This window comes from Streptomyces mashuensis (assembly GCF_014654785.1).
Lineage (GTDB): Bacteria > Actinomycetota > Actinomycetes > Streptomycetales > Streptomycetaceae > Streptomyces > Streptomyces mashuensis.
Map to the genome: position 1 here is coordinate 1,087,792 of NZ_BNBD01000001.1, position 55,902 is coordinate 1,143,693.

Genomic DNA, 55,902 nt, shown 5'->3' on the forward strand with positions numbered 1-55,902 from the left:
TCTGCCGCATGCCCTCGGACAGCGGCTCGCCGCCCTCGTCGGACAGGACGCCCTGCTGCTGCGCGTCCCGCAGCACGGCGACGAGGGCGAGCACGGTGCGGGCGCCCGCGGCCATCGTCTCCGGCGGCGCGCTGTAGCCGGGCACGGGCTGGCCCCAGATCAGGGCGTACTCGTCGGGGTGGGCCAGGGCCCATGTGCGGACGCCGCCGCAGATCGCGGTCCACCGCTCCAGCAGCCCGGCGCCGCCGGCCGCGGCGGCCCCGGCCGCCGCCTCGGCGCTGTCGCTCATGGCGTTGTACGCGTCGAGGACCAGCGCCGTCAGCAGCGCCTCCTCGTCGGCGAAGCGCTGCCGCACCGCGTCGAGGTCCTGCCCGGCGCCCTCGGCCACGGCCGACAGGTCCAGGTCGACCTCGCGCCGCAGGGCGAGCCGCCGGACCGCCTCCTCCTTCACACGGAGGGCGATCGCGTCCTTGGGATCGTTGGTTAAGTTCTGCTCCGTCATGCGGGCACTCTCTCAGACCCGGTGCGAGCCCGTCGATCACCTGGCCGAAAGCGGACGGCCGGGCGGGACGCCCAACTCCCAGTCCAGCCCGTACCGCTGGAACAGCTCGGCCCGCAGCCGCTCCACGGGCATCGGCGCGCCCGGCAGCAGCACCGCCACCACCGCGCCCATCAGCAGCGCGCGCAGCAGCCGGTAATCGGTCTCCGCGTCCGCGGCGCCGTAGCGGTCCACCGTCTCGCGCAGCAGCTGCGCCAGGCGCTGCTGCTCGGGGCACTGGATGAAGCCCTCGGCGGTGAGGATGCCGGCCATGTGCGTCCGCATCAGCCGCGGCCGGTCCACGGCGAGCCCCAGGACGGCGTCGATGGCGCGGGCCAGCAGCTCGCGCCCGTCCTCCGTGCGCGGCTCCCGCTCCAGCGCGGCCGCCAGCCGCAGGTGCATCAGGCGGTGCACGGCGGACTGCAACAGCTGGCGCTTGCCCGGGAAGTAATAGGAGATCAGCCCGCGCGCAGCGCCGGCCCGGCCGGCGATGTCCGCCAGCGTCGTCGCCTCGTACCCGCGCTCCTCCACCAGTTCGACGGCGGCCTTCAGCAACCGCTCGCACGAGCGGCGGCGCAACTCCTCGTTCACCTCTGCGCTGCGGGGTGACATGGGTTCGGCTCCTGCGTTGACTGGCTCCGGGCCAATATACTCAGGACGGCGACCGGCCGTCCGCCCCGTCGGGCGGTGCCCCGGTGCGTCCGCCGGTGTCCGGGTCATACGGGGGATGGCCCGGCCGCCGGCTGTTCCCGGCCCCCCTCAGCCCCCTCAGCCCTCCTCGGTGGCCTTCCGGCCGCGGCGCAGGAGGTTCTTCGGGAGGCGGCCCTTGCGGCGCCAGGCGACGATCACCGCCGCCGCGCCCGTGACCGCGAGGAAGCCCGAGGCCGCCAGGAACGGCAGCGACGTCGGGGACGTCGCGTGGCTGCCGGCGATGACGTACGCCGCCGTGTTCGGTGCCGTGCCCACCCCCGTGGCCAGAAGGAAGGAACCCCAGCCCATGCGGGAGACCGCCGCGCAGTAGCTGATCGCCGCGAACGGCAGGCCGGGGAAGAGCCGCAGGGCCAGCATCGAGCGGAAGCCGTGCCGGCTCAGCTGCCGGTCCGCCGCCCGCAGCCAGCGGCCGCGCAGCAGCGGCCGCAACGCGCTCTGCCCCAGCAGCCGGCCCAGGCCGAAGGAGACGCCGGAGCCCAGCACCGTCCCCACCACCGCGGCCGCGGTGCCCATCGGGGCGCCGAACAGGGCACCCGCGGCCACGTTCAGCACCGGCCGCGGCACGAACGCCGCCGTGCACAGCCCGTACGCCGCCGCGAACACCACCACCGACGCGGCACCCGGCTGCCCCGCCCACCCGTCGGCGAGCAGCCGCTCCGGGCGCAGGGCGATCACTGCCACCACCGCGCCGCACAACAGGACGGCCAGAACACCCAGCCGCACCCACGGCGAGAGCAGTGCACGGGCACGACGCCCGGTGGGTCCGGGAGGCGGCACGGCGGTATCCAGCATCGAAGGAGCGTAACCGACACGGCCCCCTGCCCGGGCCGATGTCGGCGAGCCGCAACCGGACACTCGACGAACGGCCTCTTCCTGTTCGGCCACGCGGCCCTTGCGCAGGGCCGCGGAACGCCGCAGGCCGGAGCGAAAACCGGTCGATCCCGCGGCGGCGGTGAGCGAGCATCGGGGCGTGAAGCCGCAGGCGTACGTACGCACCAAACCGCACCTCAACATCGCCACGCTCGGGCCCGCCGGCCACGGCAAGACCACGCTCACCGCCGCCGTCGCCCGGCTCCTCGGCGCCGCACCGCCCGCCGGCCCCGCCGCCCTGCGCACCGAGTACGAGACCGGGACCCGCCACTACGCCCACGCCGACGTGCCGGGGGCCGCGCGGCAGCTGCCCGCGCTCGACGGTGCCGTCCTCGTCGTCGCGGCCACCGGCGGCGTGCCACCCGGGACCGCCGAGCACCTGCTGCTCGCGCACGCCGCCGGGGCCCGTCACCTCGTCGTCGCCCTCACCCGGGCCGACGAGGCGGGGCCCGGCCGGGTCCGGACCGCCGAGCAGGACGTGCGCCGGCTGCTGGCCGCGCACGGTTTCGACGCCGTCCGTACCCCCGTCGTCCAGGTCTCCCCGCACGCCGTCGCCTCCGTCCAGGCCCTGCTGGACGCGGTCGACACCTGCGTCCCCACGCCCGTCCGGTACACGCAGGCGCCGTTCCTGCTGGCCGTGGAGGACGCCGCGGACGGCACCGTCACCGGCGTCCTCGAACGCGGCACGCTGCGGCCCGGCGACCGCGCCGCCCTGACCCCGAGCGGCCGCACCGCCACCGTCACCGCCGTGCGCACCTTCGGCAAGACGCTGGAGGCCGCGCAGGCCGGCGACGTGGTGACGGCGACGCTCGGCGGGCCCGCCGCGGCGGGACTGCGGCGCGGGGACGTGCTCGCCGTGCCCGGCAGCATCGTCCTCGCCCGGGGTTTCACCGCCCGCGTCCACCTGCCGGCGCCCCCGCGCGGCCCCCTGCGTCTCCAGCTGCGCACCGCCATGGTGCCGGGCACGCTGACGCCCGGCGACGCCGGGACCGCCACCGTGGCCCTGGGCCGGCCCCTCCCGGTCGAGGAGGGCATGGCCTTCGCCGTGCGCGGCGAGGCCGGTGTGCTGGGGCACGGGACGGTGACCTCGGTGCCCTGAACCCGTACGAGAATGGGGGAGTGGACGAACCCCTCCCCGTGACCCGCGACGTCGACTCCGGCACCGCCAAGCTGCTGCCCGACGTCGACCGGGACCGCGCCTGGCTGCTCACCGTCGACGGTGCCCCGCAGTCGTACGTCGACCTCGACGACCCGGCCCACCTCGAGTTCGAGTACGCGCGCCGGCTGGCGTACGTCCTGGAGGAGGTGGCCGAGCCCGGTCGGCCGCTGGACGTGCTGCACCTGGGCGGCGGCGCCCTGACGCTGCCCCGGTACGTGGCCGTGACCCGGCCCGGCTCCGTGCAGCGCGTCGTCGAGGCGGACCGCGGCCTCATCGCGCTCGTCGCCGAACACCTGCCGCTGCCCGCCGGGTCCGGCATCGCCGTCACGGCCGGGGACGCGCGAGCTGTGCTGGAGGAGTCCCCGGACGCCTCCGCCGACGTGATCGTGGCCGACGTCTTCGGCGGCTCACGGGTGCCGGCCCACCTCACCTCGGCCGAGTACGCGCGGACGGCCGCCCGGGTGCTGCGCCCGGACGGCCACTACGTCGCCAACCTCGCCGACGGCGCCCCGTTCACCTTCCTCCGCTCCCAGGTGGCCACCTTCGCCTCGGTCTTCCCGCACCTGTGCCTGATCGCGGAGGCCCCGGTGCTGCGGGGCCGCCGCTTCGGCAACGCCGTGCTCGTCGCGGCGCACGAGGAGCTGCCGGTCGCGGCCGTCGCGCGCCGCGCGGCCGCCGACGCCTTCCCGGCCCGCGTGGAGCACGGGCCGCGGCTGGCCCGCTTCGCGGCCGGCGCCGCGCCGGTCACCGACGCGGACGCCACGGGCTCGCCGGAGCCGCCGGCGGGTGCGTTCGGGGTGGGGTGACGTCCCGGTGGGCGATCAGGTGGTGGACGGGGTGTACGGCCGCAGCGTGCTCATGATCTTCTTGATCGTGTCGTCGGGCAGCTCGCCGTCGAAGCCGGTCCCCGCGTACAGCACCCAGGTCGCCAGGTCGCCGGAGGCCGTCTTGTAGGTGACGGTGAAGGACTTGCCGTCCGTGGAGCACTTGTCGGTCTTCTGCACGCCGGTGACCTTGGCGGAGGCCCAGTAGCCGCTGATGCCGTGGTCACTGGTGTAGGGCTGGGCCTTCGTGTGGTCGAAGGTGCCGGTCTTCTTCTTGTCGAAGGCCGCCCAGACCCAGTTGAGGGCCTCCGTCTCGGCGGCGTCGGCCTCGCTCTTGGCGCCCTGGGCGCCCTTCGAGCCGGCCTTGCCGCGCTCGTCGTTCTTGCTGCACTCGCCCGACTTGTACGAGGCGGTGGAGGTCATGACGGCGATGGGCTTGCCGTCCAGCTCGAAACCGGTGGACGTGCCCGCCGGGTTGACCTTCCAGTCCGGCGGCACGTCGAAGGCGTTCTGCCGCTTGGTGCTGACGACCGTCTTCCAGCCGGGTATCACGGGCTTGACGTCCACGCCGGCGCGCGGGTTGTCCTCGGGGGCCGGGGGCGCGGCGGAGGACCCGGCCGGCGAGGGCGTGGCGGGGGCCGAGGTCGCCGTGCCCTTGGCCACGTTGTTGTTCTCGGGGCCCTTGTCGTCGTTCTTGCCGCCCTTGAGGACGACCACGCCGGTCACCACGGCGGCCGCGACCACCGCGAGCGCGGCCGAGGCCGCGATCAGCGTCGTGCGCCGGTTGCGGCCCGGCCTCGGGGGCTGCGGCGGCTGGGGCGGCATGCCCGGGGCGTTCCACTGACCGCCGGGCTGGGGACCGCCCGGCTGGGCGTAGGGATTCGGCTGCTGCTGGTACCCGGGCGGCTGCTGATAGGGGTTGGGCTGCTGCGGGTAGCCCGGCTGCTGGTACGGGTTGGGCTGCGGGTTCTGCCCGCCCCCGGGTTGCTGCTGTCCTGGCCACATGGCCGACAACCATAAGGGTCCCCGGGCCGTCTGTGACCTCCCGGGGAGCGTCAGGGCCTTCCCGCCCCGGCTACTCGCTGGTAACTTGCAGCCCATGTCCCAGACGATTCCCTCGGTCGGCGAGGCCCTGACGGCCACCGTTCCCATGGTCCGCACCCTCGACCTCGTCTTCGAGGAGACGACCGCCCAGCGCGCCGTGCTCCGCCTCGACGACCAGCCCGCCTACCACAACCACGTCGGCGGCCCGCACGCCGGCGCCATGTTCACCCTGGCCGAGTCCGCCAGCGGCGCGATCGTCCTGGCCGCCTTCGGCGACCAGCTGCACCGGGCCGTGCCCCTCGCCGTGAAGGCCGAGATCGGCTACAAGAAGCTGGCCATGGGCCCGGTCACCGCGACCGCCGAGCTCGGCCGCCCGGCCGCCGAGGTGCTGGCGGAGCTGGACGCCGGGCAGCGCCCGGAGTTCCCGGTGCACGTGGCGATCACCCGCGAGGACGGCGCCGTGACCGGCGAGATGACCATCGTGTGGACGCTGCGCCCCAAGGCGTGACGGGTGCCGGGCGCGCTTCGGTGCGCGCCCGGCTTCGTAGCGAACATGTGACCGTCGTTCCTCAACCACCGGACGCTCCGCGGAGTCTTAGCCCGCGGCAGGTCCAGTAGGCTTCCCGGCGTGCGCCCCTCGGCGTGCGCCGGGAGAAGGTCGTCAACCGGGGAGGAACCGGCTTTGCACATCCAGGAGTGGCTCGAGACAGTACCGGCGGTCGCCGTCTACGCGCTCGTGGGCGGGGTCATCGGGCTGGAGAGCCTGGGCATCCCCCTCCCCGGTGAGATCGTCCTCGTCAGCGCCACGCTGCTGGCGGCCACGCAGGACCACATCAACCCCTACGTGCTGGGCGCGTGCGCGATCGCGGGCGCCGTCGTCGGCGACTCCATCGGCTACGCCATCGGCCGCAAGGGCGGCAAGCCGCTGCTGGAGTGGCTCGGCCGGAAGTTCCCCAAGCACTTCGGCCCGCACCACGTGGCCACCGCCGAGCGGTCGTTCCAGAAGTGGGGCATGTGGGCCGTCTTCGTGGGCCGCTTCATCGCCCTGCTGCGCATCTTCGCCGGCCCGCTGGCGGGCGTGCTGAAGATGCCGTACTGGAAGTTCCTCATCGCCAACGTCCTGGGCGGCATCGTCTGGGCCGGCGGCACGGTTGCCGTCATCTACACGGTCGGCAAGGTCGCCGAGGAGTGGCTCAAGAAGTTCTCCTGGCTGGGCCTGGTGGCCGCGGTCCTGTTCGGTCTGGGCTCGTTCGTGGTGATGCGCATCAAGGCCAAGCGCGCCGGCGCCAAGAGCTCCGTGGAGGAGCAGGGCGCCGAGAAGGAGGCCGTCGCGGCCGCGGAGTGATCCGCGCTGCGTTCGTGGAAATGAGGGGAGGGGCTCCGGCATTCGCCGGAGCCCCTCCCCTCATTTCTTTTCGGTGTGTCAGCCCGTCGCCAGCAGGACCGTGCCGACCAGGGCCAGGCCGGCGCCCGCCGCCTGGACCGTGCGCAGGCGCTCGCTGAGGACGCCGCGGGCGGCCAGTGCCGTCACCACCGGGTAGAGGGAGGCCAGGACCGCGGCGATGGTGACCGGGCCGTGGTGGGCGGCGACGCTGTACGTGCCGTTGGCCGCCACGTCCGCGAGGCCCACGAAGGCCAGCGCGGGCAGGGACGTACGGATCGTGGCCCAGCCGCCCTCGGGCAGGGCGGGCGCGCCCCGGCGGGCCGAGGCCCACAGGGCGCCACCGCCGACCACCACGTTGCAGACGCGCTGCACGAAGAGCGCGAGGAAGAGGCCGGTCGTGGTGTGCGAGGCCTCCGCGATCAGGGCCATGACCGAGCCGAAGCCGAAGGCGGCCACCAGGGTGAGGACCAGCGTCTGCCGCTGCACGGGTGCCCCGCCGAGTCCCGGCCCGCTGGCCAGCACCACGCCGGCCACCGCCACCGCGATGCCGGCGACCTGGAGCAGCCCCGGGCGCTCGCCGAGGACCAGGCCCACGCCCACCGGCACCGCCACGCTGCCGAGCGCGCCCACCGGGGAGACCACGCCCATGGGGCCGAGGGCGAGCGCCTTGTAGAAGGCGAGCATGGCCGCGGGACCCACGACGCCGGCGGCCACCGCGTACCAGAGCTGGGGGCCGGCCTCGCTCCAGCCGCCCGTGGCGACGACGATCGCGCCCAGGGCGCCGACGGCCAGCAGCTGGGAGACCAGGACGACGGTCAGGGCGGGCATGCGCCGGGTGAGCAGACCGCCGCCGAAGTCGGCCAGGCCCCACATCAGGCTGGTGGCCAGGGCGAAGACCGGTGTCATGCGGAGAACCTCGCAGTACAGTGTCATGAACGGTGGAGTCCAGCACACCGTAGTGCAACGCAATCGACTACCGGTAATGGATATTGGACGTGACGGACCTCGACCAGCTCACGCAGTGCCTCGCCCGCAACCTGAAGCGCTGGCGTTCGGAGCGCCACTTCACCCTGGACGCCCTGGCGGCCCGCTCGGGCGTCAGCCGCGGCATGATCATCCAGATCGAGCAGGCACGGACCAATCCCAGCGTCGGCACCACGGTCAAGCTCGCCGACGCGCTCGGCGTCAGCATCACGGCCCTGCTGGAGTACGAGGAGGGCTCCAAGGTGCGCATCGTCCCCGCGGAACAGGCGGTGCGGCTGTGGTCCAGCGACACCGGCAGCCACACCACCCTGGTGGTGGGCACCGAGGCCCGCGGCCCGCTGGAGCTCGTGGAGTGGCGCATCACGCCCGGCGAGGGCAACTCCTCCGACCCGCATCTACCGGGCACCGCGGAGATGGTGCACGTCCGGGCCGGCGAGCTGACGATGATCGTCGACGGGGTGGAGCACCGGGTGCCGGCCGGTTCCTCGGCGACGTTCGAGTCCGACGTGCCGCACGGCTACCGCAACGACGGCGACACGGACGTCGAGATGACGATGGTGGTGTCGGTCCCGCCGGCCCGCTGACGCCGCGGGGGAGGTCACGCCTCCCCGTACGCCTCCCCGCCGAGCTCCAGCACCGCCGTGCCGGCCGTGGCGTCCGCCAGCCAGGCGCGGAAGTCCGCCACCTCGGCGTCCGGCAGCCCGATCTCGATGGACACCCCGGACCCGTACGTCACTTCGCGCACCGCCCGCCCCGTGGCCCGCAGCTCGTTCTCCAGCTTGCCGGCGCGCTGGTGGTCCACCGTCACCGTCGCCAGCCGGAACCGGCGCCGCGTCACCGAGCCCAGGGCGTCCAGCGCCTCGCCGACCACCCCGCCGTACGCCCGGATCAGGCCGCCCGCGCCCAGCTTGACGCCGCCGAAGTACCGCGTGACGACCGCCACCACGTACCGCATCTCCCGCCGCACCAGCATCTGGAGCATCGGCACCCCGGCCGTACCGCCCGGCTCCCCGTCGTCACTGGCCTTCTGCACGGAGCCGTCCGCGCCGAGGACGTACGCCCAGCAGTGGTGCCGTGCGGTGGGGTGCTCCTTGCGGATCCGGGCGAGGAAGGCCATCGCCTCCTCCTCCGTCGCTGCGGGAGCGAGCGCGCAGATGAAGCGCGACCTGCTGATCTCGATCTCGTGCACGCCCTCGCGCGCCACCGTGCGGTACTCGTCCTGCATCCCGCCAGCCTATCCGCCACCGAACACCCGAACGGGCCGGGAACGGCGGGAATGATCTGCGGGGAAGGCTCGTTGAGCGGGCATGTACGCAGAACCGGGCATCATCCGGAAGATCATCGAGGGCACCGGCGACACCTGGGCGGTCGTCGGCCTGTCGGCCAACGAACACCGCGCCGCCTACCGCGTCGCCGAGGTGCTCCAGCGCCACGGCAAGCGCATCGTCCCCGTCCACCCCAAGGCCGAGACGGTGCACGGCGAGCAGGGCTACGCCACCCTGGCGGACATCCCCTTCCCGGTCGACGTCGTCGACGTCTTCGTCCGCTCCGAGCTGGCCGGCCCCGTCGCCGACGAAGCCGTGGCCATCGGCGCGAAGGCGGTCTGGTTCCAGCTCGGCGTGATCGACGAGGCAGTCTACGACCGCACCCGCGACGCCGGCCTCCTCATGGTGATGGACCGCTGCCCAGCCATCGAGATACCCCGGCTCCGCTGAACCCCCGCCGTCCCCGCCACTGATCGTCCGCACCGATCCGGCCCGCGCCGTCCGACCCGGCTGCCACACTGTGACCGGTGACGGATAGCGTGGTGCCGGAGGCGAGTGTGAACAGGACGGCCGGGGTGGCGGCAGGAGCGACGGCGCGGGGAGCCGTGCGGTGAGGCTGCTGCACACCTCCGACTGGCACCTGGGGCGGTCCTTCCACCGCGTGAGCCTGCTCGACGCGCAACGCGCCTTCCTCGATCACTTGGTGGCCACCGTCCGCGCCGAGCGGGTCGACGCCGTCCTCGTCGCCGGTGACGTCTACGACCGGGCCGTGCCGCCCCTCGCCGCCGTCGAGCTGTTCGACGACGCCCTGCACCGGCTGGCCGACCTCGGCGTGCCCACCGTCATGATCTCCGGCAACCACGACTCGGCCCGCCGCCTCGGCGTCGGCGCCGGCCTCATCCAGCGGGCCGGGATACACCTGCGCACCGACCCGGCCGGCTGCGGCACCCCCGTCGTCCTCGCCGACGCCCACGGCGACGTCGCCTTCTACGGCCTGCCCTACCTGGAGCCCGCCCTCGTCCGCGACACCCTGGGCGCCCCCGCCGCGAGCCATGCCGCCGTGCTCGGGGCCGCCATGGACCGGGTGCGCGCCGACCTCGCCGCCCGGCCGGCCGGCACCCGCGCCGTCGTCCTCGCCCACGCCTTCGTCACCGGCGGCACCCCCAGCGACAGCGAGCGCGACATCTCCGTCGGCGGCGTCGGTTCCGTGCCCGCCGCGCTCTTCGACGGCGTGCACTACGCCGCCCTCGGCCACCTCCACGGCTGCCAGACGCTCTCCCCCCGCGTGCGCTACTCCGGCTCGCCCCTCGCCTACTCCTTCTCCGAGGCGGACCACCGCAAGAGCATGTGGCTGGCCGACCTCGCGGCGGACGGCACTGTCACCGCCGAGCGCGTCGACTGCCCCGTGCCCCGGCCGCTCGCCCGCATCCGCGGCCACCTGGAGGACCTCCTCGCCGACCCCGCCCTCGAACGCCACGAGGACGCCTGGGTCGAGGCCACCCTCACCGACCCCGTCCGCCCCCGCGACCCCATGGCCCGCCTCGCCCGGCGGTTCCCGCACACCGTCAGCCTCCTCTTCGAGCCCGACCGCGCGCCCGGCGACCCCCTCCTGTCGTACGCCCGCCGGCTGCACGGCCGCACCGACCGGCAGATCGCCGAGGACTTCGTCGCCCACGTCCGCGGCGGCCAGGGCCCCGACGCCGCCGAACGCGCCGTCCTGACCGCCGCGCTGGACGCCGTACGCGTCACCGACACCGTGCGGGAGGTGGCCCGGTGAGGCTCCACCGGCTCCAGGTCACCGCCTTCGGCCCGTTCGGCGGCACCCAGACCGTCGACTTCGACGCCCTCTCGGCCGCCGGGCTCTTCCTCCTCCACGGCGCCACGGGCGCCGGCAAGACCTCCATTCTCGACGCCGTCTGCTACTCCCTCTACAACGCCGTCCCCGGCAGCCGCCCCGACAGCGGCCTCACCCTGCGCAGCGACCACGCCCACCCCGAGACCCTCACCGAGGTCCTCCTCGACCTCACCGTGGGCGGGCGCCGCCTGGAGATCACCCGGCGGCCCGAGCAGCTGCGCCCCAAGAAGCGCGGCAGCGGCCTCACGAAGGAGAAGCCGTACAGCGCGCTGCGCGAGCGCGCCCCGGACGGCACGTGGAAGGCGCTCAGCCGCTCCCACCAGGAGATCGGCGAGGAGATCGGGCAGCTCCTCGGCATGAGCCGCGAACAGTTCTGCCAGGTGGTGCTGTTGCCGCAGGGACAGTTCGCGGACTTCCTGCGGGCCGACGACAAGGCCCGCGGCGACCTCCTCGGCCACCTCTTCGACACCGGCCGCTTCCGCCGCGCCGAGGACCACCTCGCCGAGCGGCGCCGCACCGCCGAGGCCCGGGTGCGCGCCGGCGACACCCGCCTGCTCGAACTCGCCCACCGCATGGCGCAGGAGGCGGCCGGCCTCGGCCTGCCCCCCGTCGGCACCCCCGAGCCCGCCACCGCCGGCCCGGACGCCGCCGACCCCGCCGGCCCCGGCGCCGGGACGCCGCGCCGCCGCGCCGCCGTCCCCGCGCCCCGTACCGCCGAGCCCCTCCTCGGGCCCGGCGACGAGGGCCTGGCCGAGGCCGTGCTCGAATGGGCGGCGCTCGCCCGCGAGGCGGCCCGCGCACGACGCGACGCCGCCGACGCCGCCGTCCACGCCGCCGAACGGGCCCACCACGCCGCCCAGGAACGCGCCGACGAGGCCCGCCGCACCGCCCGGCTCCAGGAGCGGCACCGCGCCGCCCGGCACCGCGCCGAGGCCCTGGCCGGCTTCCGTGAGGAGCGGGACGCGGTCGCCGCACGCCTGGACCGGGCCCGCGCCGCCGAGGCCGTGGCCCCCGCGCTGGAACTGCGCGCCAAGGCCGAGGCCGAGCACCACGCCGCGACCGCCGGCGAACGCCGGGCCCGCGAGGCGCTGCCCGCCGCCGACCGCGCCGCGGACCCCGGCCGCCTGGCCGCCCTCGAACGTGCCCTGCGCGAGGACCTCGGCTCGCTCGCCGCCGCCCGCCGCGCCGAGGCCCGCGCCGCGGACATCACCGCCGAGCTCGCCGGCCTCGACCGCGCCGCCGGCGCCGACGAGGAGGTCCTCACCGAGACCGCCGCCTGGCTGGCCGGCTGGGAGTCCACGCACGCCGCGCTCCAGCGCCGCGTCGAGGAGGCCCAGGAGGCCGTCGGCCTCGCCGAGCGGCTCGCCGGCCGGCTCGGGCCCGCCCGCCGCGCCCTGGACGCCGCCCGCCGCCGCGACACCCTCACCGGCGGCCTGGAGCGGGCCCGCAGCACGGAGACGGCCGCCCGCGAGCGGTCCGCCGCCGCCCGCCAGCACTGGCTCGACCTCAAGGAACGCCGCCTCCTCGGCTTCGCCGCCGAACTCGCCCGCGAACTGCGGCCCGGCCACGCCTGCGCCGTGTGCGGCGCCACCGAACACCCCGACCCCGCCCCGGCCGGCGCCGGCCACGTCGACCGGGCCGCCGAGGACGCCGCCCTCGAGGCGTACCAGCGTGCCGAGCAGGACCGCGAGGCGGCCACCGCCCGCCGGCAGGCCCTGGAACAGGACCTCGCCGCCGCCACGGCCGAGGCCGGGGACGCCCCCGCGGCCGGCCTGGAGGCCGCCCTGCGCGAGCTGGAGGACTCCTGCGCCCGGGCCCGCCGCGACGCCGCCGGCCTGCACGCCGCCCGCGAGGAACTGGCCGCCGCGCAAGGGGAGTACGAACGCCGCCGCGCCGCCCGCGAGGAGGCACGGCTGCGCGTCGCCGCCCGCGCCTCGCGCCGGGAGAACCTGGAGGCCGAACGGGACGCGCTCCAGGAGGAACTGGGGCGGGCCCGCGCGGGCGAGGAGAGCGTCGCCCGGCGCGCCGCCCTGCTGGAGGAGCGGCTGACGGCCCTGGTCACGGCCGCCGAGGCCGCCCGCGAGGCCGGGCGGACCGCCGCCCGCCTCGCGGAGGCCGGACAACACGTGGCGGACGCGGCCCGGCGTGCCGGCTTCGCCGGCCCGGACGAGGCCGCCGGCGCCCTGCTGGACGCGCCCGCCCGCCAGGACCTGGAGCGCCGGCTCGACGCGTGGCGGGAGGAGGAGCGGGCCGTCGCGGCCGAACTCGCCGACACCGAGGTGGCGGACGCCGCCGCCCGTCCGCCCGCGGACCCCGGCGCCGGGCAGGCGGCCGCCGACGCCGCCCACGTGGCCCTGAAGGAGGCGTTCGCCGCCGCCACCGCCGCCCGTGGCCGCTGCGCCGAGCTCGACCGGCTGTCCGCGGAGGCCACGGCCGACGCCCGGCGGCTGGCGCCGCTGCGCGAGGAGTACCACCGCATCGCGGAGCTGGCGGCGCTGGCCGCCGGCACGTCCGCCCGCAACGAGCGAAAGATGCGCCTGGAGTCGTACGTGCTGGCGGCGCGGCTGGAGCAGGTGGCGGCCGCGGCGAGCGCCCGGTTGCAGCGGATGTCCGCCGGCCGCTACACGCTGGTGCACTCCGACGCCCGCTCCGGCGGCCGCGGCCGCTCGGGTCTCGGCCTGCACGTGGTGGACGCCTGGACGGGCAGCGAGCGCGACACCACCACGCTGTCCGGCGGCGAGACCTTCTTCGTCTCGCTCTCCCTGGCGCTGGGCCTGGCGGACGTGGTGACGGAGGAGGCCGGCGGCACCCGGCTGGACACCCTCTTCGTCGACGAGGGCTTCGGCAGCCTCGACGAGCAGACGCTGGAGGAGGTCATGGACGTGCTGGACTCCCTGCGGGAGCGCGACCGCACCGTGGGCATCGTCAGCCACGTCGGCGACCTGCGCCGGCGGGTGCCGGCCCGGCTGGAGGTCGTCAAGGGCCGCTCGGGCTCGGCCGTCCGTCACCACGCGGCGCCCGCGGGCTGAGCGCGCGGCGCGGCAGCGGCGAGGAGTAGACCACGCTGGTGGTCACCGCCCCCAGCGCGCCGATGCGGCCCGCCACCTCCTCCAGGTGCCGCATCGACCCCGCCGCCACCTTCAGCACGAAGCAGTCGTCGCCGGTGACGTGGTGGGCCTCCAGCACCTCGGGCGTGGTGGCCAGCAAGTCGTGGAAGGGCTTGTAGTTGGCGTTGGGGTAGCGCAGGCGGACGAAGGCGAGCACGGACATGCCCAGTTTCTCGGGGTCCAGCACGGCGGTGTACCCGCCGATGACGCCGGCCTCCTCCAGCCGCCGCACCCGCTCGGTGACGGCGCTGGGGGACATGTTCACGGTACGCGCCAGCTCCGCGTATCCCGCGCGCCCGTTGCTCTGCAGGGCGTCGAGGATGCGCCAGTCGGTGGCGTCGGGGGAATAGCCGGTCATGTGCGCTGTCTAGCAGTGGAATCCCCGGTCGGGCAAGGGTTTTGCCGGGAATTCCGCATTCCCGCGGGGGATCATGGACCGTAGATTTTTCGCCATGACGACGATCACCGACACGCTCGCGACCCCCGCCGAGGCCGCGGCCTACTTCGCCGCCCGCCTCGCCTTCCACACCGACCCCACCGATGTCCACGCCGCCCTCGCTGCCGGCACGGCGGACTTCGTCGTCGTCGACTCCCGCTCCACGCAGGCGTGGGACCAGGGCCACATCCCCGGCGCCGTGCACCTGCCCACCCGGCAGATCCCCCAGCTCGCGCCGCGCATGCTCGACCCGGAGGTGCCCGTGGTCGTGCACTGCTGGGGGCCGGGCTGCGACGGCGCGACCCGGGCGGCCCTCGCGCTCGCCCGGCTCGGGTACCGCGTCAAGGAGATGATCGGCGGCATCGAGTACTGGATCCGCGAGGGCTACGCCGTCGACACCGCCGAGGGCACCCGCCAGTCGCCCCCGGACCCGCTCACCGCGCCCGTCTACGGCGGGGACTGCGGCTGCTGAACGGCGGGCCGGGGCCGGGGCGTACGGGCGGCCGGCGTCAGAGCGCCGACAGCTCGGTCACCAGGTCGTCCAGGCCCATCGAGCCGAGCGACAGCGCCGCCATGTGCCAGCGCTTGGCGTCGAAGGCGGCGCCGTGCGCCTTCCGGGCCGCGTCCCGGCCGGCGAGCCAGGCGCGTTCGCCCAGCTTGTAGCCGATGGCCTGGCCCGGCATGCCCAGGTAGCGCACCAGCTCGCTCTCCACGTACGGGCCCGGCTGGCCGCTGTGCAGGCCGAAGAACTCCTGCGCCAGCGCCGGCGTCCACCGCTCGCCCGGGTGGAAGGGGGAGTGGGCGGGGATCTCCAGGCCCAGGTGCATGCCGATGTCGACGATGACCCGCAGGGCGCGCATCATCTGCGCGTCCAGGTAGCCCAGCCGGCGCTCGGGGTCGGTCAGGAAGCCCAGTTCGTCCATCAGGCGCTCGGCGTACAGCGCCCACCCCTCCACGTTCGCGCCGATCATGCCCGGGCCCGCCTGGTAGCGCGAGAGCCGGTCGGCGACGTGCACCCACTGGGCCAGCTGGAGGTGGTGGCCGGGCACGCCCTCGTGGTACCAGGTCGTCACCAGGTCGTAGACGCGGAAGCGCGTCTCGCCCATGGTGGGCAGCCAGGTGCGGCCGGGGCGCGAGAAGTCCTCCGACGGCTGGATGTAGTACGGGGCGGCCGCGCCGCCGGGCGGCGCGATGCACGACTCGACGCGCTTGACGCGCTCGGCGAGGTCGAAGTGCGTGCCGTCCAGCGCCTCGATGGTCTCGTCCATCAGCCGCTGGAGCCAGACCCGGGTCTCCTCCACGCCCTCGACGTACGTGCCGTGGACGTCCAGGTGCGCCAGCGCCTCCCACGGCGTGCGCGCGTCCGGCAGGATCCGCCGGGCCTCCTGCCGCATCTCGTCCAGCAGGCGGTGGAACTCGGCCCAGCCGTAGGCGTACGCCTCGTCCAGGTCGAGGTCGGCGCCGTTCCACTGGCGCGACCACAGCGCGTACCGCTCGCGGCCCACGGGGTCCGGGGTGCCCTCGACGGCCGGCGCGTAGGTCCCGCCCAGCCAGGAGCGGAGCTCCGCCAGGGCGTCGGTGGCCGTGGCCGCGGCCTGGTCCAGCTCCTGCCGCAGCGGCTCGGGGCCGCCCGCGGCGAACGTGCCGAGCCAGCGCGTGCCGGTCCACTCGTCCAGCTGGCCGAGGACGGTGGCCACCTGGCGCGGGCCGCCGCGCAGGCCGCGGGCGAGGCCCTGGGCCAGCGAGGCGCGGTAGCCCTCCAGGGCGGCCGGCACGGCGCGCAGGCGGGCGGCGACGGCGGCCCAGTCCTCGTCGGTGTCCACCGGCATGATGGTGAAGCCGTCCACCATGGCGTGCAGCGGCGAGTGCATGTTGCTGACGCGGCACAGCGGTTCGCCCGCCTCGTGCAGGGCCAGACGGGCCGTCAGGCGCTCGCGGAGCAGCCGCGCGCAGCGGCGTTCGGCCTCGTCGCCGGCGCCGGGCCGGGCCTCGGCCTCGTCGAGCTGCTTGAGCGTGTCCCGGGCGAGCGCGGCCAGGGCCTCGTGGCCGTCGGGGGAGAAATCCGGCAGCCGGGGTGCGCTGCCGGCGACGCCGAGCTCCGTTCCCAGGAGCGGGTCGAGGGCGACCAGCGCCTCGACGTACGCGTCGGCGACCTGGCGGGGGAGGGGGGCAGCAGTGGTGTTCGGCATGCGGACATCCTGCTGCACCCCGCCCGTCACGTCACCGGGTTTACCCGTCGGTCCGGCGGACGCAGGCCGCGGGGCGGCGCGGGGTCCATGGCCGGCGGCCCGGCCAGGCGCGCGGTGAGCACGAGGGTGCCCTCCTCGACCTGGAAGTCCAGCGGCAGGCCCAGGGCCCGCATGGCCGCGACCATGCCGGTGTTGGAGGCGGTGGTGACGGCGTAGACGGAGCCGCAGCCGGCCTCGGAGGCCATCTCCACGAGCCGGGCGAGCAGCCGGCCGCCCACGCCGCGGCGCTGCCAGGCGTCCTCGACCAGGAGCGCCACCTCCGTCTCGTCGCCGTCCCACAGCAGGTGGCCGAGGGCCACCAGCCGGCCGGAGGCGGTGCGGGCGGTGAGGGTGCGGCCGAAGCGCGGGCTGAGGAGGTGCCGCAGGTAGCGGTCGGCGTCGCCGACCGGGCCGTGGTAGCGCTGTGCGAGGGTGGCCGGCGAGCAGCGGTCGTGCATCTCGCGGGCGGCGGCCAGGTCGCCGGGGGCGGCGCGGCGTACGGTGATGGCCTCGCCCTCGGGCAGGGTGAGGACGTGCGGGCCGGCGGGGACGCGCGGGCCCAGCCGGGCGTCGAGCTCCACCAGCGCGCGGGCGCGCGCGAACTCGGTGGGCGTGAACGGCAGATGGGGCCGCTCCACGACGATGGAGCCGCCGGAGGGGTCGCGCAGCCGCAGCACGGTGCCCTCCCACGCGCCCTCCTCCGGTACGGGCGGGGTGCCGGCGCCGCTGCGCGGGGAGCGCGCCGGCAGAGAGCGGATGGTGCAGCGGCCCAGCAGCCGGCGCAGGGCGAGGGGGAGTTCGGCGGCGTCGAGGGCGGTGCGCGTCGCCAGGCCCAGCACCCGGGTGGGGGCGTCCACCAGGTCGTGGGCGTCGGCGCGCTCCAGCCAGGTGTCGCGGCCGCCGCCGTCGGCGGCGGCGCGGGTGAGGTCGGCGGGGGCCAGGGAACCGGGGGCGCGCAGCAGCAGTTCGTCGACGGTGCCCTCGGCGAGCGGGTGCGTCTGGAGGGAGAGGATGTCCACGCCGCGGTCGGCGAGGGCCAGGCACAGGGCGGCCAGGCTGCCGGGCTCGTCGCGGACGGTGGTCCGCATCCGCCACAGGGCGGCGGGCCCGGCGGCGCGCGGCGACGCGGAGACGGCGGTGTCGTGCTGCAGGCCGTGGCCGGCGAGCGGGGGAGGGGGCGGCGGAGGAGGGGCGTGGCCGCGGTGCCGGGCCCACCACATGTGCAGCCCGGCGGTGGCGAGCAGCGCCACCGCCGAGCCCACGAGCAGGGCCGGGCCTTCCGGGCCGTGCGCGACCGTGTTGGCCACCCCGTCCGCGGCGGCGACCGCCGCGAACAGGGCGGCCACTTCCACCAGGTCGCGGCGCCAGTGGTGGGGGTGCCTACGGGCGGCGGGGGCGGAGGTCTCGTCGCTCATGGTCCCCACCCTGGCGGAGCGGTGTTGCCTGATCACGAACGCCCTGTGTCCGGCCGGTAAAGGGTGCGACGGGGGCGATGGCGTGATTTTTCGTGATGTTTACGCGCGCTGCTCGGAGGCGGGGTGGCCGAAGGCGGGGTGTCAGGGGCGGAGCTCGCGGAGCGCGTCCTCCACCGCCCGGTGGAACGTCGGGTACGCGTAGATCATGTGCCGCAGGCCGTCCACCGGCACCCGTGCCTGCACCGCCACTGCCAGACCGTACAGCACCTCGCCGCCCGCCGGGCCCGCCGTGGTGGCGCCGACCAGGACGCCGTGGCCGGCGTCCTCCACGAGCTTGACGAAGCCGTCGTTGCCCGCCTTGTGGATCCAGCCGCGCGCCGACGACGGCAGCTGGGCGAGCCCCGTGCGCACCGCCAGCCCCTTCTCCCGCGCCTGGTGCTCCGTCAGTCCGACGGCGCCCACCTCGGGGTCGGTGAAGGTCGCCCGCGGCAGGGCCCGGTAGTCGGCGTCGGGGCCGGGCTCGCCCAGCACCGCCCGCGCCACGATCTCCGCCTCGTACATCGCCACGTGCGTGAAGGCGCCGTGGCCCGTGACGTCGCCGACCGCCCACAGCCCCGGGGCCACCAGCATCCGGCCGTCGGTCCGCAACGACCGCGCCGCCGGGTCCAGCCCGACCGTCTCCAGGCCGATGTCCGTGATGTTCGGCCTGCGGCCCGTGGCCACCAGCAGCTGCTGCCCCGTCAGCTCCTCGCCGCTCTCCAGCACCAGCGTGAACCCGTCGCCGTCGTGGCGCACCCCGCTCGCCCGCGCCGCCGTGCGCACGGCCAGGCCCTCGTCGCCCAGCACCCGCGCCACCAGCTCCCCGGCCTCCGGCTCCTCCGCGGGCAGCAGCCGGTCCATGGCCTCCACGACCGTGACCGCGGTGCCGAACCGCGCGTACGCCTGCGCCAGTTCCACCCCCACCGCGCCGCCGCCGAGCACCAGCAGCGACCGCGGCGGCTCCTTGGCGGACACCGCGTCGCGGTTGGTCCAGTACGGCACGGAGTCCAGCCCCGGTACCGGCGGGATCTGCGGCCGGCTGCCGGTTGCGACGACGACGCCGCGCCGCACCTCGAACACCTCGCCGCCGGCCTCGACGCGTCCCGGCCCGGCCAGCCGGCCCCGGCCGCGCACCAGGCGGCCGCCCTTGCCGGTGAACCGGTCGGCGGCCACCGTGTCGTCCCAGTCGTCGGTGGCGTCGTCCCGGATGCGGGCCGCCACCGGCGCCCAGTCCGGCGTCACCTGCGCCGAGCCGGCCATGCCGGGCACCCGGCGGGCCTCGGCCAGCAGATTCCCGGCCCGGATCATCATCTTGCTGGGCACGCAGGCCCAGTACGGGCACTCGCCGCCGACCAGCTCGGCCTCCACGCCCACCACGCTCAGCCCCGCCTCGGCCAGCCGCCCGGCCACGTGCTCGCCGCCGGGTCCCATGCCGATGACGACGACGTCCACCTGCTCGGCCACCGCCCGCACCTCCTCGCGTCCGCTCGGACCCTCACCATCCCACCGTGTTCCTCGGCAGGGCGGGAGCGACGCAGCCGCGGTGCCGGCTACACCGAGGTGTCGAGGATGACGCGGGCCACCAGCGCCGGGTCGTCGTTCATCGGGACGTGGCCGCAGCCGGGCAGCCGTACCAGGCGGGCGCCGGGGATCGTCTGCTTGGCCCGCACGCCCTGGCGCCGTACCAGCACCCGGTCCCGGGTGCCCCAGGCGACCGTCACCGGCATGCCGGGCACGTCGTGGACGAAGCGCAGGTGCCGCCCGGCGGCCAGCGTGGGCTCGAAGCCCGTCGCCGCCCGCATGGCCCGCGTCTCGGCCAGCAGCGCGTCGGGCGAGCGGCGCCCGGGCCGCGCGTAGATCGAGCCCACCATCGCCGCGCGCCCGGCGGTGGTCCGGGCCAGACGCTCCACCAGGGCCTCGGGCAGCCGCAGCGCGCCCTGCCGCAGGGCCGTCAGCACCGCGAACGCGTACAGGCGCTCCGCGTCCGTCCAGAAGCCGCCGGGGGAGAGGGCGGTGACGGACCGTACGAGCTTCTCGTGGCCCAGCTGGAGCGCCAGCAGCCCGCCCAGGGAGTTGCCCGCCACGTGCGGCACGCCCAGGCCCAGCGCGTCGAAGAAGGCGCGCAGCACCGCCGTCACGGACCGCAGCTCGTGGGGGTAGCCGGCGGGGAGGGCCGAGGAGGCGCCGAAACCGGGCAGGTCGAGCGCGATCACGTCCCGCTCGGCCGCCAGGATGCCGATGACCGGGTCCCACACCTGGAGGTGGTGGCCGATCCCGTGGAGCAGCACCAGCGGCTCGCCGCTGCCGAGCCGTTCGTACGTCACGTCGACGGTGGCCGGTCCGGCACCGGTGGTGAAGGGGAGGGGGAGGGAGACGGTCTCGGCCATGCGCTGACTCCTCGTCGTCCTGGGGCTGCCTTCCGAGACAGAATGTCAGCAACGGTTACTGCTGGGTAGAGTGGCGGGCGTGAGCACGACGACCGACGCCGGGTCCCCCGAGACCTTCGAGGAACACCGCGCCACGCTCACCGGCGTGGCCTACCGCATGCTCGGCCGCTTCGCCGACGCCGAGGACGTCGTGCAGGAGGCGTGGCTGCGCTGGTCCGCCGCGGACCGCTCCGACGTGCGGGACGTCCGCGGCTACCTGGTGCGCGTCACCACCCGCCTGGCCCTCGACCGGCTGCGGCAGGCGCAGGCCCGGCGCGAGGCGTACGTGGGGCCGTGGCTGCCGGAACCCGTCGCCACCGACCTCGCCCGCGACGTCGCCGGCCGTGTGCCCGACACCGCCGAGCGCGCAGTCCTCGCCGACTCCGTCTCGCTGGCCCTGCTGGTGGTGCTGGAGTCGCTCTCCCCGCTGGAACGCGCCGTGTTCGTGCTGCGCGAGGCGTTCGGCTTCCCGTACCACGACATCGCCCGCGCCCTGGACCGGTCCGAGGCGGCCGTACGGCAGCTCGCCGGCCGTGCCCGCCGGCACGTCGAGGAACGCCGGCCCCGCTTCGACGTCGACCCGGCCCGGCAGCGCGCCCTCACCGAACGGTTCCTGGCCGCCGCCGGCGGCGGCAGCCTGGAGGACCTGCTGGAGCTGCTCGCCCCCGACGTCCGCCTGGTCGGCGACAGCGGCGGCAAGGCCAAGGGCCCGCTGCGCGTCATCCAGGGCGCGGACAAGGTCGCCCGCTTCCTCGTCGCGGTCGCCGCCGTGCCGCTCGACGAGCCCGAGCTGCGCCTGGCGGAGGTCAACGGGGCGCTCGCGGCGCTGCTGCTGTCGGCGGGCCGGCCCAGCTCGGTGGTCGGCCTCGACATCACCGACGGGCGCATCACCACCGTCTACCTGATGCGCAACCCCGACAAGCTCGCCGCGGCCGTCGCGGGGCCGCGCCGCCTGTCCTGACGTACGGTTCCCGCCGTGGCCTAGGCCGTGTCCGGGGATCATGCGGTGCCCCGTAGGGGCGCGGGGAACTGCGCGATCAGCCGGCGACAGCCCGCAGTCGACGTGCCGAGGCGCAGCGCGGCACCCCATCTGCGGGCGCGTCGTGGCCGGTCGCGCAGTTCCCCGCGCCCCTTACGGGGCGCTGTGGTGGCGCCTGACGAAGACCCGCCCGACACCCTAGAGGCCGCCCGCGACGCGCAGCACCGCGCCCGTGGTGTACGAGGCCTCTGGCGACAGCAGCCACGCCACCGCACCGGCGATCTCCGCCGGTGCGCCGGCCCGGCTCATCGGCACGCGCGCGGCGGCGGTCCGCGCCCGGTCCGGGGCGCCCATCGCCGCGTGGATGTCCGTGTCGACCAGGCCCGGCTGCACCGAGTTGACCCGCACGCCCTCCTCGGCCAGCTCCTTGGCCAGGCCCACCGTCAGCGCGTCCACGGCCGCCTTGCTGGCCGCGTAGTGCACGTACTCGCCGGGGCTGCCCAGCGTGGCCGCCGCCGAGGAGATGTTGACGATCGAGCCGCCCGCGCCGCCGTGCCGCGTCGACATCTCCAGCGCGGCGCGCCGGGAACAGAGCAGCACCCCCATCAGGTTGACGTCCACCACGCGCCGCATCCGCTCCACCGGCGTCTCCGTGAAGCGGCCCAACAGGCCCGTGACACCCGCGTTGTTGACCAGGCCCGTCACCGGGCCGAGCCGGTCGCGCACGGAGGCGAAGAAGGACTCCACGCCCTGCTCGTCGCTCACGTCGACCCGGCCCGCCCAGCATTCGGCGCCCTCGGCACGCACCGCGGCCGCCGTCTCCTCGGCGGCCTCGTGGTCGCGTTCGTACCCGATGGCCACCCGGTGCCCCGCCTGCGCCAGCCGCACCGCGACGGCCGCGCCGATGCCGCGTCCGCCGCCGGTGACCACCGTGACCCGGGCCCTGGACTCCTCCACTGCCGCTCCCCTGTTCGATCAGCTTGATCATCGAACGGTACCCCGGGTACGGGAGGGGCCGGGGAGCACGTCCCCGGCAGCATTGGTCTTGACCAAGGGGGCGGTCGGTCCTATGGTCGCAGGCATACTGCAACAACCTTTAATAAAGAAGCGCGCGAAATCCCTTTGCGGAGGATCAGGGTGGGGACCACGCAGCCGGAACCGGTGCCGGAGCCGAAGTACTGGCATCTGAAGACCGTGCTCAGCGACGCACTGGACTCGGAGTTCGCCGTCGGCGAGATCCTGCCGAACGAGCGCGAGCTCGCCGCCCGGTTCGGCGTCGCCCGCGCGACGCTCCGCCAGGCGCTCGAGCAGCTGGAACTGGAGGGCCGGCTCCAGCGCCGCCGCGGGGTGGGCACCACCGTGGCGCCGCCGCGGATGGGCGTGGCCGTCGCCGACCCCGGGCACTCCTGGCCCGGCAGCGTCCCCGACGCCTGGCAGCTCGTCGACAGCGAGCGCGCCGTGCCGCCCCCGGCCGTGGCGAGGCTGCTGGCCACCGCCCCGGACGAGGCGGTGCACACCGTGCGGCGCAGCCGCAAGACCCGCGGCCAGCCCGTCGCCGGCGAACTCCTCTACGTGCCCGCCGCCAGCGTGCCCGGCCTGGCCGCCATCGAGCCGTCCGCCGGCCCCGCCCGCGCTCGTGCCGTTCTGCGTGAGCTCCAGCGGCTGCACCTGGAGGGCGAGGACCGGGCGGTGGAGCTCGGCTCGGCCGGCGCGGAGGACGCCAAGCAGCTCGACCGCCTCCCCGGCGCCCCCGTCCTGCTGGTGACCACCCGTTACTTCGCCGCGGGCCGCACCGCCGCGGTGTCCGTGGCCACGTACCGCGCCGACACCTGCCGGCTCACCTTCGGCGAGGCCGACCGGCCGCCGGCCGTGGAGCTGCTGGCCGGCTGACGCCTGCCACCGGCCGGTTCACCGGCGCGCCGTGACCGTGCTCTCGACCGCGAACAGCTGTTCCTCCACGTGGTCCAGGGCCAGCCGCAGCGCGCCGGTCGCCACGGCCGCCTCGCCCAGCAGCGACTGGGCCACCCGCGGCGGCCGCAGGCAGTAGCGGGCCAGCTCGGTGCGGAGCGGGTCGAGCACGCCCTCCAGGCCGGCCGCCCAGCCGCCCACCACGACCAGCTCCGGGTCGAGCGCCAGCACCAGCGCCGCCACGTCGTGCACCAGCCGCCGCAGGTAGCGCGCCACGGCGGCGCGGGCCTGCTCGTCGCCCTGCCGCGCGCGGGCGAACACCCCCGCCACCTGTGCCTCGTCCAGCGGGTGCAGCGGCTCCCCGGTGGTGGACAGCACCTCCTCGGGGGTGGCCTCGCGGCCCAGCAGGTGCAGCGCCCCGATCTCGCCGGCCGCCCCGCCGAAGCCGCGGTGCAGCCGGCCCCCGATCAGCGAACCGGCGCCGGGGCTCAGCCCGGCCAGGACGAACACCACGTCGTCGGAGCCGGTGGCCGCGCCCTTCCAGTGCTCGGCGACGGCCGCGGCGTTGGCGTCGTTCTCCACCAGCACCGGGCAGCGGAACGACCGCCGCAGCCGCTCCCCGAGCCGCAGCCCCGTCCAGCCCGGCAGCGCCGTGCCCAGCCGGACGGTGCCGTCGGCCTCCACGATGCCGGGGGTCGCCACGCCCACGGCGCGCAGCGCCGAGCGCGGCACGCCGGTGCGGCCCAGCAGGTCCGTCACGGCGGTCCGCACCTTCTCCAGCCGCTCCTCGGCCGGGGCCGCGGCGGGGACCTCCACGTGCGCGGAGCCCCGTACCCGGCCGCCGAGGTCGGCGAGCAGGGCGGCGATGCGGTGCGGGCCGATCTCGATGCCCAGCAGGTGCCCCGCCTCCACCCGGAAGCGGAACCTGCGGGCGGGCCGCCCCTGACGGCGCGTGGCGCCCTCCGCGACGGCGGCCTCCTCCACCAGCCCGGCGGCCACCAGCCCCTCGACCACGCCTTCGACGGTCGGCCGGGACAGTCCCGTGTCGTTCACCAGGTCCGTGAGCGTGGCGGTCTCGGCGGCACGCAGGGCGTGCAGCACGACGGCCGAGTTGATCCGCCGCAGCAGGGACGGGTCCCCTCCGGTGAGCCGTCCCAACGTGCCGCCTCCTTCGCGCCCCTTTTTGCGTGGCCTTTGCCCGCCCGGATGGTATCCGGTGGACCGGTGGGCAGCGAGCGCCGGTACTCACCCCGGCACAACGAATCCCGACTCGTACGCCGCGATCACCGCCTGCGTGCGGTCCCGCGCCCCCAGCTTGGCCAGCAACGCGCTGACATGCGTCTTCACCGTCTCGGTGCCCAGCGTCAGGGCCCGCGCGATCTCGGCGTTCGACAGACCGCGGGCCATCAGCCGCAGCACGTCCTCCTCCCTCGCCGTCAGCGCGGCCCGCTCCAGCACCGCCCGCGCCCGCGCGCTGCCCCGCGCCGCCGCCATCGTCCGCAGTGCCGCCGGGAACAGCAGCGACTCGCCGGAGGCCACCAGCCGCACCGCGTGCACCACGTCCGCCGGGGCGGCCCGTTTGAGCAGGAACCCGTCCGCGCCGGCCCGCAGCGCGTCGTAGACGTACGCGTCGTTCTCGAAGGTCGTCACCACCAGGATCTTCGGTGGCGTGTCCACCGCGCGCAGCACGGCCCGGGTGGCCTCGATGCCGTCCAGCAACGGCATACGGACGTCCATGGCCACCACGTCGGGGCGCAGTTCGCGGACCAGCGGCAGCACGGCGGCGCCGTCGGCCGCCTCGCCCGTCACTTCGATGTCCGGCTGCGCCTCCAGAATGGCGCGCAACCCGGCACGGACCAGCGGTTCGTCGTCGACCAGCAGCACGGATATCGGCACGGCGACCACCCTACGCGGCGTTGCCGAGCGCACCGTCGAACGGCAGCACCGCCCGTACCCGCCACCCGTCGCCGTCGGGACCGGCCTCGGCCCGCCCGCCCAGCAGCGCGGCCCGCTCGCGGATCCCCCGCAGCCCGCTGCCGCTCCCGCCGGCCGCACCGCCCGCCGGTCCACGGGCGGCGCCCGTGGGCGAGCCGTTGCGTATCTCCAGCTCCAGGGCGTCCGGCCCGGCGGCTATCCGCACCGACACCGGGACGGCACCGGCATGCCGCACCACGTTCGTCAGCGCCTCCTGGAGGATGCGGTAGCCCTCCCGCGACACCGGCCCCGGCACGGCCTCCGGAGCCCCGGTCACCTCCGCGTCGACCTCGGCCCCCGAGCCCCGGGCCGCCGCCAGCAGCCGCTCCACCTCGGCCAGCGAGGGGCGCCGGGCGGGGGCCGGCACGTCCTCCCGCAGCACCTTCAGCACCCGGTCCAGCTCCTCCAGCGCCTGCCGCCCCGACTCCTCCACGGCCTCCAGCGCCCGCTGCGTGAACTCCTCGGAACGCACCGCCCGCGCCGCACCCGCCTGCACCACCATCACCGTCAGCGCGTGCCCCACCGAGTCGTGCAGTTCCCGGGCCAGCCGGTTGTGCTCCAGCAGCCGCTCCGTACGGGCCTCCAGCGCCGCCAGTCGCTCGGCCGCCGACGGCCCCAGCAACGCCCGCGCGGCACGCGCCGCCACCGCGCCCACCGGTATGACGAAGGCCGGCAGGAGCACAAGGCACCCCAACGCCGCCGGCACACACCACCAGCGGTCCCCCGCAGCGCCCAGCAGCCGGACCACCAGCGTCGGCAGATGCACGCTCAGGAACGCCGTGGCCATCCCCAGCTCGTACCGCAGCACCAGCCACAGCACCGTACGCCCGCGGTCCCCCCAGGACCGCGAGGGCGCCGCCCCGAACTGCCCACCCCCACCCTCTCCTTCTGCGGGAAAGAGCAGCAACTGGGCCTGCATCCCCTCCGCCAGCCGCGTCCGCGGCAGCAGCCCCAGCGCCACCAGCAGCGGCAGCGGCACCACCAGCAGCCACGCGCCCCGCACCGTGTCGACGTCCCCGACACCGGGGAAGACCACGACGCACGCCGCCGCGACCACCACCGCCACGAGGAGGTGGAGCCAGCGCGTGTACGTCACCGAACGGAACAGCGGACGCAGAGGATTCGGCGGAGCAGACAGGAGTTTCAGCACACCCGCATCCTGCCAAGCGACCCGCCCCCGCCACCTCCCCCGCCCGGGGGAGAAACCCCATGTCACCACCCCCTCGCGCGAGGGAGGAGCCACCCGCCCGCGGGGGATCACGCACCCCCGGCCGACGGGCCAGCCTTGAGCCATGACCTCGATCGACATCCGCGGCCTCACCAAGCGCTACGGCCCCGTCCGTGCCCTGGACGACCTGACCGTCACCATCGAACCCGGCCGCGTCACCGGCTTCCTCGGCCCCAACGGCGCCGGCAAGACGACCACGATGCGCGTCGTCCTCGGCCTCGACCGCCCCACCTCCGGCACCGCCCTCGTCGGTGGCCGCCCCTACGCCACGCTCCCCGACCCGTTGCGGCACGTCGGCGCGCTCCTCGACGCCTCCGCCGCGCACCCGGCCCGCACCGCCCGCGACCACCTGCTCACCCTCGCCCTCACCCACCGCATCCCGGCCGCCCGCGTCGACCGGCTGCTGGAGGAGACGGGCCTGGCCTCCGCCGCCCGGCGCCGGGTGCGCACCTTCTCCCTCGGCATGCGCCAGCGCCTCGGCCTGGCCGCCGCGCTCCTCGGCGACCCGCCCGTCGTCCTGCTCGACGAGCCGACCAACGGCCTCGACCCCGAAGGCATCGTCCACCTGCGGAACCTGACGCGCCGCCTGGCCGACGAGGGCCGCACGGTGCTGATCTCCAGCCACCTCATGGGGGAGATCGCCCGGGTCGCCGACCACCTGGTCGTCCTCGGGCAGGGCCGGCTGCTGGCCGACGCGCCCCTGGACCGCTTCACGGCCTCCCACGCCTCGCTGGAGGACGCCTACTTCGCCCTCACCACCCCGTTCGCCGACCACGCCGCCCCGGAAGGCCGCCGCCCATGACCCTGCTGCCCGTCCTGCGCTCCGAATGGCTCAAGATCCGCTCGCTGCGCCCGCTCCTGGCCGCCCTCGCCGGCGTCTTCGTCGCGACGGCCGGCATCACCGTGCTCGTGCACGCCATGGTCGGCAAGGCCGAGGCCGGCGGCCCGGACTTCGAACCCGTCGGCGGCTCCTACTACGGCCTCAACTTCGGCCACCTCGCCGCCGTCTGCTTCGGCGTCCTGGCGGTGGCGGGCGAGTACACGGACAACAAGGCCGTCCGGCTCTCCCTCATGGCCGTGCCCCGCCGCGGCCTGTTCTACGCCGCCAAGATGCTGGTCGTGGGCGCCGCCGCGCTGCCGGTCGGCCTGGCGACGGGGTTCGGCTGCTTCCTGGGCGCCCAGGCCCTGCTGGGGGAGTACGGCGTGGGCCTCGGGGCCGACGGCGCGCTGCGCTCGGCGGTCGGCTGCGGCCTGTACCTGACGCTGCTGACGCTGTTCTCCGCGGGCGTGGCGGCCGTCGTCCGCAGCCAGGTGGGGGCGCTGTGCCTGCTCACCCCCGTGGTGTTCCTCGTCTCGCCGGTCGTCGGCAGCATCGGTGCCGTACGCGACGTGGCCGCCTGGCTGCCGGACCGGGCCGGCCAGCAGATCCTGCACCCGCACCCAGACGGCCCGCTGGGCGCCTGGTCCGGCATGGCCGTGATGGCGCTGTGGACGGTGCTGGCCGTGGCCGCCGGCTGGTGGACGCTGCACCGGCGCGACGCCTGAACGCCGGGCGCCCGCGGACCGGTCCGACGCCGACGCCTGAGGGCCGGTCCGGCGTCAGGCCCCCGCGGCCCGGTCCGCGGCCTCGCGCAGCCGCCCGAACTCCTCGGCCAGCGTCGCCGGCGTCCAGTGGGCGTTGAGGCCGCTGGGGTTGGGCAGGACCCAGATGCGGGTGCCGCCGATCGTGCGCTCCTGCGGACCGACCGCCGCGCCGCGGTCGCCGAACGCGACGCGGTACGCGGTCACCCCCACCACCGCGAGCCAGCGCGGGCGCAGCAGTTCCACCTTCGCGGTGAGGACGCGCCCGCCCTCGCGGAACTCCGCGTCGGACAGTTCACTGGCCTTGGCCGTGGCCCGGGCGACCACGTTCGTGATGCCCAGGCCGTACTCCAGCAGCTCCCGCTCCTCGTCCGGCCGCAGCTGCCGCGGCGTGAAGCCGGAGGCGTGCAGCGCGGGCCAGAAGCGGTTGCCGGGCCGGGCGAAGTGGTGGCCGGTGGCCGCCGACATCAGACCCGGGTTGATCCCGCAGAACAGCACCCGCAGGCCGTCCGCGGCCACGTCCGGGACGAGGCGGTCGCGGGCGGCCTCCAGTTCCTCGCGGGTGAGGCGGGGCGGCCAGGACGGACGGCTCAGAGGATCGCCCCGGGGGTGTACGCGGCGGCCTCCGGGCGCTCCTTGGCGATCGCCTCGATGCGGGCGACCACGGCACCGACCTGGTCGGCGGCCGCGCCGGTGAAGGAGAGCTTGTCGGCCATCAGGGCGTCCAGGGCGGCGCGGTCCAGCGGGATGCGCTCGTCGGCCGCGAGCCGGTCCAGCAGCTCGTTGCGCTCGGCGCCCTGCTCGCGCATGGCGAGCGCGGAGGCGACGGCGTGCTCCTTGATGACCTCGTGCGCGACCTCGCGGCCCACGCCCGCCCGCACCGCGCCCATCAGGACCTTGGTGGTGGCGAGGAACGGCAGGTAGCGGTCCAGCTCGCGGGCGACGACGGCGGGGAAGGCGCCGAACTCGTCCAGCACGGTGAGGAACGTCTCCAGCAGGCCGTCCAGCGCGAAGAACGCGTCCGGCAGCGCCACGCGGCGCACGACGGAGCACGACACGTCGCCCTCGTTCCACTGGTCGCCGGCCAGCTCGCCGGTCATCGAGGCGTAGCCGCGCAGGATGACCATCAGGCCGTTGACCCGCTCGCAGGAGCGCGTGTTCATCTTGTGCGGCATCGCGGACGAGCCGACCTGGCCGGGCTTGAAGCCCTCGGTGACCAGTTCGTGGCCGGCCATGAGCCGGATCGTCCTCGCCAGCGAGGAGGGCGCGGCGGCCAGCTGCACCAGCGCGGTGACGACGTCGTAGTCGAGCGAGCGCGGGTAGACCTGGCCGACGGACGTGAAGGCGTGCCCGAAGCCGAGGTGCGCGGCGATGCGCTGCTCCAGCTCGGCGAGCTTGGCGGCGTCGCCGCCGAGCAGGTCGAGCATGTCCTGCGCCGTGCCGACGGGGCCCTTGATGCCGCGCAGGGGGTAGCGGGAGAGCAGGTCCTCGACGCGGCCGTAGGCCACGAGGAGCTCGTCGGCGGCGGTCGCGAAGCGCTTGCCGAGGGTGGTGGCCTGAGCGGCGACGTTGTGGGAGCGGCCGGCCATCACGAGCTCGGCGTGGTCGGCGGCCAGCCGGCCCAGGCGGGTGAGCACGGCGACGGTGCGGTCGCGCACGTGCTCCAGCGACAGCCGGATCTGCAGCTGCTCGACGTTCTCGGTCAGGTCGCGGGAGGTCATGCCCTTGTGGACCTGCTCGTGGCCGGCGAGGGCGTTGAACTCCTCGATGCGGGCCTTGACGTCGTGCCGGGTGACCTTCTCGCGCTCGGCGATCGAGGCGAGGTCGACCTGGTCCAGGACGCGCTCGTAGTCGGCGAGGGCCGCCTCCGGCACCTCGATCCCCAGGTCCTTCTGGGCACGCAGCACGGCCAGCCACAGCTGCCGCTCCAGCTTGACCTTGTGCTCGGGGGACCACAGGACGGCGAGCCCGGGGGAGGCGTACCGCCCGGCCAGGACGTTGGGGATGCGGGGCTTGGAGGACACAGGTGCAGTCACGTGGCGTAAGTCTACTGGCGGATCGCGCAGGGCGGCGCCCCGGGTCGTTTCGTGCGTTGCTACGAGAGCCCGGCGGACCCCGCCGGGCTCGCCCGCAGGTCAGCCCAGGGTCACCGGCAGCAGTGCGTTCGTGCCCGGGGTGGCGCCGGCGTGGGTGTCCGTGGTGAGCGCCTTGATGTTGACGGGCAGGACCCGTGTCGATTCGTGGTCCGAGGAGGGCGGGTCGGCGGGGGCCGGGGCGGCGAGCCCGCCGAGGAACGCGAGGGCACCGAGGAGGATCGCGGCGGTACGGCGCATGAGCAGCCTTTCGGGTCAGCGGATCAACGGTCCGGGAAACGCGTCAGGGCTGCCCGCCGCCGGAGACCCGCATGCGGGCCCTCACCCCTGGGTGACCGGTGAAACGATCCGCCGGTCACACCGGGTTGACCACGGCATCGGCACCGGCCGCGTCCTCCCAGCGCCGCCACGTGCCGACGCACCCGGGTGCCGCGCCGTCGGCCGCCGCCGGGGTCACCCAGAACGCCGCCCCCGCATCCGCGTGGGCGCCCGCCCGCCCGTCGCCCGAGGAGCGGCCGGTCAGGCGCCGGCCGATCCAGGGGCCCAGGTGTTCCCGGGCGAAGCGCAGGTCGGAGGCGCGGCGGGCCGACCAGCCGGGGCGGGCGGCGGGCGGCAGCGGGGTGCGCCAGTCCTCCTCGGCCGGGTGGCCGAGGGCCTGCCAGACCGCCTCGGCCACGCGGCGGTGCCCTTCGGCGTTCAGGTGCAGCCGGTCCTCGGCCCACAGCCGGGGGTCGCCCAGGGACTCGGCGGAGAACAGGTCGACGACCAGCGCGCCGTGCCGCTCGGCCAGGTCGTCGATGAAGCCGAAGAGGTGCTCCATGCGCGGCCGGAAGCGTTCGAAAACCGGCCCGCGCCGGCCGGGGCTGCGCATGAGCACCAGCTGCCGGCAGGTGGGGGCGAGGCGCTCGGCGGCCTCTTCGAGGCGGGCGCACACCAGGCCGACGTCGCACCGGGGCCGCAGGACGTCGTTGAGGCCGCCGACCAGCGTCACCAGGTCCGCGCCCAGGGCGGCGGCGGCCTCGGTCTGCTCGTCGACGATCTGCCCGATCAGCTTGCCGCGCACGGCCAGGTTGGCGTACCGGAAACCGGTCGTCCGCCCGGCCAGCCGGATGGCGAGCAGATCCGCCCAGCCGCGGTAGGACCCGTCGGGCAGCGCGTCGGACATCCCCTCGGTGAAGGAGTCGCCCAGTGCGACGAAGCTGGTGTACGGGCGGGGCTCGGGCGTCCGGCTGTCATTCATCGGCATGGCCCCGCGATCCTACCGGGGCACGCCTCACGGCCGGGTGCCCACCAGTTCGCGGAGCACGTCCTCCAGCGTCACCAGGCCCGCCAGCCGGTTTCCCTCGCCGATCACCGCGGCCAGGTGCGCGCCGGTGCCGCTCATGGTCCGGATCGCGTCGTCCAGCGGCATGTCGGCCCGCACCCGGGCGATGGGCCGCATCCGCCGCAGCGGGAAGGCCACGTCCCGCGGGTGGGCCTCCAGCGCGTCCTTGACGTGCAGGTAGCCCAGGATGCCGCCGCGGTCGTCGACGACCGGGAAGCGGGAGAAGCCCGACCGGGCCGACAGCCGCTCCAGCTCCTCCGGCGTGATCCCGAACCGTGCCGAGACCACCCGCTCCAGCGGCATCACCACGTCCGCCACCGGTCGCTTGCCCAGCTCCAGCGCGTCCCGCAGCCGTTCCGTGGCCCGCTCGTCGAGCAGCCCGGCCTGGCTGGAGTCGGCCACCATGCGGGCCAGCTGGTCGTCGGAGAAGGTGGACGCCACCTCGTCCTTGGGCTCGACCCGCAGCAGCCGCAGCGCGCCGTTGGCCAGCTTGTTGATGGCGAAGACGAACGGCCGCAGCCCCCGCGCCAGCCCCGCCAGCGGCGGGCCCAGCAGCAGCGCGGTGCGCACCGGCTCGGCCAGTGCCACGTTCTTCGGCACCATCTCGCCGAACAGCATGTGCAGGTACGTCGCGAGGGCCAGCGCGATGACGAACGACGCCGGGTGCACCAGCCCCTGCGGCACGCCGGCCGCGTGGAACAGCGGCCCCAGCAGGTGCGCCATGGCCGGTTCGGCCACCACGCCCAGCACCAGGGTGCACAGCGTGATGCCCAGCTGTGCCGCGGCCATCAGCGCCGAGACGTGCCGCAGCCCCCACAGCACGCTGCGGGCCCGGCGGTCGCCGCGCTCGGCGTACGGCTCGATCTGGCCGCGCCGGACGGAGATCATGGCGAACTCGGCGCCCACGAAGAAGGCGTTCGCGACCAGCGTCGCCAGCCCGATGAGCAACTGGAGGAGGGTCATCGGCCGGCCTCCTCGTGCTCCGTGCCGGTCCGGCCCGCCGCGAGGGGCGCCGTCAGGCACACCCGGGCGGCCCGGTGCCCGGCGGCGTCGGTGACCGTCACCCGCCAGCCGGCGACCTCCACCGTGTCGCCCTCGGCGGGGATGCGGCCCAGCAGGGTGGCGACCAGGCCGGCCAGGGTCTCGTACGGGCCCTCGGGGGCCCGCAGCCCGATGTGCTCCAGCTGGTCGGTGCGGGCGGCGCCGTCCGCGTCGTACAGGGCCCGGCCCTCGGCGTCCTCGCCGGCCGGGGCCAGGTCGGGCAGCTCGTGCGGGTCGTGCTCGTCGCGCACCTCGCCGACGATCTCCTCGACGATGTCCTCCATGGTGGCGACGCCGGCGGTGCCGCCGTACTCGTCCACGACCACGGCCATGCTGCGCCGGGCCGACAGCCGGTCCAGCAGCCGGTCCACGGTGAGCGACTGCGGGACGAGCAGGGGCTCGCGCAGCAGGGACCGCACCGGGCGGCGCGGGCGCTCGTCGGCGGGCACGGCCAGGACGTCCTTGATGTGGGCGGTGCCCACGATGGTGTCGAGGCTGTCGCGGTAGACGGGGAAACGGGACAGGCCGGTGGCCAGGGTGGCGTTGGCGACGTCCTCGGCGGTGGCCCGCTCGTCGAGGGCGATGACCTGTACGCGCGGGGTCATGACATTGCCCGCGGTCAGCCCGGAAAGGCCCAGGGTGCGGACGAACAGTTCGGCGGTGTCGGGTTCCAGCGCGCCCTCGCGGGCCGAGTGCCGGGCCAGGGCCACGAGCTCCTGCGGCCCGCGCGCGGTGGCCAGTTCCTCGGCCGGCTCCAGGCCCAGGCGGTGCACGACGCGGTTGGCGGTGCCGTTCAGGTGCCGGATGAGGGGCCGGAAGGCGGCGCTGAAGGCGCGCTGCGGGCCGGCCACGGCGCGGGCGACGGGCAGGGGGCGGGAGATCGCCCAGTTCTTGGGCACCAGCTCGCCGACGACCATCAGCACCACCGTCGACAGGACGGTGCCCAGGCCCAGCGCGATCGAGGAGGCGACGGCGGGGGAGAGGCCCACGGCCTCCGCCGGCCCGGCCAGCAGCGCGGCCACGGACGGCTTGGCGATCATGCCGATGACCAGGCCGGTGACGGTGATGCCCAGCTGCGCGCCGGAGAGCTGGAAGGTCAGGCTCCGGACGGCCTGGAGGGCGCTGTCCGCCCCCCGGTCGCCCCGCTCGGCGGCCCGTTCCAGCTCGCTCCGCTCCACGGTGGTCAGGGAGAACTCGGCGGCCACGAAGACGGCGCAGGCGAGCGTCAGCAGCACCGCAAGCACCAGGAGGAGCGCTTCGGTCATCGGTTCACCTCCGTCCCATGGTCGGGCAGGGAGGCGGGGACCGCGCGATGTCGGTCGGTGGGCCGGCCGGTACTGCCGGAGGGTTCGCCCATGGGCGGACGTTCACACCTTTCGGGGGGCGTGCCTCCCACGTGACGTGAGAGGCACGGGAGACGAGGGACAACGAGGGACAAGCCCACCATCATGGTAAAGGACTGGCAAAGCTCCGCCCTTGTGCCGACCATGTGGGGGGTGTGCCCCCGGACCCCCGCGCTACTCCCCGGACATCACCGCCGGGCGCCGCGCCACGCCGAGCACGCAGGTGGACGCCGGAGTCACCAGGCCGCGCGCCGGTACCCGCACGCGCCGGTGCCCGGCCGGCTCGAACCCCGCCTCCCGCAGCGCGGCCAGCGGGTCCCGTGCCGTGTGACAGCCGCCGAACAGCAGCGGCCACACCGTACGGTCCAGGGCGCGCTGCGCCATGGCGAGCACCGGCCCCTCGGCCCGGCCGTGCTCGAAGAACCGCAGCTCGGCGCCGGGCCGCAGCACCCGGCCCAGCTCCGCCAGCGCCCGCCGGACGTCCCGTACCGAGCACAGCACGACGCAGACCACCGCCGCGTCGAACGCCTCGCTCTTGACCGGCAGCGCCTCGGCCACGCCCGGCACCACGTCCACCGGCACCCCGGACCGCACGGCGGCCTCCACCGCGAGCCGCCGCATGTGCCGGTCGGGTTCGATGGCGACGACCTCGGAGACGGTGCCGGGGTAGTGGGAGAAGTTCAGTCCCGGCCCGGCACCGATCTCGATCACCCGGCCGGAGAGCCCGGCCAGCAGCTCCTCGCGGTACGCGCCGACGCCCGCGCGGGCGTCGAGGAGGGGGCCGAGCCGCGCGAAGAAGCGCGCGAAGACCGGGTGGTGCACCGCGTCGTGCGGTGTTCTGCTGCGGCGGAGCGGCATGGCACACCCCTTCCCGGGGATCCGACGGCTACCGGGATTCTTCCCACCGCCGCCCCGCTCGGCACCGGCGCGGCGGCGCGAACCCGGACGGGCCGCGCGCCGGTGGTGTCGCGCGACGGGCGTCAGCGCAGCGGCATGCCCGAGAGCGCACGGGCGATGACGAGCCGCTGGATCTCGCTCGTCCCCTCGAAGACCGTGTAGATCGCGGCGTCCCGGTGCATGCGCTCCACCGGGTAGTCGCGGGTGTAGCCGTTGCCGCCCAGGATCTGCATCGCCTGCATCGTGACGGTCTTGGCGGTCTCGCCCGCGAACAGCTTGGACATCGAGCCCTCCGCGGCCGTGAAACGCTCCCCGGCCGCCGCCATCCGCGAGGCCCGCCACACCAGCAGCCGGGCGGCGTCGATGCGGGTGCGCATGTCGGCCAGCTGGAAGGCGACGCCCTGGTTCTCGATGATCGGCCGGCCGAACTGCACCCGGGTACGGGCGTAGTCGAGCGCGACCTCGTACGCGGCGCGGGCGATGCCCACCGCCTGAGCGCCCACGGCGGGGCGGGACGCCTCGAAGGTGGCCATCGCGTCGTTGCCGGCCGGTGCGCCGCCCTGCGCCGCCCGCTCCCGGGCGCGGGCCAGCCGTTCGTCCAGCCGGTCCTTGCCGCCGAGCAGGCAGTGACCGGGGACGCGGACGTCCTGGAGGACGACCTCGGCCGTGTGCGAGGCGCGGATGCCGTGCTTGCGGAACTTCTGGCCCTGCGAGAGGCCGGGGGTGCCGGGCGGCACCACGAACGAGGCGTGGCCCCGCGCGCCGAGCTCCGGGTCGACCACGGCGACGACGACGTGCACGTGCGCGATGCCGCCGTTGGTGGCCCACGCCTTGGTGCCGTTGAGCACCCACTCGTCCTTGGCGGCGTCGTACACGGCCCGGGTGCGCATGGCGGCGACGTCGGAGCCGGCGTCGGGCTCGGAGGAGCAGAAGGCGGCCACCTTGACGTCGTCCGGGGTGCCGTACATCTGCGGGACCCAGGTGCCCACCTGTTCCTTGGTGCCGTTGGTGAAGACGCTGATCGCGGCGAGCCCGGTGCCGGCGACGGCCAGGCCCAGGCCCGCGTCGCCCCAGAACAGCTCCTCCAGGACGACGGGTATGGAGAGCCCGGTCGGGTCGAGGAACTGCTGGGCGTAGAAGTCGAGGGAGTACAGCCCGATCCGGGCCGCCTCCTGCACCACGGGCCAGGGGAACTCCTCCCGCTCGTCCCACTCGGCGGCCGCCGGCCGCATGACGCCTTCGGCGAAGCCGTGGACCCAGTCGCGGACCGCCTTCTGGTCGTCGTTCAGCTCCATGTGGTGCCCTCCCCGTGCCCCGGTGCCTTACCTGCGGTAACCCGGAGTCTGTTACCGGCGGGTAGCATCTGTCAACAGGCCGCCCCTCGAATCCGCTCCGTGGGGTGGGTGTTACGTTGCGCAATGCGTTTTCGAGAAAGACAGGGGTGGGAGGCGCAGATGGAGACCAGTCAGCGGGAGGACCAGCTGCGGGCCGCGGAGCGGCGCCGCAGGGAACTGCTGGAGGCCGCGGACCGCGTGGTCCTCCGGGACGGGCCGGGGGCCTCGATGAACGCCATCGCCGCCGAGGCCGGCATCACCAAGCCGATCCTCTACCGGCACTTCGGCGACAAGGGCGGCCTCTACCGGGCGCTCGCCGAACGCCACACCGAGGCGCTCCTGGAGGGCCTGCGGTCCGCCCTGGACGCGCCCACGGGCCGGCGCGAGCGCGTCGAGACCACGCTCGGCACGTACCTCGCCGCGATCGAGGCACGGCCGCAGGTGTACCGCTTCCTCATGCACCCGGCCGAGGAGTCCGCCGGCGAAGCCACGGACCAGGGCTTCGACGTCGGCCGGCACTCCGCGCCGCTGCTCCGCCGCATGGGCGAGGAGCTGGCCCAGGTGGTGGCCGAGCGGGTCGACCTCGGCCCGGAGGGCGAGGAGCGGGCCCGCGTGTGGGGCCACGGCATCGTCGGCATGATGCACGCGGCGGGGGACTGGTGGCTGCGCGAGCGTCCGATCAGCCGCGAGGCCCTGGTACGCCACCTCACCGACCTGCTGTGGGGCCGGCTGGCCGCGTGCGGCGACCGGCAGGGCGGCCCGGGGCTCTGACGGCCGTGGGAGGGGCACCGGTGGGGCCGCGCGGAGGGGCCCGGCCCCTCCGCCGGCCGCCGGCTCAGCCGGCCTCGGCGGCCCACGGCGCGCGCCGCGCCGCCCGCAGGGTGCGCCGCCGGCGCCACCCCGTCAGCCGGTCCACGTACAGCCCGCCGTCCAGGTGGTCGCACTCGTGCTGGAGGCACCGGGCGAAGAACCCGCTGCCCTCCACCCGCACCGGCCGCCCGTCCAGGGTGAAGCCCTCCACGACGGCCTCGTCGAAGCGCGGCGTCCCTGCCTCCAGGCCCGGCAGCGACAGGCAGCCCTCCGGGCCGCGCAGCACGACGCCGTCCGTGCTCACCAGGCGGGGGTTCACCACGTGGCCGAGATGGCGCCGGTCCTCGTCGTCCGGGCAGTCGTACACGAAAACGCGCAGCCCCACCCCCACCTGGTTGGCCGCGAGCCCCACCCCGCCGGCCGCGTACATGGTGGCGAACATGTCCTCCACGAGGCGGGCCAGGTCCGGCCCGAAGTCCGTCACCTCCTCGCAGGGTGCCGCCAGACCGGTGTCGCCCAGCAGCCGCAGGGGTCGTACTCGTCCCGAAGTGCCGGGTATGGAGCCTCGTCGCATGGCCACCAGCGTACGTTTCCCGGCTCTTCCCCCGGCCGCGGGTTCGGGCCCGCGGCCGGATCTCGATAGGCTGATCCCCGACCGCGGCCTCCTGGCCGGCGTTCGGCGCGGAGGGGGCGTTCCACCGGCTGACCAGGGACAGGCGGCGGCGCCGGATGCAAGGAGGATCTAGGACGATGGCAGGCAACTCGGGGCCGCTGTCGCCGCGGGCCAAGCTGGCCGTGACGGCGGGCAAGGCGGCTGCGGCGGTGTCGCGCGCCGCGGGCCGCGGCAGCGGGTCGGTGATCGGCGGGAAGGTCGCGCTCAAGCTCGACCCGGACCTGCTGGCCCGGCTGGCAACCCACCTGGACGTGGTCCTGGTGTCGGCCACCAACGGCAAGACGACCACGACCCGGCTGATCGCCGAGGCACTGCGGGCCAGCGGCCCGGTGGTGTCCAACGCGCTGGGCGCGAACATGCCCGCAGGCATCACCTCGGCCCTGGCGGGCGGCTCGGACGCCCGCTACGGCGTCATCGAGGTGGACGAGAAGTACCTGGCGACCGTCGCCCGTGACGTCGCCCCCAAGGCCATAGCGCTGCTGAACCTCTCGCGCGACCAGCTCGACCGGGCGGCGGAGACCCGCATGCTCGCCGAGAAGTGGCGCGAGGGCCTGGCCGGCACCAAGGCGGTGATCATCGCCAACGCCGACGACCCGCTCGTGGTGTGGGCGGCCTCCTCCTCGGCGAACGTGGTGTGGGTGGCCGCCGGCCAGGAGTGGAAGGACGACGCCTGGTCCTGCCCGTCGTGCGGCGGCGTGATGCAGCGCCCCGGCGACGACTGGTTCTGCGGCGAGTGCGGCTTCAGGCGGCCCACCCCCAGCTGGGCGCTGTCGGGCGACTACGTCCTCGACCCGCACGGCTCGGCGTGGCCCATCCACCTCCAGCTGCCCGGCCGGGCCAACAAGGCCAACGCCACCACCTCGGCCGCCGTGGCCGCCACCTTCGGCGTGCCGCCGCAGGTCGCGCTGGAGCGGATGTACCAGGTCCAGGCCGTCGCCGGCCGCTACGACGTGGTCAACTTCCTCGGCCGCGACTGCCGCCTGCTGCTGGCGAAGAACCCCGCCGGCTGGCTGGAGACCTTCTCGCTCATCGACGGCCCCCCGGCCCCGGTGATCCTCTCGGTCAACGCGCGCGGCGCCGACGGCACCGACACCTCCTGGCTCTGGGACGTCGACTACGCCCGCCTCGCCGGCCACCCCATCATGGTCATCGGCGACCGCAAGCTCGACCTCGCCGTCCGCCTGGAGGTCGCGGAGGTGGACTTCCGGGTCTGCGAGACCTTCGACGAGGCGGTGCAGATGGCCCCGCCCGGCAAGGTCGAGGTCATCGCCAACTACACCGCCTTCCAGGACATCCGCCGCCGCGTCGGCAACTGACCCCCTCCGAGGACCGATATGAGCCAGAACAGTCTGCGTGTGGTGTGGGTCTACCCCGACCTGCTCAGCACCTACGGCGACCAGGGCAACGTCCTGGTCCTGGAGCGCCGCGCCCGGCAGCGCCGGCTGGACGTCCAGCGCGTCGACGTCCGCTCCGACCAGCAGATCCCCACCTCGGGCGACATCTACCTGATCGGTGGCGGCGAGGACCGGCCGCAGCGGCTCGCCGCGGAGCGGCTGCGCCGCGACGGCGGCCTGAACCGGGCCGTGGCCAACGGCGCCATCGTCTTCTCGGTGTGCGCCGGCTACCAGATCCTGGGCCACGAGTTCGTCAACGACCTCGGCCGGCGCGAGCAGGGCCTGGGCCTGCTGGACGTCATCAGCACCCGCGGCGAGGGCGAGCGCTGCGTCGGCGACGTGCTCGCCGACATCGACCCGCAGCTCGGCCTGCCGCCGCTGACCGGGTTCGAGAACCACCAGGGCGTCACCCACCTGGGCCCCACGGCCCGCCCCTTCGCCCGGGTCCGGTTCGGCAACGGCAACGGCACCGGCGACGGCACCGAGGGCGCGTTCAACGAGACCGTCTTCGGCACGTACATGCACGGCCCCGTCATGGCCCGCAACCCGCACATCGCCGACCTGCTGATCCGCCTGGCGCTCGACGTCAACGCGCTGCCGCCGGTCGACGACCGCTGGTACGAGGCGCTGCGCAACGAGCGCATCGCCGCCGCGACACAGCCCGCATAGCGGACGGTCACGGTCCCCGCCACCCCGGACGGCTAGGGTGGCGGGGAACCACCGCAGCAGCGCGCCGGACAACGGGGTCCGGGCCAGGCCCCCCTCGTATCGGACAGGTGACTTCCGTATGCGCATCGGTGTCCTCACCTCCGGCGGCGACTGCCCCGGCCTCAACGCCGTCATCCGCTCCGTCGTGCACCGCGCCGTCGTCGACCACGGCGACGACGTCATCGGCTTCCACGACGGCTGGCGCGGCCTCCTGGAGGCCGACTGCCGCAAACTCGACCTCGACGCCGTCTCGGGCGTGCTCGCCACCGGCGGCACCCTCCTCGGCTCCTCCCGCGTCCGGCCCGGACAGCTCGTCGACGGGGTCCAGCGGGCCCTGGACAACGTCGCCACGCTCGGCCTCGACGCCGTGATCCCCATCGGCGGCGAGGGCACCCTCAAGGCCGCCCGGCTGCTCTCGGACGCCGGGCTGCCCCTCGTCGGCGTCCCCAAGACCATCGACAACGACATCGCCGGCACCGACCTCACCTTCGGCTTCGACACCGCCGTGGGCGTGGCCACCGACGCCCTCGACCGGCTCAAGACCACCGCCGAGTCCCACCAGCGCGTCCTCGTCGTCGAGGTGATGGGCCGCCACACCGGCTGGATCGCCCTGCACGCCGGTCTCGCCGCCGGCGCCCACGTCGTCGTCGTGCCCGAGCGCCCCTTCGACATCGACCGCCTCACCGAACGGGTCGCCCGGCGCTTCGCCGCCGGCGAACGCTTCGCGATCGTCGTGGCCGCCGAGGGCGCCAAGCCCGCCGCCGGCTCCATGCCCTTCGAGACCGGCGACACCGACGCGTACGGCCACGAACGCTTCGCCGGCGTGGCCCGGCAGCTCTCCGCCGAACTGGAACGGCGCCTGGGCAAGGAGGCCCGGCCCGTCATCCTCGGCCACGTCCAGCGCGGCGGTACCCCCACCGCGTACGACCGCGTCCTCGCCACCCGCTTCGGCTGGCACGCCGTCGAGGCCGTGCACGCCGGCGCGTACGGCACGATGACGGCCCTGCGCGGCACCGGCATCCACCTCGTGCCGCTGGCCGACGCCACGCAGGAGCTCAAGACCGTCCCGGCCGAGCGCTACGCCGAGGCCGACTGCGTGCTCTGAGCGCTCCGACCACCGCCCCGGCGGCGACCGGGACGGGCGCCGCCTCTAGTCTTGTCCCGGCGCATCGGTGCGAAACGGGAGAGAGCGGATGGATCACAGCGGGCACGGCATGATGCACATGGACATGCCGCCGTTCACGCTGGGGCGGGCCCTGCAGTTCAGCAGTGAACCGTTCTTCATGGTCGGCTGCCTGCTGGGACTGGCCCTGTACGGCTGGGGCGTGGTCCGGCTGCGGCGGCGCGGCGACGCGTGGCCGGTGGGCCGGGTGATCGCGTTCGCGCTCGGCGTGCTGAGCGTGGCGCTGATGATGTGCACCAAGCTGAACGACTACGGCATGGTGATGTTCAGCGTGCACATGGTCCAGCACATGGTCATCAGCATGCTGTCGCCGATCCTCATCCTCCTCGGCGCGCCCGTGACGCTGACCCTGCGCGCCCTCCCGGCCGCCGGGCGCGGCCGCAAGGGCCCCCGCGAGCTGCTGGTGGCGCTGCTGCACAGCCGCTACATGCGCATCATCACGCACCCCGCGTTCACCATCCCCATGTTCATCGCGAGCCTGTACGCGCTGTACTTCACGCCGCTCTTCGACTTCCTCATGGAGAGCCGCACCGGGCACATCGCGATGATGGTCCACTTCCTGGCCGTCGGCCTGGTCTTCTTCTGGCCCATCATGGGCGTCGACCCCGGCCCGCACCGGCCGGGCTACGTGATGCGGATGCTGGAGCTGTTCGCCGGCATGCCCTTCCACGCCTTCTTCGGCATCGCCCTGATGATGGCCTCCGAGCCCATGATCGGCACGTACATGCACCCGCCGGCGTCCCTGGGCATCGACGCGCTGGACGACCAGAAGGCGGGCGGCGGCATCGCCTGGGCGTTCAGCGAGATCCCGTCGGTACTGGTCCTGCTGGCGCTGGTCTTCCAGTGGTACCGCTCGGAGCAGCGGCAGGCGCGGCGCAGCGACCGGGCCGCCGACCGCGACGGCGACAAGGAGCTGGCGGCGTACAACGCCTACCTGGCGTCGCTCGACGCGCGCAGCCGCTGACGCGGCACAGGTATGGCGGTACGGGCCGCGGCGGGGAGACCATGGTCTTCCGGCCGCGGCCCGCGCGTTTGCACGGGACACCGCCGGCCGCCGGAGGACGAGGCCGGAGGACGAGGAGGTGGCCGCGATGCCCGGGCAGGCGAAGACGATGACGGGGCTGACCGTCGGCGGACTGGTCCTGGTGACCGCCTACACGGTGACGCTCGGCAACAACGGCTGGCTCTGGCTGACGTGGGCGGTGCTGGGCCTGGCCACGATCGGCACGCTGGCGGCCCGGGGCACCTGACGTCGGGACGATGCCCGGAGGGCGTCCGGAGAGCGTCCGGATGACGTCCGGGTGCCGTTCAGAACCGGAAGACGGGGCCGGTGGCGGTGTCCAGGGCGCACGCGTTGGGGAACGTCCGGCGCCAGGCGACGGGCGCGCCGCGCCAGCTGCCGTCGGCGGAGGCCGTGACGGGGTCGTGCTCCATCGTGCACACCCGCTCGCCGGCCGCCGTCGGCCGGGCGTCGGGCCGCCCGCGGCCCTGCTCCAGGCCGGCGCATGCCTCCGCCGCGTGCGGATGGTGCCCGCCGGCCCCGGGGCAGACCAGCTCCACGCCGCGGATCCAGGTGTTCCGCGAGCCGGAGACGGTGAGGAACAACCGCCCCTCGCCCTGCCCGTCGGCGCCCCGCGCGGGCGCCAGCGGCAGGGCGAGCAGGGCGCTGACGGTCGCCGTGGCGGCCGCGGCGGTGCGTAGGGACATGGGGTGACCTCCCGGGCACGGTCCTGTCCGCCACGCCACCGCGCCCGCCCCGCCGGGGCAAGCACGCGCACCGTGCGGTCGCCCGGCCGGGGGAAGGACGTCACCCGGCCGGGCCGCACCGGGCCCGGTCAGGCCGGGCGCGGCACGTAGGCCAGGCCGTGGGCGCCGGACTCGCCGCGCCTGGGGATGTCGAGCCGGGCGAGGCGCTCCAGGGTCTCCAGGTCGACGATGTCGACGGTGGAGGAGAGGATGGACGACACGTAGCCGATCCGGCCGTCGGGCGACGAGGTGATGGTGAGCGGGCAGAGCCCCACCTCCAGCTCGCCCAGGCGCTCGTGGGTGGCGGCGGAGAACACGGTGAGCCGGCCCGGTGCGTGGCGTCCGAGCTCGGACGCCGGGTCGGGGGCCATGCGCAGCTCGCCCGCGAGCAGCTTCCCGGTGGACGTCAGGTGGACGGGTATGACGGTGCCGTCGGTGGGCAGGAGGCCGGTGACGGACGCGGTGCGCCCGTCGACGACGCGGATCCCCGTGGCCGGCGGCTCCCCGTCGGCGGGGCCGGAGAAGGCGGCGTAGGGCGCGGCGACGTAGGCGTACGCGCCGTCGGGGGAGACGGCGAGCCCCTCGCTGCCCGGCACCTCGGCCTTCGCGGTGAGGACGCCCTTCTCGAGGTCCACGACGGAGACGAACGGCGCCTCCTTGTTGGTGGCGTAGCCGGTCGTTCCGGCCGCGTCGATGGCGAACCAGTGCGGGCCGGGCGCGTCCGTGTCGATCCGGCCGATGGGGCGGCGGGTCTGCGTGTCGATCACCACGACGCCGCCGGGCCGGTCCGCCGAGCCCTCCACGCTGACGTAGAGGCGCCCGCGGGCCGCGTCCAGCGCGAGCCCGTGGGGGCCGTGCTCGGGGGCGATGTCGACGACCTCGACGACGCGGCGGGTGTCGGGGTCGATGACGGTGAGCTGGGTGCGGCGGCCGCTGTTCGCGTGGTAGTAGCCGGAGTGGTACGCGGAGGCGCACCACAGCAGGCGCTGGGTGGGGTCGAAGCACAACTCGTGCGGTTCGGCGAGGATGTCGACCGTGCCGAGGTGCTGGTCGGAGGCCGCGTCGAAGAACGAGACGGTCGGGCCGGTCTGGCTGACGACGGCCAGGACGTCGCCCTGGCGGCCGGCGCGCGGGGACTGCTGCATCGAGGACTCCTCGGGGTGGGTTGGGAACACCTCCACTCTCGGCGCGGGGGTACATCACGAACAATGCAAGAATTGACAAGGCATCATTGCGCGGGGCGCAAAACCGCAGTTGGGGGCGAGGACCGGGGGGAGGGGATGATGGATCTCAACCTGCTACGGGCACTGGACGCCCTGCTCCAGGAGAACAGCGTGACGCGGGCCGCGGAGCGGCTCGGGACGTCGCCGGCGGCGGCCAGCCGCATGCTGGCCCGGCTGCGGCGGGCGGTGGGCGACCCGCTGCTGGTGCGTGCGGGACAGGGCCTGGTCCCGACGCCGCGGGCGCTGGAACTCCGCGAGGAGGTCGGCGCGTTGCTGCGCGCGTGCGACGACGTGCTGCGGCCGGGCGCCGGCTTCGACCCGCGGCACCTGCGGCGGACCTTCACCGTGCAGGCCTCCGACGTGCTCCTGGCGGGCCTGGCGGGGCCGCTGACCGACCGGCTCCGCGGGGAGGCCCCGGACGTGGACGTGGTCTTCCTGCCGGAGTCGGTGGAGGACGGTCCCGGGCTGCGGCAGGGCTGGATCGACGTCGAGCTGGGCGTCCTGAGCCACCTGGACCCGGAGGTGCGGACGCGGCAGCTGGCGCGGAAGGAACTGGTCGGCGTGGCGCGCGCCGGTCATCCCCTCTTCGACGGGCCGGTCGACGCCCGCCGCTTCGCCGAGGCCGACCACATCGGCATCTCCCGGCGCGGCAAGCGCCACGGCCCCATCGACACCGCCCTCGCCGCACTCGGCCTGCAGCGCCGGGTCGCGGTGATCGTCCCCAGCCACACGGGCGCGATGATCCTCGCCCGGGACACGGACCTGGTGGCGATCACCCTGGCCGGCTGGCTCACCGGCACGATCTCCGCCCTGGGCCTGCGCACCTTCCCCATCCCCCTCGACCTCGCACCCCTCGACCTGGGCATGGCCTGGCACCCCCGCAACGCGACCGATCCGGCGCACCGCTGGTTCCGCGACCACGTCGCGGAGGTGATCCTGGACTCATGACCCTGTCGCAACGAGAACGAGAAGAGTTCCTGGCCGAACCCCACGTCGGCGCCCTGTCGGTGACCGAACACCCCTCCCGCGCCCCGCTCACGATCCCCATCTGGTACCACTACACCCCGGGCGGCCCCCTCTGGATCCGCACCGGCCCCGACTCCCGCAAGGCCCGCGCCATCCACGCCGCGGGCCGCTTCACCCTGATGGTCCAACGCACCCAACCGACGGTGCGCTACGTCTCGGTGGAGGGCCCGGTCACGGCCACGACCAAGGACACCCGCGAACACGCCTGGCAGATGGCGTCCCGCTACCTCCCCGAGGACAAGGTCGCCGCCTTCGTGGAATACGACCTGACCCAGCTGGGCGAACACGTGGTCATCACGATGCAGCCGGAACACTGGATCGCAGCGGACCTGGGAGGGTTCTGAGCGGCGCTGTCCCCGGCTCCGACCGTCGGTCGTGATGCCGGGTCATCAGCGCCACCAAACCACTTTCACCCTACATCGGTCAAGGAAAGATCTTGGCCGAACCTGGCCGATCAAGCCACTTCCGGCGACGCCTCGTAAAGCAAGCAACAAGACAGTTGACGACCCCGCGACAAAACATGTGTAGTGGCCACTGATCGCTCGCGACCCGGGTGACGGCAGCAGCTTCCCCTACCAAGAGAGCTGACATGTCAACTGTTAAGCGCACCACTGCGCATGCCTTGTCCCACGAGGACATCATGTCCGTTGTGGACGGAACCGCATTAGCAGTCCACATTCCGAACTTTGTCCACCCCGAAGCTCTCGCCATGGCCCGCGAGCAGCTCATGGACCACCCCGACCGGGGTGGTCTGAGTCAGGACACCGCTTTCCAGCGCATCGGCTTCGCCTATTCCGAGATAAGCGACGAGACCTCCCGCGACCGCTACCACAAGGAAGCCCGCGACAACATCCAGCGCATGAGGGACCTCTTCGCCCCGTACGCCTCGCCCAGCGACGTGCTGCGGCTGCTGCTCGAGGAAGCCTGGGAGCCGGGCGCCAACCTCATGCACATGGCCGGGCGGAAGGCGTTCATCGGCATCTGCCGCTATCAGCACAAGGACGTCGACCTCAACCCCCACACCGACGCCCTCGAGCGGAACCTTCCGCCGGGCCACGTCCAGGGACTCAAGGCCCAGTTGTCGGTCAACATCTACATCAACATCCCGCGCTCGGGCGGCGAGCTCGAACTGTGGGGCACCGAACCGGGGGAGCGCGACTACGACGAGCTCAGGGGCGAGCGCGTCTGGGGCATCGACCGGGACAGGATCGGCCCGCCCGCCGTGGTCGTCAAGCCCGCCCCCGGAGACCTGCTGTTGCTCAATCCCCGCCAGATCCACGCCGTTCGGCCCTCCGGTGACGAACCGCGCATCACCTTGGGCCACTTCATTGGTTACTACGGGCAGGACCGCCCGCTGGAGCTGTGGAGCTGAAGGGGGAAACAAAGGTGAACAGCACTGAGAGCACCACTGTCGACGGCGCCGCCGACCAGTACGTCGTCGACGGCCGGACCAAGGCGAACTTCGGCCTGGCCGCCAAACAGCTGTCCCTCTCCGGCAAGCGCGCCATCCTGCTGGTGAGCGTCGGTCAGCGCTACCACGAGGGCGACAAGCTCCGTGCCACAGTCGAACTGGTCAACCGCAGCGGCTTCCAGCAGCTGACCGTCGCTGTGGCCGACACACTGCAACGCACCAACTACCTCCGCCTCGGTCCCGAGGACGCCTATGCCAGGGCCCTCCGAGAAGGGGACGAATGGCTGGAGCGCAACGACAAGCTCCTTGGCCGGCTGACCGTCGCCCATGACGTGCTGCGCTGGGACGAGGCGTTGCAGGACCCGTCCTACCCCGGCTTCCGGCAGCGCGTCGAGCAGGCGTACGCGCAGAACCCTGCCTACCGGGAGGCCGTGCACGCGACGATCGGCAAGTTCATCGAGCGACTTCTGGCGCGGGACCCGCAGGCCGACACCGAGGTGGCGTTCCGCAACTGCCTGTCCTACCTCATCGAGGAATGCCCCATCATCATGCCCATGTGGGCACACCAGGGCTACGACTACGTCATCTATCCGCAACCGATGACCGCGGCCATGGCCGAAACCCAGCGCTTGTTCGTTACCGGGGAATATCCCGGGAAGGGTAGCTGGCTGTCACTGAAGTTCAAGAAGCGGGCCGGCGCTCCAGTAGCTGCCTCCTAATTCACCGGCGGAATTTTCCGCCTGCCCGCTCCCGTCAAACCGTGTAGAGGACACGCCACCGTGACCGAAACAACCGACCGTAAATGGTGGGCATTCGCCGGCGTCAGTCTCATCAGTTTTCTGGGCTGTATAGACCTGACCATCGTCAATACCGCTGCCCCGCAGATCCAGGCGGATCTCGGTGCGTCCGTGACCGACCTTCAGCTCATCGTCAACATCTTCATCGTCGCGCTGTCGATGTTCATGGTGACGATGGGGCGCCTGGCCGACAGCCATGGGCGGCGGCGTGTCCTCTACATCGGCACCGTCGTCTTCGGCCTGGCCTCCCTGGGCGCAGGCCTGGCGCCCACCACCGGGTGGCTGATCGCCTTCCGGTTCGCCCAGGGCGCTGCCGGGGCCGTGCTGTACACCTCCACCGGAGCCATCGTGCAGAACGCCTTCCCCGAGTCGCAGCGCGGCCGCGCCATCGGTGCCCTGTACGGCGTCAACGGCGTCGGTCTGGCCATCGGGCCGCTGCTCGGCGGCGTCATCGTCTCCGCCCTGGGGTGGCACTGGGTCTTCTGGATCAACGTTCCCCTGGTCGTCCTGGCCCTCGCCCTGTGCTCCTTCAGCGTCCGCGAGTCGCGCAACGAGCAGGCCGGTCCCGGCGTCGACTGGACCGGACTCGTGCTGATCAGTCTGGGCATCCCCGCGGTCGTGCTGGCCTTCACGCTCGGCGGCACCTGGGGCTGGTCGAGCGGGCGCACGCTCGGCCTGCTGGGCGGTGCCCTCCTCGTCCTCGTCCTCTTCCACATCGTCGAGCGCCGGGCCGCCGACCCCATCATCAACTTCGGTCTCTTCCGGCACCGGGCGTTCCTGACGGCGATCGTCTCCGACTTCGCGCTCGCCTGCTTCTACACCACCGTCCTGTTCCTGATGCCGCTGTACCTGCACGAGGTGCACGGATTCGGCGGGTACGCCACCGGCGCGCTCCTGCTGCCCTGCACCGCCGTCATGGCGGCGCTGTCGCCCTTCGTCGGACGCCTGACCGACCGCCACGGACCGCGCAAGCTGCTCTGCGTGGGCTTCACCGCCTTCACCGTCTCGGCGCTGCTGCTGACGCGGCTGACGCCAGGGAGCTCCCTCGTGTATGTGGCCGTGGCCCTGGCCGCCATGGGCATCGGCTGGGCCTGCATCCTCGGCCCAGCCACCGTCTCCGCCCTGTCCTCGGTGCCCGAACGTCAGGCCGGCCTGGCCATGGGGTCCTCCTGGACCTTCCACAATCTGGGCGGTGCGATCGGCCTCGCGGCGGGCATCGTGCTCTACCGGGTGCAGGCCGAGGACAGCCTGGCCGCCGCCCTCGCCGACCGGCAGGCACCCTCCGGGGCGTGGGTGCGCGAGGCGGTCGGGGACCCGGAGAAGGCAGGAGAACTGATCCGGAATCACACCTCACTGAGCGACGGCGCGGTCACCGACGTCTTCGACCGTATGTTCACGCAGGGCACCCAGGCTGCCATGTGGCTGGTGACCGGGACCTCCCTCGCGGCCCTGCTGATCGTCGGCCTGCTGGCCCTCGCAGGGCGCCGCGCCCCCGGTGCGACGACGGCCGTGACCGAGCCGGTGGCCGACCGGCAGGTGGTCTGACGGCGGCCCGGTCGGGCGAGCACAGGAATCGACGAGAGGGGCCCCGCCCGGGTCCCTCTCGTCATATGTTCATTTCCCTGAGCTGCGTGAACCCCGCTACCTGAGAGCCCTGCCCATGACCCCTGATACCCCTCGTCACCACGTCGTCGTCCTCGGCGGAAGCCTCGCCGGCATGCTCGCCGCCGCCGCGCTCGTGCCGTACGCCGACGTCACCGTCGTCGAACGGGACCGGCTCCCCGGCGGTCCTGCCCCGCGGCGGGGATTACCGCAGGCCCGGCACGTCCACCTGCTGTATTCCGGAGGCGCCCGCGCCATCGAGTCGCTGCTGCCCGGTACGCAGGAGCAGTGGCTCAGGGCCGGCGCACGCCGCATACCCCTTCCCACCGGGCTGGTGACCCTCACAGCCCAGGGCTGGCTCCGGCGCTGGCCCGAGATGCAGTATGCGATCGCCTGTTCTCGCGACCTCCTCGACCACGTCGTCCGCCGGCAGCTCCTCGCGCTGCCCGGCATCGGCCTCCTCGACGGTACGGAGGCCACCGGCCTGCTGGGCAGCGGCCGGCGCGTGACCGGAGTGACCCTTCGGGACGGCGGCGACGGAAGGGAGCGCACTCTTGAGGCGGACCTCGTCGTCGACGCCAGTGGCCGCGGATCCTCCGCACCGCAGTGGCTGGCGGCCCTCGGGTTCCCCGCGGTGCCCGAGCAAGCCGTCGATTCCGGTCTCGCCTACGCCACACGTGTCTTCCGTGCACCGGCCGGCACGGAGGAGTTCCCCGTCGTCGGCGTCCAGCCGGACGCACGGCAACCTGTGCCGGGCCAGTCGGCCAGTCTGGTGCCCATTGAGGACCACCGCTGGATGGTCACCCTCTCCGGTACACGCGGCGGCCACCCGTCGAAGGCGGGCGAAGCATTCATCCCCTTCGCCCGGCAGGTGCGCCACCCGATCGTCGGGGACCTGATCACCATGGCCGAACCGCTCGGCGACGTGCACGTCACCCACAGCACGGTCAACCGGCGCAGGCTCTACGAGAAGGCCGAGGCATGGCTGGCAGGATTCCTCGTGCTCGGCGACGCGGTCGCCACCTACAACCCCATCTACGGCCAGGGAATGTCGGTGGCCGCCCACAGCGCAGCCGCTCTCCGCGCAGCACTGGGCAGACGCGACCTGCGGGAGCCGGGGTTCGCCCGGGCCGTGCAGCGCACCATCGGCGGCATCGTCCAGAGCCCCTGGGAGCTCGCGACGGGGCAGGACATCCAGTACCCCGGCGCCATCGGCACGCAGCCGCCCGCGGCGGCCAGGCTCCTGCGCGGCTACATGGACCGCCTCATGCTCACCGCCACCGGCCGTGCCGCCACCTGCCACGCCCTCCTGGACGTCCTGACGCTCTCCGCGCCCGTCACCCGGCTTATGGAACCCACCGTCGCCATCGGCGTCCTGCGCGGGCCCCGGCTCCCCCTGCTGCAAGAGCCGCCACTGCCCGCGTAAAACCAGCGTGCCCCAGCTCCGGACGGAGCTGGGGCACGGGGTGCACGGGGTTGCTTACTTCGCGGCGGTCGCCTTCGGCGGCTCCGGGGTGGCGTGCGGGGCGCACGTCACGTCCTTGCCGTCCACCTTGCCCGTGAGCAGGTAGGCGTCGACGCGGTCGTTGATGCAGGGGTTCTTGAGGCCCGTGACGCCGTGGGAGCCGGCGTCCTTCTCGGTGATGAGCTGCGAGCCGCGGAAGCGCTTGTGCAGCTCCACCGCGCCCTGGTACGGGGTGGCGGCGTCACGCGTGGACTGGACGATCATCGTCGCCGGCAGGCCCTTGTGCGTGGTGACCTCGAGGGGGGTGGACTGCGGGGCCTTCCACGTGGCGCAGGGGAGGTTCATCCAGGCGTTGGACCACGTCATGAACGGGGCCTTCTGGTGGATGCGGGTGTTGTCCCGGTCCCACTTCTTCCAGCTGGTCGGCCACTTGGCGTCGGCGCACTCGACGGCCGTGTAGACGGCGTTGCTGTTCTCCGACGCGATGTTGCCCGCGCGGTCGGCCAGGTTCGGGCCGGCGGCCTCGACGAGCGCCTTGGTGTCACCGGCGCGGTACTTCTTCCAGGTGTCCGCGACCGGGACCCACGACGAGTCGTAGTACGCGGCGCTCTGGAAGAAGTTGATCAGCTCGGCCGGGCCGACGACCCCGCCGATGGGCTGCTTCTTGGCGGCGGCGCGCAGCTTCTCCCACTCGCGCTGCACCTTGTCGCGCGTGTCGCCGATGTGGAAGACCGAGTCGTACTTGGCGACCCAGCTCTCCCAGTCCTTGAAGCGGCCCTCGAAGGCGACGTCCTGCTCCAGGTTGGCCTGGTACCAGATGTTGTCCTGGGCCGGGTTGACGACGCTGTCCACGATCAGGCGGCGCACGTGCGTCGGGAAGAGGGTGCCGTAGACGGCGCCGATGTAGGTGCCGTACGAGACGCCCAGGTAGTTGAGCTTCTTGTCACCGAGCGCGGCACGGATGACGTCGATGTCGCGGGCCGTGTTCGGCGTGGTGAGGTACGGCAGGATCCAGCCGCTGCGCTCGGCGCAGCCGTCCGCGTACGCCTTGGCCAGCTTGCGCTGGGCGAGCTTGTCGGCCTCGCTGCCCGGCACCGGGTCGGCCTTGGGCGCCTTGACGAACTCCTGCGGGTCGACGCAGGAGATCGGGGCGGAGTGGCCGACGCCGCGCGGGTCGAAGCCGACGAAGTCGTACGCCTTGGCGGTCTTCGCCCACAGCGGGCTCTTGGTCGTGATCCGCTTGGGGAAGCGAAGGCCGGAGCCGCCCGGGCCGCCCGGGTTGTACACCAGCGAGCCCTGGCGCTCGGCGGCGGTGCCGGTGGACTTGGCGCGGTCCACGGCGATCTTGATGGTCTTGCCGTTCGGCTTGGCGTAGTCGACGGGCACGGTGACCCAGCCGCACTCGATGGGCTTCTCCAGCCCCCAGTCGGCCGGGCAGTCCTGCCACTTCACGCCCGTCTTCGCCGCCCGCTCGGCAGCGATCTTCACGCCCTTGGCCTCGGCGGCCCCGCCCGGCACGTACTCGGCGGCGGAGGCCGTCGGGGCGGCCAGGAACCCGGCGACGAGCGCGCTCGCCACCACGGTTCCGGCCGCGCCGGCTATCGCGTTTGGTCTCACGTAGGAATCCCCCTGCTGGGTGCGCCGCTTGGTCTGCGGCGGTGATCACGCGGTCTGCGGGGGAATCCTTTCATCCCGGGTGGGGTCGGGAACAGGCCATGGGGGGCCCAATTCCCGCCGCACCGGCGGTTCGTGGGGCGAACTGCCCCGCCTCGTCGGCACCTGCGGCAGAAGTTACCTGTGAGTAGGTGGGGGTGGAATGTCGCATTCCACCCCCTTGTGGACGCGGGCACGGGCCCAGCTCCTCCATCACCGGACCGAGCACCCCGGCCAGCGCCAGCGCGTCCGGCGCCACCGCCGTGACCAGCGCCGCCGGCCCCGCCAGCGGCGTCACCACCGCCGACGGGCCCAGGACGCGCGCCGGCACCGGCCGGTCCGCGAAGGCCGGGTCCACCACGACCACCTGCCCCACCGCGCGGTGGCCGCCCAGCACCGCGCCCCCGTCCCAGCCCGGGCACCCGTCCCCGTACGCCAGCTCCTGGTCGAGCAACAGCCGCCCGGCCCGGCGCACCACCAGCCGGGTCACCAGCCGCCCCGTGGGCTCGCCCGCCCGGCCCAGCACCTGCACCTCGCGCAGCAGCAACCGCGCGCCGGCGTCCAGTTCCACGTACGTCGTCTGCCGCAGGTCGCTGCCGCGCGCCGACACCAGCGGCTCGGGCAGCCAGCACAGCGTGGCGCCCGCCCCCGCGTCCAGCCGGACGTCGTACGTCGCGGGGGCACCCGTCCGGCCGGGCAGCGCGACGGTGGCCGCGGCCGTGGTGAAGCGCAGCGCGGCGTCCGCCGCCACGCTCGCCTCCAGCCGCAGCGCGTCCCCGCCGAGCGGTGCGCTCATCGCCCCCACCAGGCAGACCCGCGCCTCCCGCCCCTCCGGCCGCAGCCGGCGCAGCGCCAGCGGGCCGTCACTCTCCAGCGCCGGCAGGGCCGTACCGCCCCGCCCGTCCGGCACGGCGACGATCCGCGCGGTCGCCCGCACCCCGGCCGGCCCGACGAGGGCGCCCGCCGGCGCCCCGCTCGGCACCGTCGTCATCAGGCCGCCGCCCGCCACGCCGCCAGCTGCCCGGCCACCCACGCGCGCACCGGCTCCACGCCGCCCTCGGCCGTCACCGACGTGAACACCACCGGCAGCCCTCCGCGCCGCTCCTTCGCGTCGCGGGCCATCGTCTCCAGATCGGCCCCCACATACGGCGCGAGGTCGGTCTTGTTGACCACCAGCAGGTCGGCGGTGGTGATACCGGGGCCGCCCTTGCGCGGGATGTCGTCGCCGCCCGCCACGTCGATGACGAAGACCTGCGCGTCGACCAGGCCCTTGGAGAACGTCGCGGTGAGGTTGTCGCCCCCGGACTCGACCAGCACCAGGTCCAGTGGGCCCAGGGCGTCCTCCAGGTCCTCCACGGCCTCCAGGTTGGCCGAGATGTCGTCACGGATCGCGGTGTGCGGGCAGGCGCCCGTCTCGACGGCGGTGATCCGCTCCGGCGGCAGCACCGCGTGCCGCAGCAGGAACTCGGCGTCCTCCCGCGTGTAGATGTCATTGGTCACCACCGCCAGCGACAGCTCGTCCCGCAGTGCGCGGCACAGCGCCGCCACGGTGGCCGTCTTCCCCGAGCCGACCGGGCCGCCCAGCCCGATCCGCAGCGCCCGGCGCGAGCCGTCGGCGCGCAGTGGGGAGGCCGCGCTGTAGGTGTGGCGGTGGGGGAAGGACGTGTCGTGGTCCAGGTGCATGGGGGCTCCTTCGCAAGCAGTCGCAAGCAGTCGCAAGCATTCGCCGGCAGGTGACGTAGGGGAGGCGGTGGTTCAGGACGCGAAGAGCCGCACCGGCCACGCCGCGTGCTGCTCGGCCGTGATGTCGAGCAGGGGCGCCGAGGCGGACGGCAGTGCGTCCGGCCCCTCGTCCACCGCCCGCCGTGCGGCCCGCGCCGCCCGCGCGGCCACCTGGTCCAGCTCGGGCGCGAGCCGGGCGAGCACCGCCGTCGCGTCGAACGGGTCCAGGCCGAGGAGGCGTACGGCCGCCGTGGCCGGCCCGCTCACGCACTCGTACGCGGCGGCGTACGCGGCGTCCGCCGGCCCCAGCCCCGCCGCGCGGGCCGTGAGGCCGAGCACCACCGGCTGGTGGGCGCCGCGCGGCCGGGCCGCGGCCAGGGCGTCCAGTGCGGCGGACGGCCAGGCGGCACGGGCCGCGCGCATCAGCTGCCGGCCGAGCCGCCGGGCGGCGGCGCGCAGGGCGGGGGAGGGGGTACGGGCGTCGGCGGCGTCGTCGAGCGCGAGCGGGTCCACGCCGGCCGCCGCGGCGGCGGCCAGCGCGGCGGAGGTGAGGCCGGTGGTGTGGAGCCGGCCGCGGCAGAAGTCCGCCAGTGAAGCGGCGCCGGTGATGCGGCCCGCCGCGACGGCGGCCTCGGCGCCGCCGGAGTGGGCGTGCCCGCCGGCGGGGAAGCGGCCGTCGGCGAGGACGAGCAGCGCGCCGAGGCCCGCGGGCGGCCCGGCCGGCTCCGCCGTAACAGTGGTGTGCACGCGCGTGTCGCCGCCCCTCGGAACTGTCAGAACAGGAAGTACCGCTGAGCCATCGGCAGTTCGCTCACCGGCGCCGGCTCGACGGGGTCGCCGTCGATCGACACCGTGAACGTGTCGGGGTCGACCTCCACCCGCGGCATCGCGTCGTTGTTGCGCAGGTCCGCCTTGGTCACGCCGCGCGTCGAGCGGATGGGCACGAACCGCTTGCCCACCCCCACCCGTTCCGGCAGCCCGTCGTCGAGCGCCCGGTCCGTCACGAAGTTCACCGAGTTGTGGGCCGGCGCCCGGCCCAGCGCGCCGAACATGGGCCGCGGCAGCACCGGCTGGGGCGTGGGGATCGACGCGTTGGCGTCGCCCATCTGCGCGTACGCGATCTGCCCGCCCTTGAGGACGAGCAGCGGCCGCACCCCGAAGAACGCGGGCTCCCACAGCACCAGGTCCGCGAGCTTGCCGGTCTCCACCGAGCCGATCTCGTGGTCCAGGCCCTGGGCCACGGCCGGGTTGATGGTGTACTTCGCGACGTACCGGCGGGCCCGCCGGTTGTCGGCCGCGCCGTCGCCGGGGAGGGCGCCGCGGCGCTGCTTCATGACGTGCGCCGTCTGCCAGGTGCGCAGTACCACTTCGCCGACGCGCCCCATGGCCTGCGAGTCGGAGGAGATGATGGAGATCGCCCCGAGGTCGTGCAGCACGTCCTCGGCGGCGATGGTGCCGGGCCGGATGCGGGACTCGGCGAAGGCGAGGTCCTCGGGGACGGCGGGGTTGAGGTGGTGGCAGACCATCAGCATGTCGAGGTGCTCCTCGACGGTGTTGACGGTGTGCGGCCGGGTCGGATTGGTGGAGCTGGGCAGGACGTTGGGCTCGGAGACGACCGTGATGATGTCCGGAGCGTGCCCGCCGCCGGCGCCCTCGGTGTGGTACGTGTGCACCGACCGCCCCGCGATGGCGGCGAGCGTGTCGGCGACGAACCCGGCCTCGTTGAGGGTGTCGGTGTGGAGGGCGAGTTGTGCGCCGCTCTCCTCGCACACGCGCAGGCACGCGTCGATGACGGCCGGGGTGGCCCCCCAGTCCTCGTGGATCTTGAAGCCGACGGCGCCGCCGCGCAGCTGGGCGTGGAGCGCCTCGGCGGAGACGGTGCTGCCCTTGCCCAGCAGGCCGATGTTGACCGGGTGGCCGTCGAGGGCCTGGAACATGCGGGCGAGGTGCCACGAACCGGGCGTGACGGTGGTGGCCTTGCTGCCCTCGGCGGGGCCCGTGCCGCCGCCCAGCAGGGTGGTCACGCCCGAGGCGAGCGCCTCGTCGGCGATCTGCGGGCAGATGAAGTGGACGTGCGCGTCCACGGCACCCGCGGTGAGGATGCGGCCGTTGCCGGAGATGATCTCGGTCTCGGGGCCGATGACGAGGTCGGGGTGGACCCCGTCCATGGTGTCGGGGTTGCCGGCCTTGCCGATGCCGGTGATCCGGCCGTCGCGGATGCCCACGTCGGCCTTGACCACGCCCCAGTGGTCCAGCACCACCGCGCCGGTGACGACGGTGTCCGGCGCGCCCTCGGCGCGGGTGGTGCGGGCCTGGCCCATCGACTCGCGGATGACCTTGCCGCCGCCGAACACGGCCTCGTCGCCGGCGCGTCCGGGGCCGCCGCAGCGGTCCTCCTCGATCTCCACCAGCAGGGCCGTGTCGGCCAGGCGCAGCCGGTCGCCGGTCGTGGGCCCGTACAGGTCGGCGTACGCGGGGCGGGAGAGCTCAGGCATCGAGGGG

At 74.4% G+C, this 55,902-nt stretch carries 57 protein-coding genes (2 of these 57 cut by a window edge); 25 read left to right on the forward strand and 32 right to left on the reverse strand.

The genetic code is table 11. The annotated features are described in order from the left end of the window. The 3 genes from IE305_RS04545 to IE305_RS04555 all read right to left on the reverse strand — a co-directional run. Positions 1–502: the 5' portion of a TetR-like C-terminal domain-containing protein gene (locus IE305_RS04545; protein WP_190128026.1), read on the reverse strand. It extends 203 nt beyond the left edge of the window; only the first 502 of its 705 coding nucleotides appear in the window; the start codon lies at positions 500–502; its stop codon lies beyond the left edge, outside the window. A gap of 36 nt (positions 503–538) precedes the next feature. Continuing rightward, the gene (locus IE305_RS04550; protein WP_190128027.1) at positions 539–1,150 is read right to left on the reverse strand and encodes a TetR/AcrR family transcriptional regulator; all 612 of its coding nucleotides are present in this window, start codon (positions 1,148–1,150) and stop codon (positions 539–541) included. Between the two features lie 156 nt (positions 1,151–1,306). Continuing rightward, positions 1,307–2,041 (reverse strand): TVP38/TMEM64 family protein, encoded by a 735-nt coding sequence (locus IE305_RS04555; RefSeq protein ID WP_190128028.1) that lies wholly within the window; start codon positions 2,039–2,041, stop codon positions 1,307–1,309. A 178-nt stretch (positions 2,042–2,219) separates the two neighbouring features. Between IE305_RS04555 and IE305_RS04560 the strand changes: the two genes are divergently transcribed. Both IE305_RS04560 and IE305_RS04565 read left to right on the forward strand, forming a co-directional pair. Beyond that, positions 2,220–3,218, forward strand: a complete 999-nt coding sequence (locus IE305_RS04560) for a GTP-binding protein (RefSeq protein ID WP_190128029.1) — start codon at positions 2,220–2,222, stop codon at positions 3,216–3,218. 20 nt (positions 3,219–3,238) lie between these two features. After that, entirely contained in the window at positions 3,239–4,084 is an 846-nt protein-coding gene (locus IE305_RS04565; RefSeq protein ID WP_190128030.1) for a spermidine synthase, read from the forward strand. 15 nt (positions 4,085–4,099) lie between these two features. Here IE305_RS04565 and IE305_RS04570 read toward each other — a convergent pair whose 3' ends face one another. Beyond that, complete coding sequence (locus IE305_RS04570; protein WP_190128031.1) at positions 4,100–5,107, reverse strand: DUF8017 domain-containing protein; 1,008 nt, start codon at positions 5,105–5,107, stop codon at positions 4,100–4,102. A gap of 94 nt (positions 5,108–5,201) precedes the next feature. Here IE305_RS04570 and IE305_RS04575 point away from each other — a divergent pair, with 94 nt between their 5' ends. Next, positions 5,202–5,654, forward strand: a complete 453-nt coding sequence (locus IE305_RS04575) for a DUF4442 domain-containing protein (RefSeq protein ID WP_190128032.1) — start codon at positions 5,202–5,204, stop codon at positions 5,652–5,654. Between the two features lie 174 nt (positions 5,655–5,828). Next, positions 5,829–6,491 carry a DedA family protein gene (locus tag IE305_RS04580; protein ID WP_190128033.1) on the forward strand — a complete coding sequence of 221 codons (663 nt, stop codon included), beginning with the start codon at positions 5,829–5,831 and terminating at the stop codon, positions 6,489–6,491. 78 nt (positions 6,492–6,569) lie between these two features. Here IE305_RS04580 and IE305_RS04585 read toward each other — a convergent pair whose 3' ends face one another. Further along, positions 6,570–7,436, reverse strand: coding sequence for a DMT family transporter (locus tag IE305_RS04585; RefSeq protein ID WP_190128034.1), 867 nt, complete (start codon positions 7,434–7,436; stop codon positions 6,570–6,572). A gap of 89 nt (positions 7,437–7,525) precedes the next feature. Between IE305_RS04585 and IE305_RS04590 the strand changes: the two genes are divergently transcribed. Then, the gene (locus IE305_RS04590) at positions 7,526–8,098 is read left to right on the forward strand and encodes a helix-turn-helix domain-containing protein (RefSeq protein WP_190128035.1); all 573 of its coding nucleotides are present in this window, start codon (positions 7,526–7,528) and stop codon (positions 8,096–8,098) included. A 14-nt stretch (positions 8,099–8,112) separates the two neighbouring features. Here IE305_RS04590 and IE305_RS04595 read toward each other — a convergent pair whose 3' ends face one another. Beyond that, positions 8,113–8,739, reverse strand: coding sequence for a YigZ family protein (locus IE305_RS04595; protein WP_190128036.1), 627 nt, complete (start codon positions 8,737–8,739; stop codon positions 8,113–8,115). 82 nt (positions 8,740–8,821) lie between these two features. Here IE305_RS04595 and IE305_RS04600 point away from each other — a divergent pair, with 82 nt between their 5' ends. The 3 genes from IE305_RS04600 to IE305_RS04610 all read left to right on the forward strand — a co-directional run bounded on the left by IE305_RS04600 (position 8,822) and on the right by IE305_RS04610 (position 13,663). After that, positions 8,822–9,229, forward strand: a complete 408-nt coding sequence (locus IE305_RS04600; RefSeq protein ID WP_190128037.1) for a CoA-binding protein — start codon at positions 8,822–8,824, stop codon at positions 9,227–9,229. A 160-nt stretch (positions 9,230–9,389) separates the two neighbouring features. After that, positions 9,390–10,556, forward strand: a complete 1,167-nt coding sequence (locus tag IE305_RS04605) for an exonuclease SbcCD subunit D (protein WP_190128038.1) — start codon at positions 9,390–9,392, stop codon at positions 10,554–10,556. Further along, positions 10,553–13,663, forward strand: coding sequence for an AAA family ATPase (locus IE305_RS04610; RefSeq protein ID WP_190128039.1), 3,111 nt, complete (start codon positions 10,553–10,555; stop codon positions 13,661–13,663). The genes IE305_RS04605 and IE305_RS04610 overlap by 4 nt, the downstream gene beginning before the upstream one ends. Here IE305_RS04610 and IE305_RS04615 read toward each other — a convergent pair. Next, positions 13,611–14,099 (reverse strand): Lrp/AsnC family transcriptional regulator, encoded by a 489-nt coding sequence (locus tag IE305_RS04615; RefSeq protein ID WP_190128040.1) that lies wholly within the window; start codon positions 14,097–14,099, stop codon positions 13,611–13,613. The genes IE305_RS04610 and IE305_RS04615 overlap by 53 nt on opposite strands. A 94-nt stretch (positions 14,100–14,193) precedes the next feature. On the opposite strand from IE305_RS04615, the gene IE305_RS04620 reads away from it, so the two are divergent. Further along, on the forward strand, positions 14,194–14,649 hold the full coding sequence (locus IE305_RS04620; RefSeq protein ID WP_190128041.1) for a rhodanese-like domain-containing protein: 456 nt from the start codon (positions 14,194–14,196) through the stop codon (positions 14,647–14,649). A gap of 37 nt (positions 14,650–14,686) precedes the next feature. On the opposite strand, the gene IE305_RS04625 is transcribed toward IE305_RS04620, so the two are convergent. From IE305_RS04625 to IE305_RS04640, 4 genes are all read right to left on the reverse strand, one after another. Next, entirely contained in the window at positions 14,687–16,366 is a 1,680-nt protein-coding gene (locus tag IE305_RS04625; protein ID WP_190128042.1) for a DUF885 domain-containing protein, read from the reverse strand. 26 nt (positions 16,367–16,392) lie between these two features. Further along, complete coding sequence (locus tag IE305_RS04630; protein ID WP_190128043.1) at positions 16,393–17,820, reverse strand: GNAT family N-acetyltransferase; 1,428 nt, start codon at positions 17,818–17,820, stop codon at positions 16,393–16,395. 141 nt (positions 17,821–17,961) lie between these two features. Next, the gene (locus tag IE305_RS04635; RefSeq protein ID WP_190128044.1) at positions 17,962–19,323 is read right to left on the reverse strand and encodes a dihydrolipoyl dehydrogenase family protein; all 1,362 of its coding nucleotides are present in this window, start codon (positions 19,321–19,323) and stop codon (positions 17,962–17,964) included. An 86-nt stretch (positions 19,324–19,409) separates the two neighbouring features. Continuing rightward, positions 19,410–20,246, reverse strand: a complete 837-nt coding sequence (locus IE305_RS04640) for an alpha/beta fold hydrolase (RefSeq protein ID WP_190128045.1) — start codon at positions 20,244–20,246, stop codon at positions 19,410–19,412. 79 nt (positions 20,247–20,325) lie between these two features. Between IE305_RS04640 and sigJ the strand changes: the two genes are divergently transcribed. Continuing rightward, positions 20,326–21,246: an RNA polymerase sigma factor SigJ gene (sigJ, locus tag IE305_RS04645; RefSeq protein ID WP_190128046.1), complete on the forward strand. Its 921-nt coding sequence runs from the start codon at positions 20,326–20,328 to the stop codon at positions 21,244–21,246. A 216-nt stretch (positions 21,247–21,462) separates the two neighbouring features. Here the strand turns inward: sigJ and IE305_RS04650 are convergent, their stop codons facing one another. Beyond that, on the reverse strand, positions 21,463–22,221 hold the full coding sequence (locus tag IE305_RS04650; protein ID WP_190128047.1) for an SDR family oxidoreductase: 759 nt from the start codon (positions 22,219–22,221) through the stop codon (positions 21,463–21,465). 180 nt (positions 22,222–22,401) lie between these two features. Here IE305_RS04650 and IE305_RS04655 point away from each other — a divergent pair, with 180 nt between their 5' ends. Further along, entirely contained in the window at positions 22,402–23,154 is a 753-nt protein-coding gene (locus tag IE305_RS04655; protein ID WP_190128048.1) for a GntR family transcriptional regulator, read from the forward strand. Between the two features lie 18 nt (positions 23,155–23,172). On the opposite strand, the gene IE305_RS04660 is transcribed toward IE305_RS04655, so the two are convergent. From IE305_RS04660 to IE305_RS04670, 3 genes are all read right to left on the reverse strand, one after another. Beyond that, complete coding sequence (locus IE305_RS04660; protein ID WP_190128049.1) at positions 23,173–24,330, reverse strand: ROK family transcriptional regulator; 1,158 nt, start codon at positions 24,328–24,330, stop codon at positions 23,173–23,175. Positions 24,331–24,417: 87 nt separating this feature from the next. Further along, on the reverse strand, positions 24,418–25,068 hold the full coding sequence (locus IE305_RS04665) for a response regulator (RefSeq protein WP_190128050.1): 651 nt from the start codon (positions 25,066–25,068) through the stop codon (positions 24,418–24,420). Positions 25,069–25,078: 10 nt separating this feature from the next. Then, positions 25,079–26,296: a sensor histidine kinase gene (locus tag IE305_RS04670; protein WP_229890523.1), complete on the reverse strand. Its 1,218-nt coding sequence runs from the start codon at positions 26,294–26,296 to the stop codon at positions 25,079–25,081. Positions 26,297–26,438: 142 nt separating this feature from the next. On the opposite strand from IE305_RS04670, the gene IE305_RS04675 reads away from it, so the two are divergent. Together IE305_RS04675 and IE305_RS04680 are read left to right on the forward strand one after the other, a co-directional pair. Beyond that, the gene (locus IE305_RS04675; protein ID WP_190128052.1) at positions 26,439–27,176 is read left to right on the forward strand and encodes an ABC transporter ATP-binding protein; all 738 of its coding nucleotides are present in this window, start codon (positions 26,439–26,441) and stop codon (positions 27,174–27,176) included. Continuing rightward, positions 27,173–27,919 carry an ABC-2 transporter permease gene (locus IE305_RS04680; protein ID WP_190128053.1) on the forward strand — a complete coding sequence of 249 codons (747 nt, stop codon included), beginning with the start codon at positions 27,173–27,175 and terminating at the stop codon, positions 27,917–27,919. Before IE305_RS04675 ends, IE305_RS04680 begins: the two co-directional genes overlap by 4 nt. A gap of 54 nt (positions 27,920–27,973) precedes the next feature. Here IE305_RS04680 and mug read toward each other — a convergent pair whose 3' ends face one another. From mug to IE305_RS04720, 8 genes are all read right to left on the reverse strand, one after another. Beyond that, positions 27,974–28,474: a G/U mismatch-specific DNA glycosylase gene (gene mug / locus IE305_RS04685; RefSeq protein WP_229890526.1), complete on the reverse strand. Its 501-nt coding sequence runs from the start codon at positions 28,472–28,474 to the stop codon at positions 27,974–27,976. Positions 28,475–28,545: 71 nt separating this feature from the next. Beyond that, on the reverse strand, positions 28,546–29,979 hold the full coding sequence (purB, locus tag IE305_RS04690) for an adenylosuccinate lyase (protein WP_190128223.1): 1,434 nt from the start codon (positions 29,977–29,979) through the stop codon (positions 28,546–28,548). Between the two features lie 111 nt (positions 29,980–30,090). After that, on the reverse strand, positions 30,091–30,288 hold the full coding sequence (locus tag IE305_RS04695; RefSeq protein WP_190128054.1) for a hypothetical protein: 198 nt from the start codon (positions 30,286–30,288) through the stop codon (positions 30,091–30,093). 115 nt (positions 30,289–30,403) lie between these two features. Beyond that, on the reverse strand, positions 30,404–31,294 hold the full coding sequence (locus tag IE305_RS04700) for an SGNH/GDSL hydrolase family protein (protein WP_229890528.1): 891 nt from the start codon (positions 31,292–31,294) through the stop codon (positions 30,404–30,406). A gap of 27 nt (positions 31,295–31,321) precedes the next feature. Further along, on the reverse strand, positions 31,322–32,335 hold the full coding sequence (locus IE305_RS04705; protein WP_190128055.1) for a hemolysin family protein: 1,014 nt from the start codon (positions 32,333–32,335) through the stop codon (positions 31,322–31,324). Next, positions 32,332–33,678 (reverse strand): hemolysin family protein, encoded by a 1,347-nt coding sequence (locus IE305_RS04710; RefSeq protein ID WP_190128056.1) that lies wholly within the window; start codon positions 33,676–33,678, stop codon positions 32,332–32,334. Before IE305_RS04710 ends, IE305_RS04705 begins: the two co-directional genes overlap by 4 nt. 252 nt (positions 33,679–33,930) lie before the next feature. Next, entirely contained in the window at positions 33,931–34,614 is a 684-nt protein-coding gene (locus tag IE305_RS04715; protein WP_190128057.1) for a class I SAM-dependent methyltransferase, read from the reverse strand. A gap of 122 nt (positions 34,615–34,736) precedes the next feature. Next, positions 34,737–35,948, reverse strand: coding sequence for an acyl-CoA dehydrogenase family protein (locus IE305_RS04720; RefSeq protein WP_190128058.1), 1,212 nt, complete (start codon positions 35,946–35,948; stop codon positions 34,737–34,739). A 159-nt stretch (positions 35,949–36,107) separates the two neighbouring features. On the opposite strand from IE305_RS04720, the gene IE305_RS04725 reads away from it, so the two are divergent. Next, positions 36,108–36,758: a TetR/AcrR family transcriptional regulator gene (locus IE305_RS04725; RefSeq protein WP_190128059.1), complete on the forward strand. Its 651-nt coding sequence runs from the start codon at positions 36,108–36,110 to the stop codon at positions 36,756–36,758. A gap of 64 nt (positions 36,759–36,822) precedes the next feature. Here IE305_RS04725 and def read toward each other — a convergent pair whose 3' ends face one another. After that, positions 36,823–37,371 carry a peptide deformylase gene (gene def / locus IE305_RS04730; protein ID WP_190128060.1) on the reverse strand — a complete coding sequence of 183 codons (549 nt, stop codon included), beginning with the start codon at positions 37,369–37,371 and terminating at the stop codon, positions 36,823–36,825. 176 nt (positions 37,372–37,547) lie between these two features. Between def and IE305_RS04735 the strand changes: the two genes are divergently transcribed. The 5 genes from IE305_RS04735 to IE305_RS04755 all read left to right on the forward strand — a co-directional run bounded on the left by IE305_RS04735 (position 37,548) and on the right by IE305_RS04755 (position 42,005). Next, the gene (locus IE305_RS04735; RefSeq protein ID WP_190128061.1) at positions 37,548–38,786 is read left to right on the forward strand and encodes a MurT ligase domain-containing protein; all 1,239 of its coding nucleotides are present in this window, start codon (positions 37,548–37,550) and stop codon (positions 38,784–38,786) included. An 18-nt stretch (positions 38,787–38,804) separates the two neighbouring features. Further along, a complete protein-coding gene (locus tag IE305_RS04740) occupies positions 38,805–39,533 on the forward strand; it encodes a type 1 glutamine amidotransferase (RefSeq protein ID WP_190128062.1) in 729 nt (242 codons plus the stop codon). A gap of 118 nt (positions 39,534–39,651) precedes the next feature. Continuing rightward, positions 39,652–40,677: a 6-phosphofructokinase gene (locus tag IE305_RS04745; protein WP_190128063.1), complete on the forward strand. Its 1,026-nt coding sequence runs from the start codon at positions 39,652–39,654 to the stop codon at positions 40,675–40,677. Positions 40,678–40,765: 88 nt separating this feature from the next. Then, positions 40,766–41,719, forward strand: coding sequence for a cytochrome c oxidase assembly protein (locus IE305_RS04750; RefSeq protein ID WP_190128064.1), 954 nt, complete (start codon positions 40,766–40,768; stop codon positions 41,717–41,719). A 118-nt stretch (positions 41,720–41,837) separates the two neighbouring features. After that, on the forward strand, positions 41,838–42,005 hold the full coding sequence (locus IE305_RS04755; RefSeq protein WP_190128236.1) for a hypothetical protein: 168 nt from the start codon (positions 41,838–41,840) through the stop codon (positions 42,003–42,005). A gap of 58 nt (positions 42,006–42,063) precedes the next feature. Here the strand turns inward: IE305_RS04755 and IE305_RS04760 are convergent, their stop codons facing one another. Beyond that, positions 42,064–42,462, reverse strand: coding sequence for an SSI family serine proteinase inhibitor (locus IE305_RS04760; RefSeq protein ID WP_190128065.1), 399 nt, complete (start codon positions 42,460–42,462; stop codon positions 42,064–42,066). Positions 42,463–42,590: 128 nt separating this feature from the next. Beyond that, a complete protein-coding gene (locus IE305_RS04765) occupies positions 42,591–43,646 on the reverse strand; it encodes a YncE family protein (protein WP_190128066.1) in 1,056 nt (351 codons plus the stop codon). A 138-nt stretch (positions 43,647–43,784) separates the two neighbouring features. Between IE305_RS04765 and IE305_RS04770 the strand changes: the two genes are divergently transcribed. The 6 genes from IE305_RS04770 (at position 43,785) to IE305_RS04795 (ending at position 49,986) form a co-directional block, all read left to right on the forward strand. Then, on the forward strand, positions 43,785–44,672 hold the full coding sequence (locus IE305_RS04770; RefSeq protein WP_190128225.1) for a LysR family transcriptional regulator: 888 nt from the start codon (positions 43,785–43,787) through the stop codon (positions 44,670–44,672). Next, positions 44,669–45,094, forward strand: a complete 426-nt coding sequence (locus IE305_RS04775) for a pyridoxamine 5'-phosphate oxidase family protein (RefSeq protein ID WP_190128067.1) — start codon at positions 44,669–44,671, stop codon at positions 45,092–45,094. The genes IE305_RS04770 and IE305_RS04775 overlap by 4 nt, the downstream gene beginning before the upstream one ends. Before the next feature lie 296 nt (positions 45,095–45,390). Continuing rightward, positions 45,391–46,122 (forward strand): 2OG-Fe(II) oxygenase family protein, encoded by a 732-nt coding sequence (locus IE305_RS04780; RefSeq protein ID WP_373311511.1) that lies wholly within the window; start codon positions 45,391–45,393, stop codon positions 46,120–46,122. Positions 46,123–46,136: 14 nt separating this feature from the next. After that, positions 46,137–46,880, forward strand: coding sequence for a tRNA-dependent cyclodipeptide synthase (locus IE305_RS04785; protein ID WP_190128069.1), 744 nt, complete (start codon positions 46,137–46,139; stop codon positions 46,878–46,880). Between the two features lie 60 nt (positions 46,881–46,940). Continuing rightward, the gene (locus IE305_RS04790) at positions 46,941–48,503 is read left to right on the forward strand and encodes an MFS transporter (RefSeq protein ID WP_190128070.1); all 1,563 of its coding nucleotides are present in this window, start codon (positions 46,941–46,943) and stop codon (positions 48,501–48,503) included. A 115-nt stretch (positions 48,504–48,618) separates the two neighbouring features. Then, on the forward strand, positions 48,619–49,986 hold the full coding sequence (locus IE305_RS04795; protein WP_190128071.1) for an NAD(P)/FAD-dependent oxidoreductase: 1,368 nt from the start codon (positions 48,619–48,621) through the stop codon (positions 49,984–49,986). Between the two features lie 54 nt (positions 49,987–50,040). Here the strand turns inward: IE305_RS04795 and IE305_RS04800 are convergent, their stop codons facing one another. From IE305_RS04800 to IE305_RS04825, 6 genes are all read right to left on the reverse strand, one after another. Continuing rightward, positions 50,041–51,642 carry an alpha/beta hydrolase gene (locus IE305_RS04800; protein WP_229890530.1) on the reverse strand — a complete coding sequence of 534 codons (1,602 nt, stop codon included), beginning with the start codon at positions 51,640–51,642 and terminating at the stop codon, positions 50,041–50,043. Positions 51,643–51,712: 70 nt separating this feature from the next. Continuing rightward, complete coding sequence (locus IE305_RS04805) at positions 51,713–52,711, reverse strand: urease accessory protein UreD (RefSeq protein WP_308440227.1); 999 nt, start codon at positions 52,709–52,711, stop codon at positions 51,713–51,715. Beyond that, positions 52,669–53,361 carry an urease accessory protein UreG gene (gene ureG / locus IE305_RS04810; protein ID WP_190128072.1) on the reverse strand — a complete coding sequence of 231 codons (693 nt, stop codon included), beginning with the start codon at positions 53,359–53,361 and terminating at the stop codon, positions 52,669–52,671. Before ureG ends, IE305_RS04805 begins: the two co-directional genes overlap by 43 nt. A gap of 72 nt (positions 53,362–53,433) precedes the next feature. Continuing rightward, positions 53,434–54,147, reverse strand: a complete 714-nt coding sequence (locus IE305_RS04815) for an urease accessory protein UreF (protein ID WP_229890532.1) — start codon at positions 54,145–54,147, stop codon at positions 53,434–53,436. A gap of 26 nt (positions 54,148–54,173) precedes the next feature. Beyond that, entirely contained in the window at positions 54,174–55,895 is a 1,722-nt protein-coding gene (locus IE305_RS04820) for an urease subunit alpha (protein ID WP_190128073.1), read from the reverse strand. Further along, positions 55,888–55,902: the final stretch of an urease subunit beta gene (locus IE305_RS04825; protein WP_190128074.1), read on the reverse strand. The gene runs 297 nt beyond the window's last position; only the last 15 of its 312 coding nucleotides appear in the window; its start codon lies beyond the right edge, outside the window; it ends in the stop codon at positions 55,888–55,890. The genes IE305_RS04820 and IE305_RS04825 overlap by 8 nt, the downstream gene beginning before the upstream one ends.

Coding starts and splice junctions, on each gene's coding strand:
- IE305_RS04765 (WP_190128066.1), bottom strand. CDS start 43,646: ATGCAGCAGTCCCCGCGCGCCGGCCGCCAGGGCGACGTCCTGGCCGTC.
- IE305_RS04780 (WP_373311511.1), top strand. CDS start 45,391: ATGTCCGTTGTGGACGGAACCGCATTAGCAGTCCACATTCCGAACTTT.
- IE305_RS04715 (WP_190128057.1), bottom strand. CDS start 34,614: ATGCCGCTCCGCCGCAGCAGAACACCGCACGACGCGGTGCACCACCCG.
- IE305_RS04820 (WP_190128073.1), bottom strand. CDS start 55,895: ATGCCTGAGCTCTCCCGCCCCGCGTACGCCGACCTGTACGGGCCCACG.
- IE305_RS04675 (WP_190128052.1), top strand. CDS start 26,439: ATGACCTCGATCGACATCCGCGGCCTCACCAAGCGCTACGGCCCCGTC.
- IE305_RS04710 (WP_190128056.1), bottom strand. CDS start 33,678: ATGACCGAAGCGCTCCTCCTGGTGCTTGCGGTGCTGCTGACGCTCGCC.
- IE305_RS04640 (WP_190128045.1), bottom strand. CDS start 20,246: ATGGCCGAGACCGTCTCCCTCCCCCTCCCCTTCACCACCGGTGCCGGA.
- IE305_RS04625 (WP_190128042.1), bottom strand. CDS start 16,366: ATGCCGAACACCACTGCTGCCCCCCTCCCCCGCCAGGTCGCCGACGCG.
- IE305_RS04760 (WP_190128065.1), bottom strand. CDS start 42,462: ATGTCCCTACGCACCGCCGCGGCCGCCACGGCGACCGTCAGCGCCCTG.
- IE305_RS04615 (WP_190128040.1), bottom strand. CDS start 14,099: ATGACCGGCTATTCCCCCGACGCCACCGACTGGCGCATCCTCGACGCC.
- IE305_RS04600 (WP_190128037.1), top strand. CDS start 8,822: ATGTACGCAGAACCGGGCATCATCCGGAAGATCATCGAGGGCACCGGC.
- IE305_RS04595 (WP_190128036.1), bottom strand. CDS start 8,739: ATGCAGGACGAGTACCGCACGGTGGCGCGCGAGGGCGTGCACGAGATC.
- IE305_RS04695 (WP_190128054.1), bottom strand. CDS start 30,288: ATGCGCCGTACCGCCGCGATCCTCCTCGGTGCCCTCGCGTTCCTCGGC.
- IE305_RS04680 (WP_190128053.1), top strand. CDS start 27,173: ATGACCCTGCTGCCCGTCCTGCGCTCCGAATGGCTCAAGATCCGCTCG.
- IE305_RS04745 (WP_190128063.1), top strand. CDS start 39,652: ATGCGCATCGGTGTCCTCACCTCCGGCGGCGACTGCCCCGGCCTCAAC.
- IE305_RS04555 (WP_190128028.1), bottom strand. CDS start 2,041: ATGCTGGATACCGCCGTGCCGCCTCCCGGACCCACCGGGCGTCGTGCC.
- IE305_RS04570 (WP_190128031.1), bottom strand. CDS start 5,107: ATGTGGCCAGGACAGCAGCAACCCGGGGGCGGGCAGAACCCGCAGCCC.
- IE305_RS04720 (WP_190128058.1), bottom strand. CDS start 35,948: ATGGAGCTGAACGACGACCAGAAGGCGGTCCGCGACTGGGTCCACGGC.
- IE305_RS04700 (WP_229890528.1), bottom strand. CDS start 31,294: ATGCCGATGAATGACAGCCGGACGCCCGAGCCCCGCCCGTACACCAGC.
- IE305_RS04750 (WP_190128064.1), top strand. CDS start 40,766: ATGGATCACAGCGGGCACGGCATGATGCACATGGACATGCCGCCGTTC.
- IE305_RS04705 (WP_190128055.1), bottom strand. CDS start 32,335: ATGACCCTCCTCCAGTTGCTCATCGGGCTGGCGACGCTGGTCGCGAAC.
- IE305_RS04585 (WP_190128034.1), bottom strand. CDS start 7,436: ATGACACCGGTCTTCGCCCTGGCCACCAGCCTGATGTGGGGCCTGGCC.
- IE305_RS04770 (WP_190128225.1), top strand. CDS start 43,785: ATGGATCTCAACCTGCTACGGGCACTGGACGCCCTGCTCCAGGAGAAC.
- IE305_RS04795 (WP_190128071.1), top strand. CDS start 48,619: ATGACCCCTGATACCCCTCGTCACCACGTCGTCGTCCTCGGCGGAAGC.
- IE305_RS04740 (WP_190128062.1), top strand. CDS start 38,805: ATGAGCCAGAACAGTCTGCGTGTGGTGTGGGTCTACCCCGACCTGCTC.
- IE305_RS04775 (WP_190128067.1), top strand. CDS start 44,669: ATGACCCTGTCGCAACGAGAACGAGAAGAGTTCCTGGCCGAACCCCAC.
- IE305_RS04735 (WP_190128061.1), top strand. CDS start 37,548: ATGGCAGGCAACTCGGGGCCGCTGTCGCCGCGGGCCAAGCTGGCCGTG.
- IE305_RS04620 (WP_190128041.1), top strand. CDS start 14,194: ATGACGACGATCACCGACACGCTCGCGACCCCCGCCGAGGCCGCGGCC.
- def (WP_190128060.1), bottom strand. CDS start 37,371: ATGCGACGAGGCTCCATACCCGGCACTTCGGGACGAGTACGACCCCTG.
- IE305_RS04550 (WP_190128027.1), bottom strand. CDS start 1,150: ATGTCACCCCGCAGCGCAGAGGTGAACGAGGAGTTGCGCCGCCGCTCG.
- IE305_RS04725 (WP_190128059.1), top strand. CDS start 36,108: ATGGAGACCAGTCAGCGGGAGGACCAGCTGCGGGCCGCGGAGCGGCGC.
- IE305_RS04575 (WP_190128032.1), top strand. CDS start 5,202: ATGTCCCAGACGATTCCCTCGGTCGGCGAGGCCCTGACGGCCACCGTT.
- ureG (WP_190128072.1), bottom strand. CDS start 53,361: ATGCACCTGGACCACGACACGTCCTTCCCCCACCGCCACACCTACAGC.
- IE305_RS04630 (WP_190128043.1), bottom strand. CDS start 17,820: ATGAGCGACGAGACCTCCGCCCCCGCCGCCCGTAGGCACCCCCACCAC.